This is a genomic window from Candidatus Enterococcus testudinis (assembly GCF_002140915.1).
GTDB classification, from domain to species: domain Bacteria; phylum Bacillota; class Bacilli; order Lactobacillales; family Enterococcaceae; genus Enterococcus_D; species Enterococcus_D testudinis.
This window is the reverse complement of record NZ_NGKU01000001.1, coordinates 1,218,988-1,272,626: the sequence shown is the minus strand read 5'-3', so window position 1 is coordinate 1,272,626 and position 53,639 is coordinate 1,218,988. Positions and strand designations below refer to the sequence as shown.

General features: G+C 41.4%; 50 protein-coding genes and 1 pseudogene (1 of these 51 running past the window's edge). 9 read left to right on the top strand and 42 right to left on the bottom strand.

The genetic code is table 11. The features are described from left to right. Positions 1 to 132: 132 nt before the first annotated feature. Both A5886_RS06085 and A5886_RS15785 read right to left on the bottom strand, forming a co-directional pair. Positions 133 to 903, bottom strand: a complete 771-nt coding sequence (locus tag A5886_RS06085; RefSeq protein WP_086274124.1) for a hypothetical protein — start codon at positions 901 to 903, stop codon at positions 133 to 135. A gap of 695 nt (positions 904 to 1,598) precedes the next feature. After that, on the bottom strand, positions 1,599 to 1,769 hold the full coding sequence (locus A5886_RS15785; protein WP_179189983.1) for a hypothetical protein: 171 nt from the start codon (positions 1,767 to 1,769) through the stop codon (positions 1,599 to 1,601). A gap of 119 nt (positions 1,770 to 1,888) precedes the next feature. Here A5886_RS15785 and A5886_RS06080 point away from each other — a divergent pair, with 119 nt between their 5' ends. From A5886_RS06080 to A5886_RS06070, 3 genes are read left to right on the top strand one after another with little or no spacing between them, the layout of a single operon-like run. Further along, positions 1,889 to 2,800: a class 1 isoprenoid biosynthesis enzyme gene (locus A5886_RS06080; RefSeq protein WP_086274123.1), complete on the top strand. Its 912-nt coding sequence runs from the start codon at positions 1,889 to 1,891 to the stop codon at positions 2,798 to 2,800. A 46-nt stretch (positions 2,801 to 2,846) separates the two neighbouring features. Beyond that, positions 2,847 to 4,802 (top strand): sensor histidine kinase, encoded by a 1,956-nt coding sequence (locus A5886_RS06075; RefSeq protein ID WP_143353766.1) that lies wholly within the window; start codon positions 2,847 to 2,849, stop codon positions 4,800 to 4,802. A 5-nt stretch (positions 4,803 to 4,807) separates the two neighbouring features. Next, on the top strand, positions 4,808 to 5,386 hold the full coding sequence (locus A5886_RS06070; RefSeq protein WP_086274121.1) for a response regulator transcription factor: 579 nt from the start codon (positions 4,808 to 4,810) through the stop codon (positions 5,384 to 5,386). Between the two features lie 284 nt (positions 5,387 to 5,670). Here the strand turns inward: A5886_RS06070 and A5886_RS06065 are convergent, their stop codons facing one another. From A5886_RS06065 to A5886_RS15780, 3 genes are read right to left on the bottom strand one after another with little or no spacing between them, the layout of a single operon-like run. Then, the gene (locus tag A5886_RS06065; protein WP_086274120.1) at positions 5,671 to 7,104 is read right to left on the bottom strand and encodes a 6-phospho-beta-glucosidase; all 1,434 of its coding nucleotides are present in this window, start codon (positions 7,102 to 7,104) and stop codon (positions 5,671 to 5,673) included. Between the two features lie 21 nt (positions 7,105 to 7,125). Next, positions 7,126 to 8,517, bottom strand: coding sequence for a 6-phospho-beta-glucosidase (locus A5886_RS06060; RefSeq protein WP_086274119.1), 1,392 nt, complete (start codon positions 8,515 to 8,517; stop codon positions 7,126 to 7,128). Further along, positions 8,510 to 8,650: a hypothetical protein gene (locus A5886_RS15780; RefSeq protein WP_179189981.1), complete on the bottom strand. Its 141-nt coding sequence runs from the start codon at positions 8,648 to 8,650 to the stop codon at positions 8,510 to 8,512. The genes A5886_RS06060 and A5886_RS15780 overlap by 8 nt, the downstream gene beginning before the upstream one ends. A gap of 125 nt (positions 8,651 to 8,775) precedes the next feature. Between A5886_RS15780 and A5886_RS06055 the strand changes: the two genes are divergently transcribed. Beyond that, positions 8,776 to 9,696, top strand: a complete 921-nt coding sequence (locus A5886_RS06055; RefSeq protein ID WP_086274118.1) for a MurR/RpiR family transcriptional regulator — start codon at positions 8,776 to 8,778, stop codon at positions 9,694 to 9,696. Positions 9,697 to 9,857: 161 nt separating this feature from the next. Here A5886_RS06055 and A5886_RS06050 read toward each other — a convergent pair whose 3' ends face one another. From A5886_RS06050 to A5886_RS06000, 11 genes are all read right to left on the bottom strand, one after another. Then, positions 9,858 to 11,774: a beta-glucoside-specific PTS transporter subunit IIABC gene (locus A5886_RS06050; RefSeq protein ID WP_086274117.1), complete on the bottom strand. Its 1,917-nt coding sequence runs from the start codon at positions 11,772 to 11,774 to the stop codon at positions 9,858 to 9,860. Between the two features lie 123 nt (positions 11,775 to 11,897). Further along, on the bottom strand, positions 11,898 to 12,740 hold the full coding sequence (gene licT, locus A5886_RS06045; RefSeq protein WP_086274116.1) for a BglG family transcription antiterminator LicT: 843 nt from the start codon (positions 12,738 to 12,740) through the stop codon (positions 11,898 to 11,900). A 256-nt stretch (positions 12,741 to 12,996) separates the two neighbouring features. After that, positions 12,997 to 14,772, bottom strand: a complete 1,776-nt coding sequence (locus tag A5886_RS06040) for an ABC transporter ATP-binding protein (protein ID WP_086274115.1) — start codon at positions 14,770 to 14,772, stop codon at positions 12,997 to 12,999. Next, positions 14,772 to 16,520 carry an ABC transporter ATP-binding protein gene (locus A5886_RS06035; RefSeq protein ID WP_086274114.1) on the bottom strand — a complete coding sequence of 583 codons (1,749 nt, stop codon included), beginning with the start codon at positions 16,518 to 16,520 and terminating at the stop codon, positions 14,772 to 14,774. Before A5886_RS06035 ends, A5886_RS06040 begins: the two co-directional genes overlap by 1 nt. 158 nt (positions 16,521 to 16,678) lie before the next feature. Next, positions 16,679 to 16,894, bottom strand: coding sequence for a YneF family protein (locus tag A5886_RS06030; protein WP_054114665.1), 216 nt, complete (start codon positions 16,892 to 16,894; stop codon positions 16,679 to 16,681). Between the two features lie 107 nt (positions 16,895 to 17,001). Continuing rightward, positions 17,002 to 17,802 carry an ABC transporter permease gene (locus tag A5886_RS06025; RefSeq protein WP_086274113.1) on the bottom strand — a complete coding sequence of 267 codons (801 nt, stop codon included), beginning with the start codon at positions 17,800 to 17,802 and terminating at the stop codon, positions 17,002 to 17,004. 1 nt (position 17,803) lies between these two features. Continuing rightward, on the bottom strand, positions 17,804 to 18,712 hold the full coding sequence (locus A5886_RS06020) for an ABC transporter ATP-binding protein (protein WP_086274112.1): 909 nt from the start codon (positions 18,710 to 18,712) through the stop codon (positions 17,804 to 17,806). Positions 18,713 to 18,849: 137 nt separating this feature from the next. Next, positions 18,850 to 20,946 carry an ABC transporter permease gene (locus A5886_RS06015; RefSeq protein WP_086274111.1) on the bottom strand — a complete coding sequence of 699 codons (2,097 nt, stop codon included), beginning with the start codon at positions 20,944 to 20,946 and terminating at the stop codon, positions 18,850 to 18,852. Continuing rightward, positions 20,918 to 21,691, bottom strand: a complete 774-nt coding sequence (locus A5886_RS06010; RefSeq protein ID WP_086274110.1) for an ABC transporter ATP-binding protein — start codon at positions 21,689 to 21,691, stop codon at positions 20,918 to 20,920. The genes A5886_RS06015 and A5886_RS06010 overlap by 29 nt, the downstream gene beginning before the upstream one ends. A gap of 94 nt (positions 21,692 to 21,785) precedes the next feature. Next, on the bottom strand, positions 21,786 to 22,739 hold the full coding sequence (locus A5886_RS06005; RefSeq protein WP_086274109.1) for a sensor histidine kinase: 954 nt from the start codon (positions 22,737 to 22,739) through the stop codon (positions 21,786 to 21,788). After that, positions 22,736 to 23,431 (bottom strand): response regulator transcription factor, encoded by a 696-nt coding sequence (locus A5886_RS06000; protein WP_086274108.1) that lies wholly within the window; start codon positions 23,429 to 23,431, stop codon positions 22,736 to 22,738. Before A5886_RS06000 ends, A5886_RS06005 begins: the two co-directional genes overlap by 4 nt. 152 nt (positions 23,432 to 23,583) lie before the next feature. Here A5886_RS06000 and A5886_RS05995 point away from each other — a divergent pair, with 152 nt between their 5' ends. Further along, positions 23,584 to 24,201, top strand: coding sequence for an FMN-dependent NADH-azoreductase (locus A5886_RS05995; protein WP_086274107.1), 618 nt, complete (start codon positions 23,584 to 23,586; stop codon positions 24,199 to 24,201). 66 nt (positions 24,202 to 24,267) lie between these two features. Here A5886_RS05995 and A5886_RS05990 read toward each other — a convergent pair whose 3' ends face one another. The 3 genes and pseudogenes from A5886_RS05990 to tyrS all read right to left on the bottom strand — a co-directional run bounded on the left by A5886_RS05990 (position 24,268) and on the right by tyrS (position 27,470). Continuing rightward, entirely contained in the window at positions 24,268 to 25,158 is an 891-nt protein-coding gene (locus tag A5886_RS05990) for a deoxyribonuclease IV (RefSeq protein ID WP_086274106.1), read from the bottom strand. 84 nt (positions 25,159 to 25,242) lie between these two features. Then, a pseudogene (locus tag A5886_RS05985) lies at positions 25,243 to 26,141 on the bottom strand (AEC family transporter). A gap of 66 nt (positions 26,142 to 26,207) precedes the next feature. Next, positions 26,208 to 27,470, bottom strand: coding sequence for a tyrosine--tRNA ligase (gene tyrS / locus A5886_RS05980; protein WP_086274105.1), 1,263 nt, complete (start codon positions 27,468 to 27,470; stop codon positions 26,208 to 26,210). A 198-nt stretch (positions 27,471 to 27,668) separates the two neighbouring features. Here tyrS and A5886_RS05975 point away from each other — a divergent pair, with 198 nt between their 5' ends. Continuing rightward, on the top strand, positions 27,669 to 30,089 hold the full coding sequence (locus A5886_RS05975) for a transglycosylase domain-containing protein (protein ID WP_086274104.1): 2,421 nt from the start codon (positions 27,669 to 27,671) through the stop codon (positions 30,087 to 30,089). A 108-nt stretch (positions 30,090 to 30,197) separates the two neighbouring features. Here the strand turns inward: A5886_RS05975 and ccpA are convergent, their stop codons facing one another. Then, a complete protein-coding gene (gene ccpA, locus A5886_RS05970; RefSeq protein ID WP_086274103.1) occupies positions 30,198 to 31,196 on the bottom strand; it encodes a catabolite control protein A in 999 nt (332 codons plus the stop codon). A 192-nt stretch (positions 31,197 to 31,388) separates the two neighbouring features. On the opposite strand from ccpA, the gene A5886_RS05965 reads away from it, so the two are divergent. Beyond that, positions 31,389 to 32,489: an aminopeptidase P family protein gene (locus A5886_RS05965; protein WP_086274102.1), complete on the top strand. Its 1,101-nt coding sequence runs from the start codon at positions 31,389 to 31,391 to the stop codon at positions 32,487 to 32,489. Positions 32,490 to 32,522: 33 nt separating this feature from the next. Next, positions 32,523 to 33,407, top strand: a complete 885-nt coding sequence (locus tag A5886_RS05960) for an NAD-dependent epimerase/dehydratase family protein (RefSeq protein WP_086274101.1) — start codon at positions 32,523 to 32,525, stop codon at positions 33,405 to 33,407. A 66-nt stretch (positions 33,408 to 33,473) separates the two neighbouring features. Here the strand turns inward: A5886_RS05960 and A5886_RS05955 are convergent, their stop codons facing one another. The 6 genes from A5886_RS05955 to hprK form a co-directional block, all read right to left on the bottom strand. Further along, the gene (locus A5886_RS05955) at positions 33,474 to 34,154 is read right to left on the bottom strand and encodes a YtxH domain-containing protein (protein WP_086274100.1); all 681 of its coding nucleotides are present in this window, start codon (positions 34,152 to 34,154) and stop codon (positions 33,474 to 33,476) included. A gap of 14 nt (positions 34,155 to 34,168) precedes the next feature. After that, positions 34,169 to 34,594: a DUF948 domain-containing protein gene (locus tag A5886_RS05950; RefSeq protein ID WP_086274099.1), complete on the bottom strand. Its 426-nt coding sequence runs from the start codon at positions 34,592 to 34,594 to the stop codon at positions 34,169 to 34,171. Positions 34,595 to 34,739: 145 nt separating this feature from the next. Then, entirely contained in the window at positions 34,740 to 35,672 is a 933-nt protein-coding gene (galU, locus tag A5886_RS05945; protein ID WP_086274098.1) for a UTP--glucose-1-phosphate uridylyltransferase GalU, read from the bottom strand. Positions 35,673 to 35,705: 33 nt separating this feature from the next. Beyond that, positions 35,706 to 36,722, bottom strand: coding sequence for an NAD(P)H-dependent glycerol-3-phosphate dehydrogenase (locus tag A5886_RS05940; RefSeq protein WP_086274097.1), 1,017 nt, complete (start codon positions 36,720 to 36,722; stop codon positions 35,706 to 35,708). A 73-nt stretch (positions 36,723 to 36,795) separates the two neighbouring features. After that, the gene (gene lgt, locus A5886_RS05935; RefSeq protein WP_086274096.1) at positions 36,796 to 37,626 is read right to left on the bottom strand and encodes a prolipoprotein diacylglyceryl transferase; all 831 of its coding nucleotides are present in this window, start codon (positions 37,624 to 37,626) and stop codon (positions 36,796 to 36,798) included. Positions 37,627 to 37,640: 14 nt separating this feature from the next. Further along, entirely contained in the window at positions 37,641 to 38,576 is a 936-nt protein-coding gene (gene hprK / locus A5886_RS05930) for an HPr(Ser) kinase/phosphatase (protein ID WP_086274095.1), read from the bottom strand. 165 nt (positions 38,577 to 38,741) lie between these two features. Between hprK and A5886_RS05925 the strand changes: the two genes are divergently transcribed. Then, positions 38,742 to 40,442, top strand: coding sequence for a M3 family oligoendopeptidase (locus A5886_RS05925; protein ID WP_086274094.1), 1,701 nt, complete (start codon positions 38,742 to 38,744; stop codon positions 40,440 to 40,442). 47 nt (positions 40,443 to 40,489) lie between these two features. Here A5886_RS05925 and A5886_RS05920 read toward each other — a convergent pair whose 3' ends face one another. From A5886_RS05920 to xseA, 16 genes are all read right to left on the bottom strand, one after another. After that, on the bottom strand, positions 40,490 to 40,849 hold the full coding sequence (locus tag A5886_RS05920) for a phage holin family protein (RefSeq protein WP_086274093.1): 360 nt from the start codon (positions 40,847 to 40,849) through the stop codon (positions 40,490 to 40,492). Then, positions 40,849 to 41,157, bottom strand: coding sequence for a PspC domain-containing protein (locus A5886_RS05915; protein ID WP_086274092.1), 309 nt, complete (start codon positions 41,155 to 41,157; stop codon positions 40,849 to 40,851). The genes A5886_RS05920 and A5886_RS05915 overlap by 1 nt, the downstream gene beginning before the upstream one ends. Before the next feature lie 48 nt (positions 41,158 to 41,205). Beyond that, positions 41,206 to 42,768, bottom strand: coding sequence for a daptomycin-sensing surface protein LiaX (gene liaX / locus A5886_RS05910; RefSeq protein WP_086274091.1), 1,563 nt, complete (start codon positions 42,766 to 42,768; stop codon positions 41,206 to 41,208). Positions 42,769 to 42,997: 229 nt separating this feature from the next. Continuing rightward, positions 42,998 to 43,675: a phosphate signaling complex protein PhoU gene (gene phoU, locus A5886_RS05905; RefSeq protein WP_086274090.1), complete on the bottom strand. Its 678-nt coding sequence runs from the start codon at positions 43,673 to 43,675 to the stop codon at positions 42,998 to 43,000. 11 nt (positions 43,676 to 43,686) lie between these two features. Continuing rightward, complete coding sequence (gene pstB, locus A5886_RS05900; RefSeq protein WP_086274089.1) at positions 43,687 to 44,445, bottom strand: phosphate ABC transporter ATP-binding protein PstB; 759 nt, start codon at positions 44,443 to 44,445, stop codon at positions 43,687 to 43,689. Between the two features lie 30 nt (positions 44,446 to 44,475). Continuing rightward, positions 44,476 to 45,282, bottom strand: a complete 807-nt coding sequence (gene pstB, locus A5886_RS05895) for a phosphate ABC transporter ATP-binding protein PstB (RefSeq protein WP_086274088.1) — start codon at positions 45,280 to 45,282, stop codon at positions 44,476 to 44,478. Between the two features lie 13 nt (positions 45,283 to 45,295). Then, complete coding sequence (gene pstA, locus A5886_RS05890; protein ID WP_086274087.1) at positions 45,296 to 46,180, bottom strand: phosphate ABC transporter permease PstA; 885 nt, start codon at positions 46,178 to 46,180, stop codon at positions 45,296 to 45,298. Continuing rightward, positions 46,180 to 47,100 (bottom strand): phosphate ABC transporter permease subunit PstC, encoded by a 921-nt coding sequence (gene pstC, locus A5886_RS05885; RefSeq protein WP_086274086.1) that lies wholly within the window; start codon positions 47,098 to 47,100, stop codon positions 46,180 to 46,182. The genes pstA and pstC overlap by 1 nt, the downstream gene beginning before the upstream one ends. A 98-nt stretch (positions 47,101 to 47,198) precedes the next feature. Continuing rightward, entirely contained in the window at positions 47,199 to 48,053 is an 855-nt protein-coding gene (locus tag A5886_RS05880) for a phosphate ABC transporter substrate-binding protein PstS family protein (RefSeq protein WP_086274085.1), read from the bottom strand. A gap of 529 nt (positions 48,054 to 48,582) precedes the next feature. Beyond that, positions 48,583 to 49,320: an alpha/beta hydrolase gene (locus tag A5886_RS05875; RefSeq protein WP_086274084.1), complete on the bottom strand. Its 738-nt coding sequence runs from the start codon at positions 49,318 to 49,320 to the stop codon at positions 48,583 to 48,585. An 86-nt stretch (positions 49,321 to 49,406) separates the two neighbouring features. Next, complete coding sequence (gene recN / locus A5886_RS05870) at positions 49,407 to 51,083, bottom strand: DNA repair protein RecN (protein ID WP_086274083.1); 1,677 nt, start codon at positions 51,081 to 51,083, stop codon at positions 49,407 to 49,409. Positions 51,084 to 51,100: 17 nt separating this feature from the next. Beyond that, entirely contained in the window at positions 51,101 to 51,550 is a 450-nt protein-coding gene (argR, locus tag A5886_RS05865; protein ID WP_086274082.1) for an arginine repressor, read from the bottom strand. A gap of 97 nt (positions 51,551 to 51,647) precedes the next feature. Then, positions 51,648 to 52,469: a TlyA family RNA methyltransferase gene (locus A5886_RS05860; protein ID WP_086274081.1), complete on the bottom strand. Its 822-nt coding sequence runs from the start codon at positions 52,467 to 52,469 to the stop codon at positions 51,648 to 51,650. Beyond that, positions 52,466 to 53,362, bottom strand: a complete 897-nt coding sequence (locus A5886_RS05855; protein WP_086274080.1) for a polyprenyl synthetase family protein — start codon at positions 53,360 to 53,362, stop codon at positions 52,466 to 52,468. Before A5886_RS05855 ends, A5886_RS05860 begins: the two co-directional genes overlap by 4 nt. Next, positions 53,359 to 53,580 (bottom strand): exodeoxyribonuclease VII small subunit, encoded by a 222-nt coding sequence (locus A5886_RS05850; protein WP_086274079.1) that lies wholly within the window; start codon positions 53,578 to 53,580, stop codon positions 53,359 to 53,361. The genes A5886_RS05855 and A5886_RS05850 overlap by 4 nt, the downstream gene beginning before the upstream one ends. Continuing rightward, positions 53,561 to 53,639, bottom strand: partial view of an exodeoxyribonuclease VII large subunit gene (gene xseA / locus A5886_RS05845; protein WP_086274078.1) — the end only. It continues 1,274 nt past the right edge of the window; the window shows 79 of its 1,353 coding nt (coding positions 1,275–1,353); its start codon lies beyond the right edge, outside the window; the stop codon is at positions 53,561 to 53,563. Before xseA ends, A5886_RS05850 begins: the two co-directional genes overlap by 20 nt.

The following is a 53,639-nucleotide window of genomic DNA, read 5'->3' as shown; positions in this document are numbered from 1 at the left end:
ATATAATAATAATACCATCAGTTAAAAAATCACGATTTTCTAACTGCTTTAAGTCCTCTTCAGAAATTCCATATTTTTCAATTACTTTCTTTAAAGCCTCTTCTTTATGATGGAATTTTGATTTTATCATTCTTATAAACCAAAGCAACCTACTACAGCCGCAGTCGATGTACCAGCTAATGCGACTGTACCAGCAATACACGCAACACAAACTTTAACCAATACAACCGAAGCACAAGAACCTGCACACATAATATAAAGTGCTGTTGCAGCAAATGTGCCAATTCCTAATACTGTCGCAAGACATGCAGCATTTCTCGAATTAGGGTTATTGAATGCCGTTCGAAGTGCTTCTAAACTCTCTTCAAAGACTTCATTAGATACAAACTCAAGTTCTGTAATTTCGTTTCTAACTCTTTGGCCGTCTATATAAGAAGTAAATTGAAATGTCCCATTAATAGATTCAGTTAAGGTAGTTTCTTGATAAGAAAGAACATTTAAATTCAAATCATAAATGATAGTAAGGTTACTAAGTTGGTTATACCCTTCGCCAATAATTGGAATGACTACACTAATAAATTCGTTATCATCATCTTTCAATTCATGTGCTGCTAAATTATCTATATCTAAATTTTCATGTGCAACTTGTATGGTAAAATTGCCTTGTTCTAAATCCATTGAAAATACGCTTTGAATATTTGCTGACTTCATATCACTAAGCTCAATCATAGATTCGTCTAAAACAAGCATCTGTTCAATATTTTGTGTCTCCTGAATATTCAAAGGGCTTTTTTCATGTGCATTCACAACTGTCCCAGGTGATAAGATATTAATCATAATTGCAATTATTATGATTAAAGCAACTTGTTTCTTTAACGAAGTAATACAGTTTTTAATTTCCATTATAATCGTCCTTTCGATTTATCAATTTTTTAGCTCAAGTTCGCACACCAAATCCAGCAAATAAGCATTCATATATTTAGGCAAGCAATCTACAATTTAATCAACTGACATTCTATTATTTATTCCATTCGACTAGAATTTTTATCAGTAAAATCAAGTAGAATTTGTTTTATCCTACTAGCTCAATATTATAACTAAATCAGTTGTAGTTACGGCTGTGGTCTTCTTTCGACAAGTTCAAAAGATAATTGTTAGCTTTGAAAAACACTTCGATATCACATCGGTCTCCATAGATTTTAACAATGCCTTTAGAAAACAAAGTCATGTCAGAAAAAATGATCGCTAACCATTCGGAACTTTTGTTGTAGTTCTGAACGAAGACGATTTTGAAAGCCTGCTGGTGTGAAAATACACTCGAATCGAAGAAATACCGATACCGCTCGAGTAATCACGGATAGCCCTGTTCAAATAAATCCGAGTGCCTTTACATCTTGACGTTGTATAAGTACTTGGACTTCTATTTTTGGGACATTTACCTAAATGCTATCCATATTTCCGCCTCCTCTCATTTGACAATAAATTGTTGACATGACTCCTCTATTTATAAACAGTACAAGAGTTAAACATATTGGTGCATTAATACCTATTCCTATTTAAACTTAATAACCATTGAACCATTCAAAGATATCGCATTTTTATCTCGGCCATGTATTTCTTGATATTGATTTTCCATAAATATTAAAGCTATTGCTTCCAGCTACAGATAAATATTCAACCTTTGGTGAAACTTGTTGAAGAGTGATCTTACTTTTTTGATTCTCGATAAACTCAGTTCTAAATTTCATCCATTTTTCTTCGTTTTTCATTGAAATCACCTCTTTATTTGATATAATTATTATAATTCCTACAATTTGTAGAGTATATAGGTACATTGTGCAATTTTAGACTTGCATACTGTATTTAAAATCACAAAAGGAGAGAATGAATGACAGAAAATATCACAAATCCCAATGAAAATGATGGGCTTGTCCAACATATTTATAACTTGCTAAAGCAAAATGAGATCATCCAGCGGTACAACGACAAATTCGATATAGATTTACTTGAACAGTTATCTTTTTGCAACCGATTACAAAAATTTTCGTGGGGTAAACTATTCAAAGTAATCTATGAGGCTTCCTCAGATTCCGAAGAACCAATTAAAGATTCAATTCTCTTAGCCTTAGAAATGTTTGGTCTCGCAATCAGAATATTTGATGATGTCATTGATTCCGATGGGCCTTTAAAAGGAAGCTTACGTTCTGAAACATGCCAAATTTTATCAATGGAACTCTTAATTCAAAGCTTTTATTTACTATCAGATAATGACATCATTCCTTTTGATACGTTACAACAAGCATTGTCTTCTCAATTTTATGATCATTATTATCAAGAAAGAAATATTATCACAACAGTAGATGATTACTTTGATAAAATCATTGGCAAATCTACCTTTGTTTTTATTTTCTATTTTTCTCTTTTATATCCAGACAACAATGATTGGAGAAAGATTGCTTCTAACATAGGCACTGTTTCTCAAATCAAAAATGATTTATATGATATTTTTTCCGATAATGCAATAGAATGGAAACATAATTCTTTACCTTATATTCTTTTAAACAGCATCACTAATAACAATTCTCTTGACTCTATAAAAGCCACAGAGAATCTTTTGGAAAAGTCCGAAAACAAACTACTACAGCAAATATTTTTTGAAAGTGGCGCCTTCGATTTTTGTATACAAATTATTGACGAAGAAAAGCAGCAATTCGAGAAGCATTTAAAAACTATGTTATCCAAAGAGCAAAGAGTACCATTCATAACATACTTAGAAAGGATTCGATTCTTTGATTTTTAAATATCGACTGCTCATATTCACGCTGATCATAAGCGTCTTTTTTTATTTGAGAGAAATAATTAGTCATAATTTACTAGAAAATGGTACTTTTCTTCTTTTATTACCTTTAATCATTTCTTTTTGTTTGATCGCCATATTCACTCTGATTGAAACAGTTGATAAAAAAACAAGTGTTTACTTTTTTCTGATATTGTTCTCAATTTCTACATATATGCAAATTGACTCTCTTGAATATCTTGAAGAAAATATAGTTTATATAAGAGTGATTCAAAACATTTTATTTTCTATTGGTAACATTTTATTTTTAAGCTTTTATTTCAAATTTTCCCTTTTTAGAAAATCTGATTTCATCATAAAAACAAAACGAAATGCTATTATTTTAATAATCATGATGTGTATTTTATCAATGATTGTAGCCAGAATTGAATCAAGTTTGATGTACCTTTTGTCATTAAGTAATTTACTTATTACTTTGATTACTTGTATATATGCTTTTTGGAAAGAAAGATATTTTTTTAATATTCGAATGCTGCGTGAACAAAAAATCATTTTATCTGGGTTTTGCTTCTCTTTTTTTCCTTTTATTTTGTTCTACGGCTTATTTGCACGCGTTTTGCCAAATTACCTTTTAAACACATCGCTTTATTTTATGGTGTTTTTCCCCATTTCTATTATGTATACCCTTATAAAAAGAAACCAAATATCATTCAACTTTCGTGAAATCCTTCTCCATTCTTCTTTAGCGATTCTGGCTATAAGTATCTCTTTACTATTGATCAACCTTGTATTACAAGGAAACATTCTGACAATCATTGATCTATGCATCATTCTTCTGGTTACCAGCTATAGTTATTATGAGATTGGTGCTTACATCAAACGATGCAACCAACGAAAGATTCAATCACTCCACGATGAATTCCAGTTAGAGCGAGATAATCTATACAGAGAGCTTAGTTATACCGAATTTAATGAAATTGCCAAGAATATGCTCAACGAAGTCATACTGAATAGATTTTATTGCAATGACTTTTTGCTTTTTAGATATAAAGACAGTCAGTATTCTATTTTAGGAAACGCAGGAACATTAAAGAATATCTCAATGAATACAAAACAATTTCATGAGATGACTTCTGAATTGCCAACTTACTTTTTTAACCAAAAAGAATTTTTTAAATTGTATCTGGATAATGACGCTGATTACTCAGTTGCCTTCATATACAATAGAGGCACTGGCAAACTTTCAGACAATGAAGCGAAATCTTTGCTGTCTATTATTCAGCTTAATTTGACTGTAAGTGATTTGGGGTCAACTATGTACGATCTTTCAACATTAAATGATTTACATAAAATGAAAAATCAAAGTAGGCACTATACTAAAACTACAACTGAGATCTTATACTCTGATGTGACAAATTATATACACGATGACATTCTACAAAATATTTTTGCACTGAAAAAAATTGCCGAAGTTATTCAAACGGAAGACAATCAATACAAAAACTTGTTGATTGAAGGTTTTTCTGACCTTGCATCAGTGCTACGAGAAAAGATTTTCTTTCTATATCCTAGCACTTTATTAGATATCCCGATTGAAGACAATTTATCCCAATTATGTAGGAAACTATCAAAAACGCACTTACATTTTCCAATTGAGTTTGACTGTCCTCAGAATATTTATATTGAAAACCAGCTGAAGTTTATTCTTTTCCGCAGTATCCAAGAAGTCTTAACAAATGCCTGTCGGCACGCAAATGCTTCCCGTATTCAACTAAGCATCAAGCAAACCTATTTCCATATCATAGCCACGATTTATGATAATGGAATAGGCTTTGACAAAAGTCAGCTGAAAGAAATAGAATTCTCCGAAAATCATCACGGACTACTTTCGGTTGTTCGTGATATAGAAACAGCCAAAGGTAATTTGATGATTTCATCGGATGAAAAAATAGGAACAACGATTAAAATTCAAATCCCTCATTCTGTAAGTGAGGTCAGGAGTTGATTGAAATGAAAGTTTTTCTACTAGACGATCATGAATTATTTGCGAAAAGTTTAACGATTGCACTCTCAAGTTTTGAGGTTGAATTGGATACTTATAGCAACTATTCTTCCCTATTGGACACACTTCATCATGATGAACCAGACATTTTTTTATTGGATGTTCAGTTGAAAGAAACCAATGGGTTCGAAGTTGCCGCATCACTACTAGCAAGTGATCCAAATAGAAGAATTATTTTTTTATCTGGGTTTGAAGGTTCGTATCACTTGAACAAAGCTTTCGAAATAGGTGCAAAAGCTTATTTAAATAAAGATATTTCAGTTGAAATTTTAATAGAAACAATTGAATCAGTTTACTTAGGAGAAGTATTTTGTTTTGAATCAGGCAATGTCCTTTCAAAAAGAGAGATTGCTGTATTGGAGTTAGTTGCAGAAGGATTGATTCAAGAAGAAATTGCTGAAAAATTACTCATAAGTCGGAGAACCGTCAATAATCATATTCACTCTATTAACAATAAATTAGGCGTAACCTCATCTTTGTCTTCTGTAATTAAAGCAATCAAAGACGGAATTATTGTGTTGAAATAACTATTTAGGAACTGACATTTTGCTATTTTGAGTAGAGGATTGATAATTTCAGGTATATGTAAATGATTTATATGTACTGAATAACGCCAATTTACATTCTAACTCACACGCTCGGAGTCGCAACGAGTGAACAAGAAAACCCCAACCTATTCGCAGTAGGTTGGGGTTTTGTGTTGCTTTGTATCAAATCATATCATAAGTATACCATAGCATAAAATTCTTTGAACAACAATCCAACGGCAGTCCCTAATCCATCAAGGAGAATCGGGACTGCCGTTATTTGTTTAGTTATTTGATAAGTCTTCGCCGTTTGATGCAATGACTTGTTTGTACCAATCAAATGATTTTTTCTTGGTCCGTTTCAACGTGCCGTTGCCTTCATTGTCACGATCCACATAGATGAAGCCATAGCGTTTCTTCATTTCACCTGTTCCGGCAGAAACCAAGTCAATACAGCCCCATGTCGTATAGCCTAACAAATCAACACCGTCTTCTTCCACGGCTTCTTTCATCGCTTGGATATGTTCAGCTAAATATTGGATGCGGTAATCGTCTTCCACATAGCCGTCAGCATCTGGTGTATCCACAGCTCCTAAGCCGTTTTCAACGATGAACAATGGTTTTTGGTAACGGTCATAAATATCATTCATGGTGATTCGTAAGCCCAATGGGTCAATTTGCCAGCCCCATTCGCTTGCATCCAAGTATGGATTTTTGACAGAAGCGAAGATATTGCCTGCGGTTTGTTCTAGCAATTCTGCATCTGTGGTCGATACCCGTGATGAATAGTATGAGAATGAGATGAAGTCAACCGTGTGGGCTTTCAATAGCTCAAGGTCGCCTTCTTCCATTTTGATTTCAATGCCGTTGCGGGCCATTTCTTTCAATGCATATTGTGGGTATTCGCCACGAGATTGAACATCGATGAAGAAATAGTTTTCGCGGTCTGCTTGGCGAGATGCCCAGACGTCTTCTGGTTTGCTGGTGTATGGATAGTATGCACCTGCAGCTAACATACAACCAACTTGGTTTTCAGGATCCACTTCATGGGCAATTTTCGTTGCGATCGCTGAAGCCAGTAATTCATGGTGGGCCGCTTGATATTTGACTTGTTCGACATTGTCGCCTTCTTCAAAGTACAGTCCAGCTCCCATAAATGGTGCATGCAAGATCATATTGATTTCATTGAAAGTCAACCAGTATTTTACCAGGCCTTTATAGCGATTGAAAATGGCATGACACAGGTTTTCGTAGAAACCAACTAGTTCACGTGAGCGCCAAGCTCCGTATTTTTCAACCAAATGCATTGGACAATCGAAATGTGTGATTGTAACTAATGGTTCGATACCATATTTATGACATTCTTTGAATAAGTCTTCATAGAATTTCAAGCCTTCTTCGTTTGGTTCTGTTTCATCGCCTAATGGGAAAATTCTGCTCCATGCGATAGACAAACGATACGTTTTGAAGCCCATTTCGCCGAATAATGCGATATCTTCTTTGTAACGATTGTACATATCGATCGCTTCTTTGGCTGGATAGAAATGTTCATCATCAAAATCAAACATTTTCTTTTGTCCTGTGATCACTGGGAAGCGATCTTCGCCGATCGGTACGACGTCAACGTTTGCTAGGCCACGTCCGCCTTCTTGGTAGCCGCCTTCACATTGATTGGCAGCTGTTGCGCCGCCCCATAAAAAGTCTTTTCTAAATGCCATTTGTCTATTCCTGCTTTCTGTCTATTTTACAAGTTCACGGTCTAAATCCCGTGCCACTTCATCTTGTACTTCAACGCCTTCTTTTTCTAAGCGGTCGATCGTTGCTTGGAAATTCGGCAAGTGTGCTTTATGGGCGATGAATAATTCGTCCATGACCCGTTTGGCTGTCTCACCTGACGGCACCAATGGGTTGATAGTGAAGGCTTGCAGTGCTGTATTGTAATCACCAGTGACTGCGGCTTCGATCGTCAATAATTCCATGGCTTTCATGACTTGCAGCCAGCCTTTTTCTGCGGTTGGCAATTCGCCGAATGCCACATTGCGGGCACCTTGTCCACCGACATAGGCTGTGACTTCCACAACACAATCTGCAGGCAGATCTGGTACTGCCCCTTCATTTTTGGTCGATACAACGATTTGGGTATTTTTATTGGCATAAATCGAAGCAATCGTTTCGCAGGCTGCATCAGAATAATATGCGCCGCCGCGTTTTTGCAATTGTTCTGGTTTATGATCTAATTCAGGATCTTTGTATAGTTCAAAGAGTTCTGCTTCTGTTTGTTTGACTTGCTGCGCGCGTGTGCCGATTGTTTTGTACTCTTCTAAGGCATGGTTCAGCATCTCTTCTTGGCGGTAATAGTAGCGGTGATAGCCGCAAGGAATCATTTTCATTTGTTCTAGTTGTTCGCGGTAAAATGGTACGTCGAAGATATTTTTTGGTAAGCCATTGTCTTCTTCATACATTTTGTCAATAATATCCATCGTCACATCATTGCCATGTTTGTCTGCCACTTTGTGCCAGTGGAAATGATTCAATCCTGCGAACTTATAAATCAATTCATCTGGTTCTTTGCCGATCAGTGCTGGCTCGATCATGGTTGCCATCACTGGTACGTTACATAGTCCAATGACTTTGTCCCACTTGCCATAACGCACGATTGCTTCCGTCACCATGCCACTTGGGTTGGCAAAGTTGATCAACCAAGCATTTGGACATAAGCGTTTCATGTCTTCCACGATATCTAGAATGATTGGGATCGTACGGAATGCTTTGAACATGCCTCCAGGGCCATTGGTTTCTTGACCGATCATGCCATAGTATGCAGGAATCCGTTCATCTTTGACCCGTGCATTCAGTAAGCCAACTCGAAATTGAGTCGTGACGAAATCGGCATCCTTCAATGCTTCTTCACGATCTAATGTCATATGGATCTTGACATCATATGGTGATGCATCCCACATACGTTGTGCCATCTTGCCAACGATTTCTAATTTTTCTTTTCCTGCTTCGATGTCTACCAACCAAATTTCACGAACTGGTAACTCATCATAGCGTTTGATAAAACCTTCCATTAACTCCGGAGTATAACTGCTGCCGCCGCCAATTGTTGCGATCTTGATTCCTTTAGTCATTGTATTGCTCCTTTGCTGTTTTATTTACATCCTTATTATCATTCATAAAAAGAACCTTGGCAATGTGAACAGCAACTTTTGAAAAAGCGTTTGCAAAACCTTGCATTTCCATCGCTGATTTTGTAAAATTCATTTACAAGCATTATAACAATAACCATTTATGCTGTTTCAAATGCCGTAAGGACATCTATTGAATTCCATATTACCGATATATTTATTTACAACTTTAAATTATTTTTTGTAAACGAAGGAGAAGCAATGTTATTACAAGAGAAAATGCGCCAAATCAAATTGGCACCGGCAGAACGTTCCCTGATTGATTATTTACTGGCCCACCCTACAGCCATGGCTGACCAAACCATCAAGGACCTGTCACAAAAAACCTATGTCCACCCCTCAACGTTTATTCGGATCGCCAAGAAATTAGGCTTCAATGGCTGGGTAGATTTAAAAAAAGCCTTCATCGAAGAGCAAACCTACATGAACAGCCATTTTACCGATGTCGATGCCAATTTTCCTTTCACTTCCCATGACGGGGTGATGACCATCGCCAAAAAAATCGCCAAACTAGAACAAACAACGATTGAAGATACCCTTTCTTTGATCCATCATGATGATCTTCAAAAGGCCAAACAGATTTTACTAAATGCATCCGTGATCAAAATTTTTGGCAGCAATGCCAATACTTTGATTTCACAAGACTTCGTGTTGAAAATGCGCCGCCTGGGCAAAGCCGCGATTGTTTGCGACACATTCGGTGAAAGCGCCTATGAAGCTTCTAACTGTACAAAAGATACCGCGGTGATTTTGATTTCATATACGGGGGAGAACAAGATGACCAAGATCGTCGCCGATATTCTGGCAAAGAAACAAGTGCCCATGATCGGCATGACCAGCATTGGTGAAAACAGCTTGGCAAAAACCAGCGATTGTGTGCTTAACATCACGACCCGTGAACGTTTGTACTCCAAAATCGCCAACTTCACCATCAATACATCTGTCTGTTACCTATTGGATTTGTTGTATGGTGTTGTCTTCTCAGAACATTATGAAAACAATCTGCAGCATCTGATCGACATCGGCATGGCGTATGATAAACGCCCGACCTCCTCCACGATCATCGCAGAACCTGATTACGACAAAAATCTTTATTATAAAGATTCCTTGTTCCCAAATTAAACAAACCGCTTGGTCGTGCTGACCAAGCGGTTTGTTGTTTGCTTTATGTTTAAAACGAATTCATGACAATCATCAAATAGCAGCTATCCACTGATTTTACTACTTACGATTATTATAATCTAAAGTAGTAAAATTACAAGGCGCATCCTTTCCCCATTGCTTTAGACCAACGCAGTGATCAAATCATCCGAACAGACGACTTCTTTTTTGTCCGATTCAATAATATCGAGATAATCTGCTGTATTGGTGACTAGCACAGGGGTTTCGATCGTATAACCGGCTTTGACTAAGGCATCTTTATCAAAGGATAGCAGTTTTTGCCCTCTTACCACTTTGTCCCCTTGCTGCACATGAGCCTCAAAGTAAGTACCGTTTAGTTGAACCGTATCCAATCCAACGTGGATCAGTAGTTCTAAGCCATTTTCTGAGATCAGACCAATGGCATGTTTGGTTGGAAACAATGTCATTACCGTACCGTCAAAAGGTGCCACAACTTCGCCTTTACTTGGATGGATCAAAATCCCTTTGCCTAAAATCCCTTGTGCGAAAGCTTCGTCTTGGGCACTGCTTAGAGGTGCAATCGTTCCTTCGATGGGTGAGGTGATCACTTCTTTGCGCACTGTCATCGCAGTTTGGCCTTCTACAGCTTCTTCGACAGTATCATCTTTCCAGAACGCCATCGTCAATCCGAACCCAATCGTTGCAGCAATCAAGATTGCCGCGATGGCGATCCACATCCCTCTAGCATCACCTTCAGGGGTAATATAATTAAAAATACCGAAAACCCCTAATCCTCCAGATGTATAACTCGTATTGCCGTTGATCATCAAGAAGGCACCAGCAACCGATCCGCCGATCATAGAGTAGAAGAAAGGCATTTTTTTCGGCAAGGTGATCCCATAGATTGCAGGTTCAGTGACACCGAAGATTCCTGAAATAATAGCTGGCGGACACAATGATTTCAGTTTCTGGTCTTTCAATTTGAAGTACATTGCTGCGACAACTGCTGTTTGTGCAAAGCTGGCACCAAACATTGCCACCAATACTTGGCTGTAACCAAGAGTGGTGATTTGCATGATATTCAATGGCACAACAGACCAATGCAAACCGAAAATCACCAATACTTGCCAGAAGAATCCCAATAACAAACCATACATAACGGGAGAAAAATCCATCAAGGATTGGAATCCGCTACTTAATAAATCAGTCAACATACTGATTACTGGACCAATCACCAAAAAGCCGACGGGCAGGGAAATCAATAACACCATAAACGGTACAACGAATGTTTGAATAACAGGTGGAATGATTGATTTTGCCAGACGCTGAATTTGCGCGGCAAAGGCGACAATAAAGATAATTGGCACAACACTACTCGTATAGGTTGCCCCCACCCATGGGATACCCAAGAAGGTTTCATACGCTGGTAACCCCAATAAACTATAAGGTGCCGCTGCCCCTTCGGCTGCTGTCGCAGTGAATGCAGCTTGTAAGGCACTGCCTTGGATCGTTGGGTAGCACAAAGCTGCACCGATCACGATGCCGATCATTGGATTGAGTCGGAATTTCTTCGCTGAAGTATAGCCCAAAATCACTGGCATAAACATGAAGATCGAATCACCGATAGCATTCAGCATGACGTACGTACCAGTAGTGGTCGTGTATTCAAAGACCCCTCTTGTACCGATGAAGACCAGTAATGCGTTCAGTCCTTTGATCATCCCGGCCGCACATAAGGCACCTAAAAAGGGTTGGAAACAGCCACTCAGAATATCAATCAGCCGATTGAACAAATTCCCACCTGATGCAGATTCTTCACTGTCTCCACTGATACCCGCAACATCGATGACTTCAGCAAAGACATCAGGGACATGGTTGCCAATGACGACTTGGTATTGACCACCACTTTTCATCACGGTTACGACACCGTCCATATTTTTCAACACTTCATCTTGTGCGATGCTTTCATCTTTCAACTTGAAACGCAACCGAGTGATACAGTGGGTCAAGCTATTGATATTGTCTTTCCCGCCAACATTTGTAACGATTTTTTCTGCAAGTTCATGATATTTTCCCATTTTTGATTCCTCCAATGTAGTTGATTGAAGGTTTAGCCAACTGAATGTCACTATCCAAAAGTGTTGCATGTTTTTGCGTATTTACGCTTATAGATGACGCGCACTTCTCCTTTCTGCTTTATTTCAGCGATTCTTTTGCACTAAGCGGGCAATATGAATCGTTAGATACAATTGTTCGTCACTCGACATTTGATAGGCATACTTATTGTGCAAGAAGGTGTTGATTTTTTGCACGCATTGAAAGGCATTGTGGTATTTTTGTTTGACCATTGCCAATAATTCTTCATCTGTTTCATCTGTATGTTGGCTTTGATTCAGCATCCGTGAGACAAAGAAGCGCAAGTGGGTCGTAAAGCGATAAAAGTAGACCGAATCTTCATCAAAGGTTGTTTTGAAGAAATATTTGACGATATTGATGATTTCTTGCATCGTTTGTGTCAAAGCGGCGATATTTCCTTGGTCCTCATTATCGGTTTGCGCGTTGACTAAGTGTAACGCAACAAATCCAGCTTCATCTTCAGGCAAACGCACACCGTAGCGGGCGCTGATTTTGTCGATGGCTTTTAACCCGACACGGTATTCATCCGGAAAAAAACGTTTAATATCCCATAACAAGACATTTTTGACTGTGATGCCTTTTTTGGCTCGTTCGATAGCGCTATGCATATGATCCGTCAAGGAGATGTATATCGTATCATTGATGGGCGACGATAACTCTTTTCTGGCATACTCGATGATTTGATCAGACAACTCGAGGTACTCGACAGGCAGGTCCGCCACCAATTCTTGAAATTGATTCAACACGATCGGATTGTCTAGTCGATAGACTTTGTCGATCGTTTCCGCTGGAATCGTATCGCCAATTTTCTTTTTGAACGCAATCCCTCTGCCCATCACAATCATTTCATTCTGATGTTCATCATTTGTGATCACAACATTGTTATTTAACACTTTATTGATGATCATGGTTTCCCTCCACTCCATTACGCCTCTATGCACATATCTGCTAACCACAAAAAAACCCATGAAAGCAACACAAACAATGCCGCTTCATCAGGTTTAGCTTGCTATCCTAGCAATCACTATCCATTAGAACCATCTCTTGCCTTCATCATAGCAAAACCAGAAAACGCTGTCAATCATGTTTCGTGCTATTTTTTTCGTATAACAAATAAACATCGGCGCGATCAATTTCGATCACACCGATGTTCATTATTGGTTCTTACACTTCACTCGCTTGCAACCGATACATATCCGCATACAACCCTTGCTGTGACAATAATTCATCATGGGTACCGCGTTCAACGATCGTGCCTTTTTCTAACACAAGGATCAATTCTGCATCCTTGATTGTAGATAGCCGATGGGCAATGGCGATCGTTGTTCTGCCTTGACGCATATTGGCCAAGCCTTCTTGGATCAGCCCTTCGGTTTCGGTATCGATATTGGCCGTGGCTTCATCTAAGACCAACACTTTTGGTTCAGTCACCATCGTGCGGGCAAAGGAGATCAATTGCCGTTGGCCGCTGGAATAACTGGCGCCCCGTTCGATGACTTTGGCATGATACTTGCCGGGTAATTTTTGGATAAAGGGGTCTGCTTGAACAAATTTGGCTGCAGCTTCGATTTGCTCGTCGGTAATCTCCTTGTTGAGGAGACGAATGTTATCTGCAATATCACCATAGAACATGAAGGCATCTTGCAAAACTAAGCCGACTTTCTCCCGCAGTTCAGTCATACTGAAGGAACGAATATCCTGATCATCGATCAGTATTTGTCCTTCTCCAAACTCATAGAAACGCATCAAGACATTGATGATCGAGCTTTTGCCGCTGCCTGTATGTCCCACCAATGCCACTGTTTGTCCAGGATAGGCAATAAATGAAATATGCTTCAAGACATGATGCTTGCCATCGTAAGAAAAACTGACATCGCGGAACTCGATTTTGCCATTGGTGATCGTCTGTTGGGCATCTGCATCTTGCTGGGGCGCATATTCTTCTGTGTCCATGATTTTCAGAATGCGACTGCCAGCCACCATACCGTCCGTGAAGACACTCAAGAAATCCATCATTTGCGTCATTGGATTAAAGAACCCTTGGATATACGTGGTGAATGCAAAGATCAACCCGACTTCGATCGGTGATTCAAGCGCATCAAAACCAAAGACTGTTAAGGACAATGCGATTGCTAATGCATACAACAAGCTGATGATCGGCGACAACAATAAGGCATTGGTCCGGATCATGGCAAATCTAGTATGCAAGTAATCATCGTTGGTCGCTTCAAACTCTTCATTCAGTCGCGCTTCTTGACGGAACTGTTGAATGATCTGCATACCGGAGATCGACTCATTCAATTTGGTGTTCAATTGACTCAATTTCTCCCGCATTTGACGGTAGATCCGGGAACTAAATTTCTGATAGTACCAAATCACGATCATTAAAATCGGCAAAAAAATCAAATTCAATAAGGCGATTTTGGCATTGATTTTGAACATCGCTGCAAAGGATGAAATCACTGCGAAAATACCTGTCAGCACCATCAAGAAGACATACCAAAACTCATACAACGTTTCGGTATCATTGCTGACTCTGGAAACGATCGAGCCAGCAGGGGTTTGATCGAAATAGCGCATGCCTAGTGTATGCAATTTCTCGAATAATTTGGTTCGGACATATTGATACGTCTTCAATGAACCCATTGAGTATAAAAACCATTGGAAGAACCAGATCAATGCTTTGATCACAACACCAAAGAAATACAGTCCTGCAAAAAAATAAATGATTTGTTGCGTGGCGCTCTGGTTTGTCAAATAGTCATCCATAAAAGTTTGAATGATCAAGGGCAACAGAATATTGACGACAGATAACAATAAAGCGAAAAAGATTGCTGCATAAAACGTCTTGCGGAAGGGCTTGGCAAAGACAAACATGCGTTTGATGATGTTTTTTTGTTCTTTGAAAGGAATCGATTTGCTCCATTCTGACTCTTGCATTACCCTTCACTCCCTTCGATTTTGGCTTCTAATTGCTGCTTGTCCCACATTTTTTTGTACCAGCCATTGGCAGCCAATAAAGATGCATGGGTGCCTCTTTCGGTGATACGCCCTTGATCGATAACCAAGATTTCCTGTGCGTGCTTGACACTGCTAAGGCGATGCGCAGCAATGATGGTTGTTTTCTCTTGACGATAGGCTTTCAATTGATCAAGGATTGCTTCTTCTGTCTTGGCATCTACTGCCGAAAGCGCGTCATCAAGAATCAACAGCTCCGGATCAGTGATCAAGGCTCTGGCGATAGACAACCGTTGCTTTTGGCCACCGGATAAGGACACGCCGCGTTCGCCGACCATGGTGTCATAGCCCTCAGGAAATTGCTGGATATCTTCATGCACCGCTGCCATCGTGGCTGCTTGATCGACTTGTTCTTGACTGGCACGGGGAACGGCAAAACGAATATTGTCGCGAATCGTCATTGAAAATAGAAAATGATCTTGGGGCACATAACCGATCGACCCCAATAAAGCATTCAATGAATAGTCTTTGATACTGATCTCGCCAAAGCGAATACTACCTTGATAGGAATCATATTCTCGCAACAGCAATTTCATCAATGTGGTTTTTCCTGCACCGGTCTTGCCGACGATCCCCAACGTATGTCCTTGGGGCAAAGTAAAGTCGATATCAGCCAGTGCAAAGTCATCCTTGTCGTATTGAAAGGATTGGATGGCGACATCAATCGTTCCTTTTGCTGGTGTAGTCGTAGCATGTTTGGCTTCAATAATGTGACTTTTTGCCGCCAACAATTCTGCGACGCGATCGTAACTGGCATTTCCTCTTTCCAGCACATTGAATAAACGGCCGATCGCAAACATCGGCCAGACCAGCATCCCGATATAGCTGATAAATGACACCAGTTGACCAATCGTGATGGTGCCATCCATGACATAATTTCCGCCGACAATGATCGTTAACACATAAGAAACGCCGATGATCACTGTAATGAACGGATCAAACAAGGCATCTAAGAAATTGACTTTGCGGTTTTTGATGATCGCTGAATCGATTTTTTCTTGAAAATCTGCCAAATCTTCCGCTTCTTGTCCGAATGTTTTGATGACTTTCATCCCGGTGATACTTTCTTGTGCCTTGTCGTTGATTGTCGAAAAGGCTTCTTGCGAATCACGAAATGCGTCGTGCAACTTGCTGCCCAACACCCGTGCCATGACCGCTAAAAACGGGAGTGGCACCAATGCGATCAATGTCAAACGCCAATCGATGAATAGTATCATTGCGATGATCGTGGCTCCACCGGAAATAAAGGAGTCGGCGAAGGTCAGTATCCCAGCACCTGCGACATTTTGAATCGCATTTAAATCATTGGTGGCGTGTGCCATCAAGTCGCCTGTCCGATGTTTTTGATAAAACGTATGATCCATTTTTGTAAAATGAGTGAACAGTTGGCGACGCAAACTTTTTTCTAACCGTGCTGCACTTCCCCAAATATGCGTCCGCCAAATAAAGCGAAAGACATATTGAGCGATTGCGGACAAGACCAAGATCATCACCCAAAAGAAGATACGTTGCATCGAGATATCTTTATCAGCAATTTCATCAATGATGATCCCAATGACTTTCGGTGGCGCCAATTGTACGATTGCCACCAATACCAACGCAGTGACACCTAATGCATAATGTTTCTTTTCTTCCTTGAAGAACCAGCCTAATTTTCTAAATATTGACATAACACGCTCCATTTCTTCTACGACACGATTTCATAAAATCGTGCCATTTTTGCGACAATTTCTGTTTACTCCGATAGGCCTTGGATGATCTGCCTGCCACAAAACACTGAAGGCAAGAAAAAACGAGCTGATAAAAATCAGCCCGCTGTGTCCAAACCCTATTTTTGGTTTTTCATTTGCTGCATCATTTGACGAATTTTCTTTTCAGAAGGTTTTTGGCCCATTGACATCATCATTGAACGAAGCATATCCTCATTAACGGGAGGATTTTTCTTTAAATAATCTTGCATATATCTACGCGCCAAAAAGAAGCCGCCAACAGCACCTAGTAATAACGCGACAACTGCGATCACGATTACGATTCCTACATTCATTTGAAATCTCTCCTTTCTCTTGTACTCTCAATGAATCATTTTACTAGAAAAAAATCCAAAAAGGAAGTGAGAAAGCAGGATTTATCCAAAAACTTTCTCTCAAAACATTAGCTTAAAGCAACATCTCGTTTGTTGAACAGCCAATTTGTGATCACATAGATCAGACAACTATAAACCAACAAGCTGATTGCCATTTCCCAATAGCCTAATCCCGCGTCGATGCCCATCGAATATTGAGGATTGCCCAACAATGCGGGAATCGTATCACGTATATTCATCATGTTGAAGGGATTCCATTTTAACCACGGGTATTTTTCTAATGCAAACAACATCAACGAATTGATGATACTGCTGCCAAATAAGACACCGACCCCTAAACCGACGGCCAAGCTTTGTGAGCGAATGACCGCAGAAATAAATAAGGTCAAAGCGATATAGAATAGAATCATCAGTAGATTTGTGCCCGCATATACCAACGCTACCACAATTGCTGGTAAGCCGTTGAACTCAGTCGCAGCCAAAGGTGACTCAGCGCGTAAGAAAATATTGCTGGCAACCAGACTGCTCAGCAGCAAGCACACTGTCCCTAAGCAGGCAAACAGCAATGTATTGATGGCTTTGGCGGCTAATATCTGTGTTCTCGTAAACGGTCTGATCAATAAGAATTTGATCGTACCACGGGTAAATTCTTCAGCAACCGAAGACGCTGCCACGATCACGACGATCAAATTCAAAAAGGAAGTCATTTCTCCCAAAGAAACAAATAGATCATTGGCCTTCATGCCCTGACTGCCGATGCGTACAATATAGGTAATGCCAAAGGTCAATAGAACCAATAGTCCCAACATGATCCATGTCGATTTCTTCTTAGTTAGTTTCAGCCATTCATTTTCGATCAACGTACCCATCTCAAAGCCCTCCTTCTTCAGTCCATGCCAAGAAAGTTTCTTCCAAGGAGGAATGCTGAAGTGTCATTTCTAATAGCCCAATCTGATGTCCCACGATCAGTGCGGCAATCTCTTTGCGCAGGTCTTCTGCTAACGTGATGGTTAATCCATCGGCTGCCACCGTGACGGCTAATTGCAACTGTTCTTCCAACAGTGATGCGGCTAAGACATTGTTGTCAGTCTTAAGAACCAATCGATTGTGGCTTTCTTTCAAGTCCGTCATTGCCACTTGGTGGGTGATCTTGCCTTTTTGGACAATGATCAAGTGATCAGCGATTTGTTCGATGTCACTTAATTGATGACTTGATACCAAAACCGAAACCCCTTGAGCACGCAGTTGCTGGATCATCTCACGAAATTCCCGCATGCCTTTCGGGTCAAGCCCATTCATCGGTTCATCTAAGACCAGCAAATCGGGTTGATGGATCAATGCTTGCGCGACACCTAGTCGTTGCCGCATCCCTAATGAATAAGTTTTCACTTTTTGATGAATATGATTTTCTAAGTGAACTTGACTGATCAAGGCGTCCAATTCAGCAGCCGTGCCACGCTTGACAGCCATCCGTTGATATTGCTGCAGATTTTCGTAACCCGTCATGTAGTTATAAAATTCCGGATTTTCTACGATCGCACCTACTGAAGCGATAGCTTCTTTAAATGACGTATCCAGCGAATGCCCCATAATCTGGATCGAACCAGTATTGTGCTTCATCAAGCCTACGATCATCCGAATCAATGTCGTCTTTCCTGCCCCATTGGGCCCCAATAAACCCACGACTTGCCCTTCTTCCACTGTAAAGGTAGCTTGGTCGATGATACGTTTCGTGCCAATCAGTTTCGATACATCTTGCAAGTGTAAGACCTCAGTCATATTCTCCCTACTTTCATTGTCCCATTTGACCCACTGCCCTTCATTTTGAGAAAAAATGAAGAAACTGATATATATACCATGACACTATAAAAAAAGAAAGTCAAGCAAGAATATTAATCCTTCTTGCTTGACTTTACTTACAATGCTGCGGGATCTGCATACTGATCGATATCTTTTTGATAACGCCATAGACAAATCAAATAGAAACAAACTTGGAAAATCAGATAGATACCGCCGATCATGCTATAAAATTGCCAAACTGGCAATTCCACCAGTACCCGAAGTGCTGCCATTGCGACAGCAAAGTGAATCAGTGCGATCAATGTCGGCAGAAAATACATCACTTGGATCTGACGGCGAATCACCTGATGCCGTTCTTTCGGTGTGACACCTAAGACATGCAAGGAACGATGGTAGGCACCATCTTTGTCCAAATCAGCGAACAACCGGAAATAGACGATTGAGGCCGAAAAGATAAAGAAGACAGCACCCAACAAAACAGTGATCATTAAAATGATCCCATTGCCTTGCCGATTTTCTTGAAAGACCTGAAATTTCGAATCGTACATAAAATACGGTGGGATATCTAAGGTTGCTTCGGCCCAGTCCTCGTCTGTCATATCATTGACTTTCTCACCCAATGCGTCAGAAAGTGCGTTCATCTCTTCTTCTTGGTCGGCAATCGCTTGATCTAATCGCCCGTTGATCTGAGAAACCAATTCTGGATCATCCGCCCATTCAGGATAATCGATCCAAGTAAACCCATACGTCTCAGTATCTCCGCTTGGGCTCATTGCACTTTGCCAGTCAGTAAACGTTTGATCTGTCACGACGGCCAAACCATAATAGTTCAATGAGAGCATCGACGAACTATGAACCAGCGTTTTTTCTTCTTTCACGGTGCCTTCCATCCCAATTTCGACCGGCACAGTGACTTCTCTTTCTGATTGCGGAACGGAGAGTAGTTCCCTTCTTCTTGAATAATTGGGACTTAATTCAAGAATTTGCTGATCGTTGATAGGTTCCGGCTCTTCATTGATTTGTGCCATCAGTGTTTGATAGTCGCTTTCCTTCATGACCGAAAAACCATTGTTGATATAATAGGGATCGTCAGCCAACGCAGGGGTTTCTGGCGAGATATAGATAGACAAAAAATCAACATCACCCGTTGTCGTCTGATACCCCTTTGCCTCGATCATCGCTTTGACTTCATCAGCTTTCCCTTTTATATAAGATGCACCTTGATCAGTGTGGGAAAAAAAGTATGCCACGCTGATGCCTTGGACTGACGAGAAACTGGTATTGCCAATTGCCATCATCACCGCAATCCCTACAAATGCCACTGATGTACTCAAGGTAATCAAGCTATACATCGCCGCATTGTCCCGCATTCGAAACAACCATTCACTGATGGTCAACAGATGCGTACCTTGTAAAAAATTCGCCCGTTTTTTTAGTCGTTTCAATAGAAAGACACTGAATTGATGAAAAGACAACATTGTCCCCGCAACCGTCAGCACGACACCAATCAGCAAACTTGCCAATGCGGTAGATTGGACACTGAAATAAAAGACCATGCCATAGCCAGCAAGTAACAAGAGAATGCCCAACAAGGTCAAACCCCAATGACTTTTGGGCTCTGGACGTGGCTTCTCATTTTCTTTGATCAACGACACGATCTGTTCTCCATGCAATGTACGGGTCGCGATAAAGGAAATCAATAAAAAAAGGACAACATATACCGCAAAAGTCAATAAAACCCCCAGCGGCGGAATCATGAAGGACAAACCATGCGTCAGATGCATGACATTTTGGGCAATCAGCAACAATAACTTGGTACCTAAAATGCCCAGGAGAATGCCACAGATGGTTGCCATTGTGCCTAACAACGCGTTTTCAACGAAAAGGATCCGTCGCAGATCTTTCTCTTCGATTCCTAGAATCAAATAGATCGCCAAATCCCGTTTGCGTCGTTTCAAGAACACGACAAAGGTATACCACAAAAACAATACAGACAATAAGGCAATCACTACCAGAGCCGTCGTTAAGCCCATTTTAGATAACGCCAAGATCGTTGCGCTGCTGCTGGATAAGTCCTCATTTAGTTGGGGATGAAACAGCAGTAAACTAAAAATATAGAAAATCATCGCCGCAAAACTGCTGCTGATAAAATAAGCTGCATAGGTCCTGAAGTTGCCAAGAAGGTTACGAATGATCAACTGTCTGAAATTCATGACGACGCCCTCCTAAATGTGCCAATACATCAAGGATTTTTTGGTAAAATTGCGCTTGATCACTACCGCGATACAATTCATTATACAGTTTGCCATCTTTGATGAAGACGATTCGATCCGAAAAACTGGCAGAATACGGGTCATGGGTCACCATCATAGTGGTGACTTTTCGCTGCTTGTTCATTTGACTCAAAATCTCCATCACATCTCTGGCCGCTTTCGAATCCAGGTTGCCAGTCGGTTCATCCGCCAGCAGCAATTCCGGCTGATGGATCAACGCCCGAGCGATCGCCACTCGTTGTTGCTCGCCACCTGACAGTTGATAGATACGCTTGTCCGCTTTATCAGCGATCCCCAGCTCATCTAACAATACTGCACACCGCTGTTGCATCTCTTTCACTGGTACACGATCCAACGTCAATGGCAGCATCACATTCTCTGTCACAGATAGCGGCGCCAATAGATTATAGTTTTGAAAAACGAATCCTAATTGTTGGCGGCGAAACAGCGCCAATTGCTCTTTTGATAGTCTCAAAGGTTGTTCCCCTTTAATGATGACGGTGCCTGACGTTGGCCGATCTAAGGTTGCAACCAAATTCAACATAGTGGTCTTACCACTCCCAGAAGGACCCATAATGCTAATAAATTCTCCTTCTGGCACTTTTAAATCGATCTGCTGCAAGACATCGACCGCTACTTCCCCTGTGTAGGTTTTGTTGATCTGTTTTAATTCTAACAAAGCCATCTTGATCACTCCTTTTGCTAACAGTGTATCAGTAAACATCTGAATCAATGATCGATTCTGTGATAGAAAGCTTACAGATTTGTAAGAAAGACCGTTAGTCATCCTGTTGAAAGGTCAAGATAACTTGGGTACCCACACCCTGTGTCGATGTAAGTGCAACGGAAATGGCCAATTGTTCGCTGATCATGTCGACTAAGTATAACCCCATCCCCGTTGCTTCTCCTGATGATCGACCGTTATCACCTGTAAAAAACGGGCGGAAAATCCGCGGCAAATCACTCTCAGGAATGCCGCAACCTGAATCTGCTATCGTTAAGCGTCTATTTTTTGCATCTAATTCAAAGACCAAGTGACTTTCCGGATGTGAATATTTGATACCATTACTTATGAGTTGATACAACATGATTTGCAGCCATTTCTTATCAGTCGTCACAAAAAAATCAGTCTGATCATTGAATTTGGGATAGACACGATGGCGGATAAAACTACGCTTTTGCTCACCGATACTTTCTTTGACGATCTTTGCCAAAGACACTCTTTCAATCAAAAAGTCTTCTTTGAAATCTTCCAAACGAACAAAATTCAGTGCTGTAGCCAAGCCGCTCTTCAAACGATCGGTTTCCGCTAATAAATCCTCGCTGTCCAACTGGTCGCTCTCCGCCATCAAAGCCAATACAGCCACAGGCGTTTTCATTTGATGTACCCAAATATGCATAAATTTGATATGTGTCTGGTAATGCTGATCTAACACGGCTAATTGCTGCTCCATAAGCTGTTGTTCATCCCGCAATTGCCCATATAGGGTACGGCTGACAAAACCCGTACTGTTTTTTTGCATGGCGCCTGTTTGCAGATAGTGATAAAACCCTTGATTCTTACGATAGTCGATTGCCAAGACAACAACAGTCAAGAACAGAATCAAACCTAAGCCATACAAGAGAATGCCAAGATCACGATAGCCATCCAACCAGATCAACAGAATGAATAAACCAAGAGAAGTGAGTTCGAGTAGCAGCCAAGGCAGATGAACGGTCAAAAACAGCTTCATTGGTTTTGCCCCGCCAATGACAAGGCATAGCCTTTCCCGCGAATCGTTTGGATTGGTTCTTCAATGCCCAGCGTGCTCAATTTCTTACGCAAGCGGCCAATATTGACAGACAACGTATTGTCATCCACAAACCGTTCATCATCCCATAATTTGTTCAAGATCTTTTCCCGTTTGACCATTTCAGGATATGCCTGAATCAGCAAAGACAACAATTCTCCTTCTCGCAGAGTCAACAATTCCTCTCGATCTTGATAGGTCGTTTTCAACGCTTCAGGATAATAGACCAAGTTACCAGCAGTTAATTGACGGGCTCGGTCGGCTTGGGCGTAATCACCATAGACGCGGCGAATATGACTTTTGACCTTGGCCAGCAGCAGTTCATAAGAAAAAGGCTTCACCAAAAAATCATCCGCCCCATATTCCAACGCCATAACTTGATCCATATTGCCATCCCGAGCAGAGATAAATAAAATTGGTACTAACGAGCGTTCTCGTATTTTTTGGCACCAATAAAAACCGTCATAATAAGGCAAGTTGACATCCATCAAGACTAAATCAGGTTGGATCATTTCAAATTCCGCCAAAATCGCATCAAAATGTTGCGGAACAAACGTTTCATATGCGTATCTTTGTAACTGTTCACTGATCATTTTGACCAATGATTGATCATCTTCAACAACAAAAATTTTCATGTAACTCCTCCTTACCCTTCTATTTTAGCAAAATTGACAGCGAGTCGCTGAAAAAGACAGAAAAACTTTTTACTTATTTATTGTAAGCAAAAGTGTTTTATAGTATACTAACACTTGTGACAAAACTTACATTTATTTAAAGGTGGAAAATCATGAAAAATATTTTAGTTGTTAAAGCAAATAATCGTCCTGACGGCGTATCAGCGAAAATGTTCGACACATTCGTTGAAAACTTGGACACAAACAATGTAGAGGTTGCTACATTTGATGTCTATGCACAACCAATGCCTTATATCGGTCAAACTTTATTTGAAGCATTCGGCAAATTAGCGCAAGAACAAGCATTGAATCAAGAAGAACAAGAATTGATGACTGTGCGCCAAGATGTTATGAATAAATTTGCAGCAGCAGATACGATCGTTTTTGCTTTCCCAATGTGGAACCTAACGATCCCAGCAGCCTTGCACACATTCATCGACTACATCTTCCAAGCAGGCTTCACATTCTCATATAACGAAGACGGTTCAATGAATCAATTACTAAAAGACAAAGAAATCGTCTTATTAAATGCCCGTGGTGGGGTTTACTCTGGCGAAATGAGTGTTATGGAAAATGCCGTTACCTTTATGGAAAAAGTATTCGGCGGCATGTTCGGTATGACGATCACTGAAGAAGTCATCATCGAAGGTCATAACGCAGACCCTTCAAAAACAGCTGACATCGTTGCTGAAGGTTTAGAAAGAGTTGCTGCAGCAGCGAAGAAATTTTAATTAGACCTAAAAAACCTTGGACATTTGTTTTGTCCAAGGTTTTTATTATTTAACGCAACAATGAAATCAACCCGCCAAAATTTTATCCAACAACGCTGGATCGAAGGTTTGGTTTTTCAACATCGCGATCTCAAAGCCGTATGGTGCTTTTTTGTTCTTTTTATCTTCTCCTACATAAGGCGTTTCAAGAATTTTTGGCAATTGAGACAATTTTTCATGGTGAACGATCTTGTTCAACGCTTCGAATCCGATTGTACCAAAACCAATATTGGCATGGCGATCCTTGTGACTGCCTTGCGGATTTTTTGAATCATTGACATGGACGACTTTCAACCGATCCAAGCCGATGATTCGATCAAATTCATTCAAGACCCCGTCAAAATCCTCTTTGACATTGTAACCTGCATCATTGGTGTGACATGTATCAAAAGTCACAGATAATTTTTCATTCAAAGTGACCCCATCGATGATTGCTGCCAATTCTTCGAACGTACGACCGATCTCTGTGCCTTTGCCCGCCATGGTTTCTAAAGCAATCTGGGCTGTTTGCTCTTTCTCCAGCACTTCATTCAATCCTTTGATGATTTGTTTGATACCCGCTTCTGGACCAGCACCCACGTGGGCACCTGGATGCAAAGTGATTTGAGTCGCACCCAATGCTTGCGCCCGCTGAATCTCTTCTCTTAAGAAAGATACAGCAAAGCCAAAATTCTCTGGCTTGATGGTATTGCCCAAATTAATGATATAAGGCGCATGAACGACGATATTTGACAAGCCGTTGGCTGCCATAAAGGATTGCCCTTCCTCGATCATCATCTCTTCAACAGGTTTGCGGCGCGTGTTTTGCGGTGCGCCAGTATAGATCATAAACGTCGACGCATCGTAGCTGGCAGCCTCTTCTGCCGCGCCTAACAACATTTTCTTTCCACTCATAGATACGTGTGAACCAATCAACATTATTATTTTCCTCCTAAAATCAAATCATCATTATTATTATAGTTTACGGTCCCTTTTGCGATATATTTGCTTATTCTCACAAGGTTATGCCAAGCCAAATAAGATCAATACCGCGGTCATCAAAGGCATACTGATCAGAAAGCTGGCCGAAGAGACAAACCCGACCGCTTCTTCCTCCATGCCAGCCAAGACTGCATTGATCACGCCAAATAACGGGATCGGTGCGAAGACCAGCAAACAAAGGACCGGCTTGATCACAATCGGTAACGGCAATAGATAAAACACGAGAAACAAGACAACCGCAAGACCAAAATATTGATCACTGTTTTGGTGGTATGTTTCGGTAAACGAAAATCTAGAAACAAACCGATCATAAACATCGACAAAAACGTATTGGCCAAGCCAATCGGCTGAACCAAACCTAAGAATGCTGTCGGCAGTTGCCAATCGATACTGCGCACGATCAACATCACTAAATAGACAGTGAAAGTTGGCGAACGCAACAAGTTTAAGAGGATTTTGCCTGGTTCAAAGGTTGTTCGTTTTTTCAAGATATATTCAATCAAAACAGTCGTACCACCAGCCAGCATGATGCTGTTTCCCATATCGAATAACGAGATCAGCGGTATTCCTAATGGATAGAAACTTTGTGCGAAAGGAATCGCAAAATTGCCGATATTGAATCCAGAGCCACAATACATCGCAAATTGCTGCAAAGGGTTACTGTCTTTGCGGGTCATCCAATAGGCGATCACAATTTGACCGATGGTGATGACCACAGCGATGAGAATCAAGCTTAATGCACTCGCTTGAACTTCCATTTGTGCCAAATTCAGAATGATTGCTGCTGGCAAGGTGACATTGAGGATGATTTTTGACAAAATCGATCCATCGGCTTTCGACAAAAGCCCCATACGTTTCATCCCATAGCCCAGCAAAATCATACTAAATAGACCGACGACATTGAGGATGATTTGCCCCATATGATTTCCTAACCTCCTCGTTCCGTTGTGAAAAAAAGCGAACCAGAGATTTGGTTCGCTTTTCGCTTAAAATGTTAATAAGAAATATTTTTTCTTACCACGACGAATCACGACATATTTGCCGCCGATCCGATCGGATTCAGATAAAACGTAGGCAAGATCTTGTTGGCGTTCGCCATTGATATAAATGGCCCCGTTTTGAATATCTTCTCTGGCTTGGCGTTTTGACGTTTCGATGTGCGCAGTCGTCAATATTTCTACCAATGTCAAATCATCGGTTGCCTCTACTTGATAGGTAGGTACACCTTTAAATCCTTGGGCAATCTCATCGGCGTTCAATTCTTTGATATCACCGCTGAATAAGCTGGACGAAATATGGACGGCTTGTTCGTAAGCTGCTTCACCGTGAACCAGCGTGGTCACTTCTTTCGCCAATGCTTTTTGTGCAACCCGAGATTCAGGCGCTGCTTGGAATTCTTTTTCAATTGCTGCAATCTCATCTAAAGACAAGAAACTAAAGAACTTCAAGAATTTCACCGCATCGCGGTCATCGGTATTGATCCAGAATTGGTAAAACTCATAAGGGGTTGTCTTTTCAGCATCTAACCAAACTGCATTGCCTTCAGTTTTCCCAAACTTGGTACCGTCTGCTTTCGTGATCAAAGGCATAGTCAAGCCAAACCCTTGTACTTCACGTTCACGACGCAACAATTCGATTCCAGATGTGATATTGCCCCACTGGTCACTTCCCCCTAGTTGCAATAAGCACCCATGTTCATCATAGAGATTTAAAAAGTCGTAGGCTTGCAATAATTGGTAAGCAAATTCAGTATACGAAATACCAGATTCGATCCGACGTTTGACACTTTCTTTGCTCATCATGTAATTGATGGTAAAGTTTTTGCCGATGTCGCGTAAGAAATCGATCAGTTTCAATTCGCCAAGCCATTCATAATTGTTGGCAATCAGCGCTGGATTGGTTTGATCCTCAAAATCGATAAAACGTGACAACTGGTCTTTGATACTCTGTGACCATTGCATCACAGTATCCAATGTGTTCAATTGGCGTTCTTGATCTTTAAATGAAGGATCACCAATCATCCCTGTACCACCGCCGACCAAAGCGATCGGTACATGGCCATTTTGTTGGAAACGACGCAACATTAGAATTGGCAACAAATGGCCAATATGCAAACTGTCTGCTGTCGGATCAAACCCAATATATAGTTTCACAGACTCTTCATTCAATTGTTTGGTCAAAGCTGCTTCGTCTGTCGTTTGATGAACCAAGCCACGTTGCTTGAGTTCTTCAAAAAAGTCTGTACTCATGTATTCTCCCCCTAAATAATTGCTTCATTGTTCATATTAACTGAAAAATCAGTGAATGAAAAGAGTTAACCGAAAATCAGTCTATAAAATATGCGCCGGATAAAGGTTGGTTGCCGGCAGCAATTAGGGTGCTATCCAAGTGCGCCGTTTTTTGCTATAATACAACGGAATATAAATTTATGTATTGAGGTGACTCTTTTGTCCCAGAAAAACAAACAGACCAGGACAACGAAGCAAAGAAACGGCGGCTGGTTCTACGTCAATATCAGCTTGCGCGTGCTCCATTCTCTCTTTTTAGTGGCAATTTCTCTTTTGATCCTAGGCGGTTCACTAGCATTGGGTATCGGTGCTGGCTACTTCGCTTATCTTGTCGAAGACACTGCTGCACCTTCTAAAGATGAGTTGGCACAAGAATTGACCGATATTACGGAAACATCGCAATTGGCTTATGCAGACGGCAGTAAGATCGCTACGATCCGATCTGACTTGATGCGGACTTCTGTCAATTCAGATGAAATTTCAGACTATCTGAAAAAAGCGATCATCGCTACCGAAGATGAATACTTCAACGTGCATAATGGTGTCGTGCCAAAAGCAGTCGTGCGGGCCTTGTTATCTGAAGCAACGGGCTTTGGCGGCAGTGGCGGATCCACTTTGACCCAGCAATTGGTCAAACAACAGATTCTTACCAGCGAAACCACCTTCAAACGGAAAGCCAACGAAATTTTATTGGCAATGGAAGTGGAAAAGTTTTTCAGTAAAGACGAAATCGTGACGATGTATTTGAACATCTCACCTTTTGGCCGCAACAATAAAGGTCAAAATATTGCCGGTGTCCAAGAAGCCGCTCAAGGTATCTTCGGTGTCAACGCAGCCGATCTCACATTGCCGCAAGCAGCATTCATCGCAGGTTTGCCACAAAGCCCTATCGTATACAGTCCGTATACCAATACGGGTGAGATCAAAGAAAATCTTACTGCTGGATTAGAAAGAAAAGATTTTGTACTCTTCAGTATGTACCGTAATCATGATATTTCAAAAGAAGAGTATGAAGAAGCGATCAAATATGATTTAAAACAAGACTTCAAGCAACAGCAAGCCATCGAGCAAACCGATCAAAGCTTCCTATATTACACTGTCTTAAATGAAGCCAAAGATATTATCGCGCAACAATTGGCTAAAGAGGATGAAGTCAGTGATGAGGATTACGCAACAGACGAAACGTATCAAAAATATGTAGATTTGGCGCAGCAAAAATTGGTCAACGGTGGCTACACCGTGACCTCTACCATCGATAAGAATATCTACAATGCGATGCAAGATGCTGTCGATAAGTACGGGTATATGCTTGATAACTGGGGCGATGCCACCATTGAAGTCGGCAATGTCATGATGGACAATGCCACCGGCAAAATTTTAGGCTTTGTTGGCGGACGTGATTACACTGAAAACCAATTCAATCATGCCTTTGATGCCAAACGTCAAGCTGGTTCTAGTATCAAACCGATGCTCGTATATGGACCAGCCATTGAACAAGGATTGATTGGCTCAGAGTCAATGGTCTCTGACTACGCAGCGAAATGGCGGACAGGAGAAAATGCGGGCGAAACCATCGCCAATGCTACGAACACAGGTACCAACACCTTTATGTCGATCCGCGACTCCTTAGAAGTATCAAGTAATATTGCTGCCACCAATATTTTCCAAGATCTATGGGAAGCAGAAGGTGATCATTTTTACGCTTATACCAACTATTTAAGCAAAATGAACTATCCAGAGGACAACAGCTGGGCCTATGAATCAGCCCCTCTTGGAGTCACAGATGTTACAGTCGCTACCCAAACCAATGGTTTTCAAACTTTCGCCAACAATGGTGTTTATGAACAAGGCTACATTATCGAGTCTATCAAAGACAATGACGGAGAAGTCCTATACCAGCATGAGTCTAATCCTGTTCAGGTCTATTCAGAAGCCACTGCATCAATCATGACCGATATGATGCGCAGTGTCATCGATGAACAAAAAACCAGTCCGTTCAAATCAATCATCAGCGGTCTAGATTATAACTTAGGCAATGCTGATTGGGTCGGTAAAACAGGATCAACCAATGATTATTCAGATTCATGGTTAGTGGTGTCTACGCCGTCCATCACCATCAGTAGCTGGGCTGGACGTGATGACAACAAAGGGACAGACAATACCGCAGGTACCAGAACAGCAAACTACATGGCGTATCTAATCAACCGGATTTACCAAAGCAATCAAGAAGTCTTTGGTGTCGATCAAACGTTCAAATTATCCAGTGATGTCAAAAAAGTCGAAGTATCCAAAGCAACCGGAACATTACCTGGCGGATCCGTTACAGTCGACAAGACCAGTATCAGCAATCCTTCCGCCAAAGTCACCTCTTATTGGGCGACAGACGGACCAAGTACTGTTAGCTTTGATTTCGGCATCGGTGGTTCTGACGCAAACTATAGCAACTACTGGAAGAAAATTGCACCAAAAACAACACGTACCACTACTTCTACTAGTACCAATAGCAACGCATCTGATACTGAGAAAAAAGACGATGACGATAGCAAGAACGAAACAACAGACAACAATGATGACGACTGATCAGCACCTGCTGATCAGTTTTTTTGTACAAAAAAAAGAGTCATTTCATCCCTTGGACGTGATCATCTTTGACCATGCGCAAGGAGTAGAAATGAATCTTTGAATGGTTTATTTTGTTGAACTTTTTTCTGAAATACCGTAAGGCAAGACAATGGTTTTTTGTTCCACTTCTTCTTTGTTCATCATTTTTGTCAATAAACGCATAGCTACAGCACCCATATCATATAGTGGTTGAGTTACGCTTGATAAGCGTGGACGTGCTGCTTCTGCAAGTAATGAGTTATTGCTTGTGATGATTTCGAAGTCTTCAGGTACTTTGACACCTTTATCCAATAAACCGTCTAAGATACCGATTGCCAATTCATCGTCGGTCACATAAGCGGCAGTCGCACCACTGTTGATAATACGGTCAACGATCGCCAAACCTTCTTTAAAGCTGTAAGGTGATTCAAAGATCAAGCCTTCTGAATACTCAAGGTTATTTTCTTTCAAAGCATCTTTGTAGCCCTTCAAACGGTTTTGGCCGTTGATTGGGTCGATCAATGCGCCACTAACAAACGCAATTTTTTGGTTGTTTTTCGCTAATAAAGAGACAGCATCTTTGGTTGCAGCAGTATAGTCAATATTGACACTGCCTACTTGTTCATCTGGATCGATAGAGCCTGCCAAAACAACGGGTGTTTTTGAACGAGAAAATTCACCACGGATCTCATCTGTGATTCGATGACCCATGAAGATCACACCATCTACTTGTTTAGCCAACAAGTTGTTCAGCACGTTGACTTCTTTCATTGTGTCACCGTCAGAGTTTGCCAAAATGATATTGTATTTATACATGGTCGCTACATCATCGATCCCACGAGCAAGTGAAGAAAAGAACATGTTGCTGACATCAGGAATGATGACACCGACTGTTGTTGTCTTTTTACTTGCCAAGCCACGAGCAACAGCGTTTGGACGATAATCCAAGCGATCGATCACTTCTAGCACTTTCTTACGTGTTGCTGGTTTTACATTGGGATTGCCGTTAACGACCCGTGATACAGTAGCCATTGACACATTTGCTTCCCGTGCAACATCGTAAATTGTAATTGTTTGTTTTTCCATGATATATCTCCCTTATTCTGTTTTCAGAAAATCTTATTTACATTTCTTTGATAGAATAGCAAACTTTTACCAGATTTGCAACCGTTTTAATTTCGTTTTCATGAAAACTTAGCTATTTTGCCAGAGTTCTTAGCACATTCTTTTACAAAGCGTGGTAAAATAAGATATATTACGCGAAAGAAGGAATTATCGATGAACAAAAAGAAAATTACAGAGTTGAATCAATGGCTCAAAGAAAATGGTGCAGAAGCAGGCTATATCTCTAATCCTGCCACGATTGCGTATTTTTCAGGTTTCAAGAGCGATCCTCATGAACGGGTATTGGCCCTCTTTCTTTCTCCTGATAAAGACCCTTTCCTATTCGCCCCTGCGCTTGAAGTGGAAGAAGCCAAAAACAGCGGTTGGCCTTATGATGTGATTGGCTATTTAGACAGCGAAAATCCTTGGGACAAAATCAGCCAAGAGTTGACTTCGCGCTATGATTTGAACAGATTAGCCCTTGAAAAAAATGACTTGTCCGTTGAACGTTATGAAGCCTTGAAAACGCGCTTGCCTCAAACTGATTTCAGTCTAGATATGACACCTATGATCCAAACGATGCAACTGACTAAAACCGCCAGCGAAATCGACACATTGCTTGAAGCTGGTTCTTGGGCAGATGTCGCTTTTGAGATTGGCTTTGCGGCCATCAAAGAAGGCGTCAGCGAAGCGGCCATCGTTGCTGAGATCGAATACGAACTGAAAAAACGCGGGGTCTCTCATATGTCCTTTGACACAACTGTCCTCGCTGGCGATAATGCAGCAAGTCCCCACGGTGTACCTGGTGATCGCCGCATCACAGCCAATGAATTGGTGCTATTTGACCTTGGCGTGATTTGGAAAGGCTATTGCAGTGATGCTACCCGTACAGTCGCATATCATGAACCAACAGCATTACAACGCAAAATCTATGACATCGTATTAGAAGCGGAACAAACGGCGCAAGCGGCAGTGAAACCGGGCATCACTGCTGGTGAGCTGGATCAAATCGCCCGCGATGTCATCACAAGCTACGGCTATGGCGAATACTTCAATCATCGCTTAGGACACGGTATCGGTACGACCGTACACGAATTCCCCTCTTTGATCACTGGCAATGATTTGGTGATCCAAGAAGGTATGTGCTTCTCTATTGAACCAGGCATCTATATTCCTGATCAAGTCGGTGTACGAATCGAAGATTGTGTCTATGTGACCAAAGACGGCTGTGTGCCATTTACCAAAACAACAAAAGAATTACAAATTTTATCTTGATACAAAGGATAAAGAATCAATAAGGAGGTTCCTATGACAAAGAAGGCATTGGTTTTAGGCGGTACCCGTTTTTTTGGGAAACATTTGGTGTATGCTTTACTGGAACAAGGAATAGACGTAACCATCGCTACCAGAGGCAAAACAGCTGATCCATTTGGCAATCAAGTCAAACGACTGGTCTTTGATCGCAGAAGTGAAGCAAGCATCAAGGACGTCTTGACGAAGGAAACCTATGATATTGTCTTTGATAACATTGCATATAGTGCCCAAGATATCGTGCACTTACTACGGCATGTCACCCCAACACGCTATGTTGTGACTACGTCCATGTCTGTCTATCCTACGTTACACCCTAACTTGGTTGAAAGTGATTTTCAACCACAAGATTATGATGTCCGCTTAGCTGAATCGGACCAATTGCCTTATGGTGAAGGAAAACAAACGGTGGAAACGATTTTGACGAAAGAATACCCAGAAGTATCCTCCGTCTTTGTCCGCTTCCCTTATGTAATCGGTCCAGAAGACTATACGCAACGTTTTGCCTTCTATCTAAAAAATCTAGTCCAGCAAGAACCGATGGCCATCGACAATCTCAGCCAGCAAATGGCCTTTGTCGATGCAGAAGAAGCTGGTCGATTCTTGGCCTTCTTGGGAACGAGTGATTACGTAGGACCCATCAACGGTGCATCGAAGGGAACATGCGCCCTTGAGGAAGTCTTGGCCTACGGTACTGCCAAAACAGGGAAAACACCTGTATTCGCAGCAGACGGCGCGAAAGGCCCTTATAATGGTACGCCTACTTATTCTATCGACACCACACAGGCTGATACGATTGGATTCGTATTCTCAAATCTTGAAGATTGGCTCTATCAATTGTGTGATTGGGAAATCAATCGTGCGATTGAAGAACACCTATAAACCAATAAGAAGCAGACCAACGTATCAGTCACGTTGGTCTGCTTCTTTGCATCAGCGATAACAAAGTTATGCTTCAGGGTTATTCTTTTCTAAAGTATCTTTTAATTCTTCTTTGGCATCTTTGAAATCTGCCTTGGCATCATTTGCTTCTGATTTCGCCGTTTTTTTGACATCATCCGCTGTTTTATCTGCTTCTTTTTTCAAATCTGTTGCGGCAGCTTTGCCTTCTTTTTTGGCATCATCTACGATAGGCTTTGCTTCATCAGCACCTTCTTTGACTGTGTCTTTCATATCCGCAGCAGTTGATTTGGCATCAATGATAATGTCTTGAAGCGCATCCTCAGCATCTTCTTTGTCAGAGGCTGCGGCTGACTTCACATCAGCAGCTGATTTCTTAAAGCGTTCTGATAAATCACCAGCTTGTTTTTTTAATTCTTCTACAGTATCAGAGGAAGTATCGACTGTTGGATCTTTCAAGTCAGCTACTTTCCCTGTCAAAGATTCAGTAAATTCTGATGCTTGATCACTTAGTTTTGTTACTTTATCTTTTGCGATATCAACCAAGTCTGTACTCTTTTCTTTCGCTAAATCACCATAATCTGACGCTTTATCTAAAAGATCATCTGCTTGCTGTGCCAATTTGTTGCGCAAGGTCTTTCCTGATTCTGGTGCCAATAACAATGCTGCGGCAGCTGCTGCTGTTCCTCCGATGATCGCTCCTAATAAAAATCCACCTTTTTTGCTCATGTAAAGTCCTCCTTTTATTTTTGGGTATTTTTGTCTTTAAAGAATTTCATCGCTGTTTGACCCACTTTACCTGCCACAGTTGCTTTCGCTGTGGTCCGGCCTAAGCTGCCCACTCGCGTGATCAAATTTTTACCAGATACATTCAATTCAGATACACTGGTACTCAAATCTGCCACTGCGGTGAACAATGGATCGATGGTTGCGACTTTTCCATTGACATCTTGTAAAAGCTCATTCGTTTTTACGAGTAATCCTTCGACTTCTTTAGAAAGAATGTCGACATCTTTGGTGATGACTCGAATCGTGGTATTGGCTTCTTCCACCGTTTTATCCACCTTCGTCATCGTTTTGCTCACTTGCATCAATAATCGTACAACAAAGACAACGAGTACGACAAATGCGATTGCTGCGATCAGTGCAGCAATTTCTCCTCCTGTCATAGAATGGCTCCTTCCCGATTTACTTATACTAAGAATAGCATTTTGATCCCTTTTCGACAAATAAAAGACAGTAACCTAATCAAATAATACGCTTTCATTTGCTTTTTATAAAACAGGGCTGTTTCAGCCCTGTTTTTCGCGTGTATTACGCTTTGTTTGTCGTTTTATCTTGTTTAGCAGGCGCTTCTGTTTGCTCTGGCGCATCTGCAGCCAACTCTTTGCCTAGATCGATCAAATATTTTTTCAAATTATCTTTGACTTCAGGATGTGTTAAGCCGTATTCGATGCTGGTTTTCATAAAGCCGAATTTGTCGCCAACATCAAACCGTTTTCCAGTAAACTGACGGGCAAACACGCGTTGCGTTTTATTCAGTGTGTCGATTGCATCCGTTAATTGGATTTCATCGCCGGCACCTGGCGCTTGTTTGGCTAAGACATCAAAAATTTCTGGTGTCAAAAGGTAACGGCCAATAATGGCTAGATCACTAGGTGCTTTATCAGGTGAAGGTTTTTCAACAAAATTCTTCACATTGTATAGTCCTTTATCGACTTGCATCCCTGGATCGATAATGCCATATTTGGAAGTATCCTCATGTGGTACATCCATAACAGCAATCGTGGAAGCATGGGTTTTTTCATAATCATCGATCAATTGTTTGGTCAATGGAACTTCGTCTTCCATCAAGTCATCACCTAACATCACAACAAACGGCTCATTGCCGACAAAGGCACGGGCTTGCAGTACCGCATGACCCAATCCTTTAGGATGTGATTGACGAATGAAGTGCAGATTTACATCCGTTGTTTCTTCCACAAGCTTCAATAAGTCGGTCTTGCCTTTTTCTTTTAGATTCATTTCTAATTCTAAATTGGCATCGAAGTGATCTTCGATTGGGCGCTTGGCTTTCCCAGTAACGATCAAAATATCTTCGATCCCTGATTTCAATGCTTCTTCAACGATAAATTGAATCGTTGGCTTATCTACGATTGGCAACATCTCCTTGGCCATCGCTTTTGTTGCAGGCAGGAAACGGGTTCCTAAACCAGCTGCTGGAATCACTGCTTTTTTTACTTTCATGTCATTCGCTCCTTTATCCCATCAATACTATCTTTAGATTGTAAATTCATTTTCAACTTTGCCATCTCGCAACATGATATCTTTCGCTGCTTGGTGAATATCTTTTCCTTCATAGAGCACAGAATAGATTGTTTCTGTGATTGGCATATCCACTGACAAATCTTCAGCAAGTTCACGGGCTGCTTTAGTGGTGGAGACGCCTTCGACGATCATACCCATATTGTCCAACACTTCATCAAGACTATGGCCTTTGCCTAGTAAGTTACCGGCACGCCAATTTCTTGAATGGACACTTGTACAGGTAACGATTAAGTCGCCAACACCGCTCAAACCGATAAAGGTCAATGGATTGGCCCCCATTGCCACGCCGAGACGACTGATTTCAGCCAATCCACGGGTCATGATCGCAGCTTTGGCATCATCGCCAAAGCCAAGCCCTGCGATCGCACCGGCACCGATGGCGATGATGTTTTTCAATGCAGCGCCTGTCTCGACCCCAATGACATCATTGTTGGTATAAATCCGGAAATAATCATTCATAAATAAATCTTGAACATATTTGGCAGATGCCGCATCTTCGCACGCTGCAGTAATCGTGGTAATATCCCTAACAGCTACTTCTTCCGCATGGGAAGGTCCTGATAGTACGACAATATCTTTGCGCTTATCGCTACTGATTTCTTCTGCCAAGACTTCTGAAATGCGCTTATGACTGCCTTGTTCCAAGCCTTTAGAGGCATGGATGATCATTGGTTGATTTTTGGTCGTTGTTCTGAATTCTTGTGCCACAGCTCGAATCGCTTTCGTTGGCACGACGAACAAGACTGCATCAGCATCTTCGATTGCTTCTGCCATATCTTTACAACCCAAAATATTTTGCGGAAGTTTCAAATCGGGTAAATAATGACGATTCGTATGGTAGTTGTTGATTTCATCGATTTGTGCGGGATTGTTGCCCCAAATCGTCACTTGATGTCCATTTTCAGATAGGACTTTTGCCAGAGCAGTTCCCCATGAACCAGGTCCTAAAACGGCTATTTTTTGTTTCACTATGGAAACCTCCTCATAAATTTCATTGCATCTAAGCATTCTTTATTTTAGCATATTTCAGCAAAAATAACTGTTAGATTAAAAATTGGTTGTTGCCAAATCCGCGATTATACTCTTTTGGTGCTTCTTTTTTACGGCGCCAAATCAACAATACGATCGCACCAACAAATAACAATGCCGACAATGCTTGCGACACTCTCAAATCTCCTACGAGATATAGACTATCTGTCCGCATCCCTTCAATAAAGAAACGGCCAAAGCCATACCACATCAAGTAACCTAAGAAAACTTCGCCTTCTTTTAAGAGACCTGTTTTCTTACGCAAAACGATCAATACGATAAAGCCAATCACATTCCAAACAGATTCATATAAGAACGTAGGTTGCCGGTAAGCTTCATCGATGTACATATTGTCAATGATAAACTTCGGTAAATGCATGCTTTCTAAGAACGCGCGGCTGACTTCTTCCCCATGGGCTTCATGGTTCATGAAGTTGCCCCAGCGCCCAATGCCTTGTGCCAACAACACACTCGGTGCAGCAATATCTAAAAAGGTCCAAGTTGAGATAAAATTGCGTTGACAGAAAAAGTATAACCAAATGCCTCCTGCAATCAGGGCACCATAAATGGCGATCCCTCCTGAACGGATATTGAATATCTGCCCTGGATCATTCAAATAATAGGGCAGGTCAAACAGAATATAATACAAACGAGCGCCTATGATCGACACTGGCAAACCAATCAACATAAAGTCCGTCACGTCATCCGGCTTTAAACCTACGCGGACAGCTTCTCTAGTACTCAACCACATGGCAATGATCACACCAGAAACGATAATGATCGCATACCAATATATGGGTAAACCAAATAATTCAAATGCAACACGATTTATTACAGCTAACATCCATCTAACCCCTTTTAGTTTCCAGAATTTTCTTCGATCAATTGTGTCAATCGATTTTCAAATGTTTTGGTTGCATCATAGCCCATTGTTTTGGCCCGGAAATTCATTGCCGCAACCTCTATAATGATAGCCACATTTCGTCCAGTTTTTACCGGGATTTTGATTTGCGGCACATCCACACCACCAATTTCAACCGTTGTATCATCTGTTCCTAATCGGTCATATTTTTTGTCTTTCGCCCATGCTTCTAAATATACAGCCACTTGGACTTGCATATAGCCTCGGACAGCACTCGCACCGAACAAGTTCATGACATCGATGATCCCGATACCACGGATCTCAATCAAATGCTGCAGAATCTTCGGCGGCTCACCGACGAGGGTCAATTCATCTTGTTTATAGACATCTACCCGGTCATCCGCAATCAAACGATGCCCGCGTTTGATCAATTCTAACGCCGTTTCACTCTTACCAATACCGCTATCCCCTTGAATCAAGACACCCAAGCCATAGACATCCACCAATACCCCATGGACGCTGGTACGAGAAGCCAAGCGTCCATCTAGAAAACTAGACAGTTCGCCTTGCAATCTTGATGTGGAAATCGGTGAACGCAACAATGCGATATTGTTTTCGCGACAGGCTTGAATCATTTCTTCTTGAACAGCCAATCCTCTTGATACAATGAAACCTGGCGTATCATCAGCACACATTTTTCGCATAACCATCAGTCGTTCCTCTGGCATCATCCGTTCAGCAAACGTGATTTCCTTGCTGCCAAACAGCTGTAAGCGATCATGTGAGTAATAATTAAAATAACCCGTTAATTCTAATCCAGGCCGTGAAATATCACCAGTAAAAATCTCCCGTTCTAAACTGGTCTCATTGCCTTCGATAATTTCTAATTTTAACGCCTCAGCCAGTTCACTGACTTTGACTGTTTCTGCCATTTGATTCCCTCTTTTCTCATTGATTATCATTGGAAACGCATATCTTTCATGCGCTATTCTTGTTCTATTTTATCATTCTCTGAGGAAAGATACTACCTTCGCCTTCGCGTGACCGTTATTCTTTTTTTGTTTTATGGTATGATTGACGTAAGGAGGGAATAAAAAATGAAATTTGCAGATTATACTTACCAAAGACCAGACTTTCAAACATACCAAGAAACCTATAAACAAGCCCTTTCTTCATTAAAGGAAGCGACTACATTGTCTTCAGCCAAAGAAGCTGTAGATACATTGAATCAATTAAGAGGCACGATCGATACAGCCGCAAATTTGGCTTCGATTCGTTATTCAATCAATACCCATGATACGTTTTATGAAGCGGAGGATGTGTTTTGGAATGACTATCAACCCCATTTCGAGGCATTAGACTTTCAGTTTTATCAAACACTTTTATCATCGCCGGTTTTAAATGAATTAAAAGAACTTTGTCCTGAAACATTATTTCTATTTGCAGAGAGCCGCATCAAACTATTCGATGAATCGTTGATTCCCCTTTTCCAAAAAGAAAACCAATTGGCTTCAGATTATGGCAAGCTTGTTGCATCTGCCCAAATCGATTTTCAAGGTCAGACCTATACATTGGCACAACTACGTCCCTTTACGGAACATAAAGACCGTCAGATCCGCCAATCAGCTTTTGAAAAACAAACCGCCTTTTTCGCTGACAATGAAGCCCAATTCGATCAAATTTACGATGATATGGTCAAAGTCAGAACCGAAATCGCCCAAACGCTAGGGTTCAAGAATTATGTCGAATTTGCGGACACGCAAATGAACCGCTGGGATTATGACCGCAAAATGATTGAGACTTACCGACAAGAAATTCTAGAAAAAGTTGTACCGATCACGCAAAAATTATACCAACGACAAGCAGAACGCAACCAATTGCCACATGCGACTTATGTTGACCTACCATTGGTTTACCCAACTGGGAATGCCACACCAAAAGGCACGCCTGAAGAATTGGTGGAAAAAGCCCGCATCATGTATCATGAACTGTCATCAGAAACAGGTGCATTTTTTGATTTCATGGTCGAGCATGATCTACTAGACTTACTTAGCAAAAAAGGCAAACAATCTGGCGGTTATTGTACTTTCATTCAAGACTATCAATCTCCTTTCATTTTCGCCAATTTCAATGGGACTTCAGGGGATGTCGATGTCTTGACTCATGAAGCTGGTCATGCCTTTCAAGCGTTCTCATCTCGATGGATCAAAGAACCGGAAATTTTATTCCCTAACTTTGAGTCATGCGAGATCCATTCTATGTCAATGGAGTTTATTGCTTGGCCGTGGATGGATAGTTTTTTTGAAGAGGAAACAGAAAAATACAAATTTGCCCATCTAGCCAGCAGTTTGCAATTCTTGCCATACGGTGTATTGGTCGATCACTTCCAACAAGAAGTCTATACGCATCCTGACTGGACACCAGAGCAACGAAAACAATGTTGGCGCACATTAGAAAAACAATACTGTCCAGAACGCGATTATGTAGAAATGCCTGATTTAGATCGCGGGTTGTATTGGTTCCGTCAAGGGCATATTTTCGAGTCGCCATTTTATTATATCGACTACACGTTGGCCCAAGTCTGCGCATTTCAATTCTGGTATCGATTTATCGTTGCCAAAGATGACACAGCATGGCAAGATTACTTGGCTATCTGCCAAGTAGGTGGTACAAAAACATTCTTAGAAATCCTATCACTGGCAAACTTGCGTTCACCTTTTGAAAAAGGTGCTTTGGATGATACTTTATCCGCCGTTGATGCATTTCTAGCTAGTATCCCAGAATCACAATTAGAATAAAAAAAGCTGTTGGCGCTTCGCATTGATGCGAAAGCCAACAGCTTTTTTTATTTTGAATATTTTTCAATATGATGCTCTGTGACGATCATATTGATGACTGACATGATCAATGCGACCAAAATTGCTGCGCCAAATGAGGAGAACCCAAAACTTGCTGCGCCGACAAAATAAGAAGTCAAATTCAACATCAGTGCATTGATGACAAAGCTGAACAAGCCAAATGTCAGTAATGTCAATGGGAAAGAAATCACTGTTAGAATCGGTTTGATCAGTCCATTAAGGATCGACAATACGAAACTCGCGATCACTGCGGTCAAAATACTTTCAACATGCACCATATTCGGCAACAATACTGCCAAGGCAACAAACGTCAAAGTATTCATGATCAATCGTTGGAAGTAAGACACTAGAAGTCACTCCAGTCCTCATCCTCTACCTTTTCCGCTTGTTTGCGGGGACGACTTGATTCTTTGTAATTGTTTTTTTGATAATATTGATTGTCATGTCCAGATCCATTGGCACTTTTACGACCTGAAGGAATCAAGATTGCCAATATGATATATAAAGTGATGCCAGGGAAAGCTGCTGTCACTAAAGATAGAAAGACATAGATCACGCGAACGATGGTTGGATCGATGCCCAAATATTCAGCTACGCCACCTAAAGTACCTGTTATCACAACATTGTCGGTTGATTTCATTAATTTTTTGTTCATATATCTACACCTTCCTTCTTTGCTTCAATGATAGATCAGTTGTTTGGTTTATTTGTCTGTGTCTTTGATGAACACATTACCAGTCGTTGTGGATAAATCGATTTGGGCCACTTTATCAGCCACACGACGAAATTGTAGCAATTGATTCAAGCGTTCTTTCTTTTCACGAACGATTTCTGCATCCATCAAACGATTGTTGATACTGCCTAAGCTTGTTTTGGCAAGCCCTTCAAAGCCAATGCCTTCTGGGAGTGCTACTTTTACATTCCCATTCACTGAGCTGGCATTTAATTTTTGTAGATTAGTATCTTTGAATGTTAAACGTATATTTCCGTTGACCAATGAAATACCGGTATTTTGTGGTGTCGCAGTTACTGTAACATCCCCATTGACCGTTTCAATGATCGCATCCAAAATGTCGCCTTCTCGTACGGTGATCGTGCCATTGACACCTTCGATCTCCAACATCGATGCATTAACTTGACGGAAATCGATATTGCCATTGGTTGATTTCGTGTAGATATCTTTTGCATCTAAGTCATTGACGATCACATTGCCATTCAATAATTTGACTGCTACGTGGTCATAGGTCCGTTTTGGCAAGTAGAAATCTAAATCAGCTCTGATCCGTTTGTTAGGAATTTGGAACGAGATCCGTTCATCATCCACCTCGATCTGACTTCTTGTTTCAAAGGCTTCAAATGGTTCAACAGCTTCCATTTTACCATATAATTTGATTTTGGCATCCACTTTGACACCTGGACCATCCCAAGTTGCAAAAGTCACATTCCCGTTGGCTAATTTGATATCGATCAAGGTAGCCTCAGTTTCTTCATACGTAAATGTATGTTCGAATTTTGTGGCTGCGACACCAGGGACTTTCAAGTTGATGTCTTTCCATTCCATGTTGTCATTGACCGAATCAGTCACTGTCCGCATGGTTTTTTTCAAGAATCTACCGAAATGACTGCCTGCGTCGACCATTTTTTCACTGACTTGATTAATGGTATCTGTGGCTTGTTCTTTCCAGTCTTCAGGAATATCTAATTTTTGACTGATTTTTTCTTTCGCTTGTGACCATTGGTCTTTACGAATATTTTTCAATTTTGCATCCAGTGCTGCTTTTTCCTCGGTCAAAGCATCTAATGACTCTTCAAGGTCTGTAATTGTAGATTCAGCTTCTTGTCTTGATGCCAATTCTTCATCAGATAATTGATCCAACTCTTCTTTGGTATTCAGTTGCATCACTGTTTCTTGTGCTTCCTTCAACTCTTCTTTCAAACCAGCGATCTCAACATTGATTTCATCTAATTCAGCAGACGCTTGATTGGCATCTGTAGCAAGGCTGTCTAAAATCTTTTCTAAGTTTTCTTTGTCTTGCGCTTCGTTTTGACGTAATTTTTCTTCTCCATCAAAATCGTCGGTCTCTATAGTTGTCGGTTCAACTTCATCAAAAATATCAGTTGTCTTATCAGCGGTCACTTCAGCTGCAGCTTGGTTGATTTGTTGTTCATCTTTGTCTTTTGCCATACTTTCCAGTAAATCTAAGGCTTCTTCTGTAGAAAGCACACCTTTTTTTACTAGATCCAAAATACGTTCTCTTTCGTTCATGGAAATTGCCTCCTTCAGCAAATGTGTGATTGCTTATTTAGCTTACGAACCTATTATGCCTTTTTTGCGGATATGTGTCATAGGTCTTAAGTACCAACTTTCGGTCAATCTGCAGTATGGGTAGTTTTGAAGGGCTGAATCATCTGATTATTTTTGTTTAGGCTGCATATTCACTTTACCAAAAAAAAGAAACACTGTCATCGACAATGTTCCCTTCATTCATCTCAAATCAGATCATTTCAGTCCGATTGGTATTCAATTCGCTGATTTTCCCTGTCGCTAAGTAGACGATCCACTCACAGATATTGGTGACATAGTCACCAATTCTTTCTAGATACTGGGCGACTGACAGATAATCAGTCCCGCTGACAACCGTTTCAGGATTGGCTTTCATACTTTCGATCGTTTGGTAATAAATATCACGATAATATTCATTGACCCGTTCGTCCATTTGCGCAATCATGCGGGCATCGTCTTGGTCTGTTTTGACATAAGCCACAAGTACATTATCGACCATTTTTTTGACATAATCAGACATGTCAGAAATTTCTTTTTCGATTTCTGCGATTCTGGTTTCGCCTTTGACGCGGATCGTTGATTTGGCGATTGAGACTGCATGGTCGCCCATGCGCTCTAAGTCAGAGCTGGCTTTCATGACCGTGATGATCATCCTCAGATCCGTTGTGACCGGTTGTTGCAAGGCAATCATTTCAAAACTTTTCTTTTCTAAACGGACTTCCATATTGTTGATTGCTTCATCGTTTTCAATGACTTGTTGGGCAATTTCTTTGTCATGTTTGACATATGCCCGAACTGAGTTATGGATCGCGTTGCTGACCAACATCCCCATCTCGTAAAACTGATTATGCAAATTCAGTAATTCTTCTTCAAATTGTGTACGCAACATCCCTTTTCCTCCTATCCGAATCTTCCTGAGATATAATCTTCTGTTTCTTTTTTGCTTGGACTTAAGAATACTTTTTTGGTGTCATTAAATTCAATCAAATTGCCGTCTAAAAAGAAAGCCGTCTTGTCAGAGATTCGAGAAGCTTGCGACATGTTATGGGTCACAATGATCATCGTGTAGCGGTCTTTAAGGGCCAATAATGTATTTTCGATTTTCCCAGAAGAAATGGGATCAAGGGCACTCGTTGGCTCATCCAGCAAAATGATTTCTGGATCTACGGCCAGCACCCGAGCAATACAGACCCGTTGTTGCTGTCCACCTGAAAGAGATAGCGCACTATGGTGCAATTTATCTTTGACGTCTTCCCACACTGACGCGGCTTTTAGACTCTCTTCGACTGTTTTATCCAAAATATCCTTATCTTTGACACCTTTTAATTTTAACCCATAAATGACGTTTTCATAAATCGAAAATGGAAAAGGATTTGGTTGTTGGAAAACCATGCCGATTTCTTTGCGTAAATCAACAATATCTTGTTTTGGACTATAAATATCTTTGCCATTATACACGACACTTCCGGTAATTGTCACACCAGGGATCAGATCATTCATCCGGTTCAACGAACGCAGATAGGTCGATTTGCCACAGCCGGAAGGACCGATCATCGCGGTGATTTCTCCTTTATTGATGGAAAGATCAATGCCCTTTAATGCTTCTTTTTTGCCGTAATATAAATGCAGATCTTTTGATGTAATTATTTCTTCTGCCATTGATTTGCCTCCGTTTACTGATCAGCTTGATTAGCCAAAGTGACCTGATACGTAATCTTCTGTCGCTTGGATCTTTGGACGTGTGAAGACTTTCCTTGTTTCATCATACTCAATTGCATTGCCAAGATAAAAGAATGCCGTATAGTCACTGATCCGTGCTGCTTGTTGCATGTTATGCGTCACGATAATGATTGAATAATCATTTTTCAAGTTGACCAGTGTTTCTTCTACCGTCCCTGTTGAGATAGGATCCAATGCACTGGCAGGTTCATCAAGCAACAAGATATCTGGTTTCATCGCGATTGCACGGGCGATACAAAGACGTTGTTGCTGTCCGCCGGAAAGAGCCAAGGCACTTTTGTCTAAACTGTCTTTGACCTGATCCCAGAGGGCAGCTTGTTTCAGACTTGTTTCTACTGCTTCGTCTAATTTCTTCTTATTTCTTTCACCGTGACGCTTCAAGGCGAAAGTAATATTGTCATAGATTGATTTGCTGAAAGGATTTGGTCGTTGAAACACCATGCCGATTCGTTTGCGCATTTCATAAACATCGACTTCCTTTGTATTGACATCGACCTCTTTATACATGATTTTGCCAGTGACTTTCGTATTGGCGATACCATCGTTCATGCGGTTCAGCGAACGTAAGTAGGTTGATTTCCCACAGCCTGAAGGGCCAATCAAGGCAGTGATTTTATTTTTTTCAAATTGAAGATCGATGCCTTTGATCGCTTCGTTGGTTCCGTACCACACATGCAGATCTTCGGTATACAATGCGACATCTTCAGGTTTGTCAAATGTGATGATATTGCGTTCATCCCAATTATAATCGTTCATATTGTTATGCTCCTTATGCAGACGTCATTTTACGGTACAATCGTTTGCCGACCGCACGTGCGCCAAAGTTGAATAATAAAACGGCAATGATCAATACAGCAGAAGCACCAGCAGAGACTTGCACGCCGTCAGGCATGGTTCCTTCTGTATTGATTTTCCAAATGTGGACAGCCAATGTTTCTGCTTGACGGAAGATACCGATTGGACTAGATACACTCAATGGGTTCCAGTTCGTAAAGTCAAGTGCTGGCGCACTTTGGCCTGCCGTATAAATCAAGGCTGCCGCTTCACCAAAGATCCGACCAGAACTCAAGATGACCCCTGTTAGAATTCCCGGAGTCGCTTCAGGGACAACGATTCGCGTCACGGTTTCCCAACGAGATAATCCTAAAGACAGGCCCGCTTCCCGTTGCGTATAATGAATCGCTTGGAGGGATTCTTCTACATTTCTTGTCAGCAAAGGCAGATTAAAAAACGTCAAAGCCAATGCCCCAGAGATAATTGAAAAGCCATAGCCGAACTGGATCACAAAAATCAAGAAACCAAAAAGTCCGACGACTACTGAAGGCAATGAGCTTAAAATCTCGATCGATGTCCGGATGATATCCGTCACCCAGTTTTTCTTAGCATATTCAGATAAGTAGATCCCGGCCCCTAAAGAAATCGGGAAGCTGATCACCATCGTCACTAACAACAAATACAGAGAGTTGAATAACTGGATTCCAATCCCGCCGCCTTCTTGATAGCCTTTAGAAGGTGAAGTCAGAAACTCCCAGCTGATGTGGGGAATTCCTCTGACTAAGATATATAGTAATAGTGAAGCCAAGATCAATACAATGATGCCTGCAACGGTATATAAGACACCCGTTGCTATTTTGTCTGAACGTTTTGCATTCATTATTTCAAGGCTCCTTTCTTACCGATCAATCGGATTACCACGTTGAACAGCAATGACATCAACAATAGGATCAATGCCAACGACCATAATACATTGTTTTGGACAGTGCCCATGATCGTATTACCGATTCCCATTGTTAGAATAGAGGTCAAAGTCGATGCAGGTGTAACCAAACTTGATGGCAACAGTGCTGCATTCCCAATCACCATTTGAATCGCTAATGCTTCACCAAACGCCCGAGCCATACCGAAAACAACTGCTGTCAAAATCCCAGGAACAGCTGCCCTCAACACAATTTTATAAATGGTTTGCCAACGAGTGGCACCTAACGCCAATGAAGCTTCTCGATAATGCCGAGGGACAGAACGCAAAGCGTCTACCGTCATCGTCGTTACCGTTGGTAAAATCATAATAAATAGCACGAAGGTCCCTGCTAAAATACCGAACCCGGTACCACCAAAGACAGACCGGACAGCTGGTACCACTACAGATAAACCAATAAATCCATAAACAACGGAAGGAATACCGACTAATAGCTCGATAACCGGTTGCAAAACCTTTTCTCCATTTTTAGGAGAGATTTCTACCATGAAGACTGCTGCACCGATCGCAAATGGTGTGGCTACGATTGCCGATAAGAACGTCACGACAAAAGACCCCAGGATCATTGGCAATGCACCAACTAATGGTTGTCCATCCGGACCAACAGCACTAGGATTCCATACTGTACCAAATAAAAAGTCAAATACATTGACTTTATCGACGAAGAAAGTCGCTAAGCCGCGGCTGGCTACGAAATAAAAAATCGAGATCACGACTAATACGATCAGGGCAATACACATAAAACTGATGATTTTGCCCCGCTGTTCCATTTTGGCACGTTTCGATTTTTTGGTTAACACTTCTTTTACATTTTCCACGAGGGATTCCTCCTCAAAAATCAAACTAAATTCACAACCATTAGTTTATCTGTTGAACATCAATTTCTCATAAAGCTTCTGTAAATTTTGTGTAAAGGTTAGTTTACAATATTGCCTTCCCAGTCCCTTTCTACTTGCATCGCCGAAATAGAGATATAGCCTAAATCACCTACGATGTTGTCTTGGACTTCATCAGAAAGAATGTAAGAAAGAAATTCCGCTGTTAGTTCTGTCGGTTCTCCTTTAGTATACATGTGCTCATAGGCCCAAACTTTCCAATCATTGGTTGTCACATTTTCATCTGTTGGTGCAACGCCATCGATCGACAGTACGTTGACATCATCTGTCACATATGAAAAGGCAACATAACTAATGGCACCAGGTGTATCCGATACGATTGAACGCACCATTCCGCTGGAATCTTGTTCTTGTGAGGTAATTGCTGTTTCGCCATCCATGATCCATTTTTCAAAGGTACTTCTCGTGCCACTGCCTGAAGCGCGGTTCAAGAGAACGATTGGCACATCATTGCCGCCTAGTTCTTGCCAATTGGTGATTTCACCTAAAAATATTTTCTTTAGATCTGCCGTGGAAATATCAGAAATACCAACACCTTTATTAACGATCGGAGTAATACCGACAACCGCTACACGGTGATCAACCAAGGCATCTGCATCGATCCCAGATTTTTCTTCCGCAAATAGATCAGAATTGCCAATCTCTATAGCGCCAGCTTGGACCTGACTTAGCCCGGTGCCACTCCCGCCCCCTTGGACATTGATAAATTTTCCAGGGTTTGAATTTTGGAATTCTTCTGCTACCGTTTCCACTAAAGGCTGCAATGCAGAAGACCCCACTGCTGTGATCGATTCACCACGATCGGCCCAACTTGCACAGCCAGATAATAGAATAACCAGTCCGATGATAGGACCTATTAGTTTGCTTTTTTTCATCATAACGCTCCTTGTTCTCTCGAGAATAAATACATATCAAAACCAATTATTTCCATTTTACCATTTCTTTAATTTAATGAAAATTATTATTTGCTATTTTTCGAAACCTATTTTTTATTGGTTTTTTTATTTGCTGTAATCAGCAAATGGAAAATAACGTCTTAAAAATAAAATAACGTCTGATTTGTCAATGGAAAATGCGTGCATGATAATTATACTATGTGCTATACCTGTCTCTTATACACATCTAGATGTGTATAAGAGACAGGTAATCAGCAAATGGAAAATAACGTCTTAAAAATAAAATAACGTCTGATTTGTCAATGGAAAATGCGTGCATGATAATTATACTATGTGCTATACTGTCCTAGAAAACGATTGGTAAAAGAACACAACATTTATTTTTGCTTCCCCAATATCAGGCATTTTTATGTTATGTTCTCTGTTTTCATTTATTCACCGACATTTCCCCAAAATGTGTGAGTGAAAACAGCAGAAGAAGCACATGTGCTTCCTCTGCTGTCTTTTTTTATTGATCTATAGATGACAGCCACTCAGTCATCTTATCCACAATGATTTGCTGTTGCTGATCATTCGTTAAGGTCGTCGGTACTTCCCCCCGCTGTTCGCCATAGGTGCCAAATCCTGCATGCGTACCCGAGTCGATTTCTTCATATGTCGTGGTCTCCGGCAAATAGGACTTGGCTGCTTCCCAGTTGTCGTGATTGACGATTTGGTCTTGACTGCCGATCAAGGATAAAACAGGCAGTTCACTATCTGCAAGGGACCCTTTTTCATCCGGATAACTGGCGAAGTAAAACACACCCGCCAACGTTTGTTCTGATGCGCTGCTTTTGGCAGCCGCAAATCTGCTAGCCATGACACCGCCTAATGAATGTCCACCAATCACATACGACGCTTGTGGTACCTCATCTAATACAGTTGCGGCGAGATTGCCGCCCAATACCGCAAGATTGAATGGCATCTTGACGATAGCCACCGCGTACCCTTCATCCGCCAAATCAGAGGCCCAAACACTGTAACTCTCGGCGTCTACTAATGCGCCAGGATAAAAAATGACCAATGGTTTATCCTCGTCCCCAGCGAAATAGAGATAATCTCCTTTGTCTTCTGCCTTTTCTGCCGCAGTCACTGCATCGCCAATTGCTGGATAATGCACATGCTGCCAGCCAAACCAACCGCCGATGACCAAAATGACAAGCGCAATGATTGCACCAATCAAGACTTTCTTTCTTGTTTTCACCATTTTCCTCCTATTAAAAAAAGAACGTGGATACATCTTGTTTCTCTCGTTCAAAGGAATCGACAGATGTAGCCACGTTGTGTTTTTGATTATGATTGATGTGCCAATGACAACAATTCTCTGGCATGCTCAACCGTTAAATCAGTGATTTCTGCACCAGATAACATGCGGGCGATTTCTGTGACCCGTTCTGCTTGCGGCAATTTCCGCACATGGGTTTCTGTTCTACCGTCATGAATAGCTTTTTCGATAAAGTATTGATTGTCAGCCACGGCTGCCACTTGTGGCAAATGGGTGATACAAAGGACTTGTGAGTTGATCGCGATCTTGGCGATTTTTTCAGCGATTGCTTGCGCCACGCGTCCACTGACACCCGTATCTACTTCATCAAACACAATACTCGTAATGCCTTGTTTGCGCGAAAAGATCGACTTCAAGGCAAGCAAGATGCGAGACAGTTCTCCGCCAGAAGCAACACGAACCAATGGTTTCATGCCTTCCCCTGGATTGGTAGTCAAATAAAATTCAACATCATCGAAACCAGTCGCTGTTAGATGTTTGTCGCCATTTGCAAACCGTACCTCAAACTGAGCGTGTTCCATATAGAGCTCTTTCAATTCTTGGACGATTTCTTTTTCTAAACGATGTGCTGACGCTCGGCGTTTGACATGCAGTTTCTCGGCCAATCGCCACATCTCTTCCGCTTTTTCTGCCAATTCGATCTCGAGTTGTTCCAATTGCCCTTCGGTGTAAGCAGATTCGCTGATTTCCTTGCTGATACTGTCATAATAAGCCAGAATGACGGGAATCGACTCCCCATATTTGCGCTTTAATTGACGAATCGTTTCTAGACGGGATACGACTTCTTCCAAACGACCTTCATCCAACTCAAGATTATCCGCTTGCCGAGAGATATCAGCTGCGGCATCTTGTAATAAATAATAGGCACTTTGAATGGTCTCACTGATCTTTTCGTATGCTGGGTCTAAGTGTGCGATGCCTTGAACTTCAGACAGTGCTAGACTGACCCCATCAACACTATTGGCTTCTTCGGCAGACAAAGCTGCATAACTCTGGCTTAATGCATCCACGATTTTTTGGTAGTTGATCAGTTTTTCCCGCTCGTCTACGAGCTGGGCTTCTTCATCTTCCATCAGTTCTGCTTGCGCGATTTCTTCTTGTTGGAACTGCAACATATCCATCCGTTGGACATAGAGCTGCTCGTTTTCTTGAATCGTTCGTACTTGATTTTCTAATGCACGATAGGCTTGATAGGCTTCGCGATAGTCCGCCAACTCACTTTTGAACTGCTCATCGCCGAAACCATCTAACAATGACAGATGTTTTTCTGGCTGCAGCAATTCTTGATGTTCATTTTGACCTTGGATATCCACTAGGAAAAGACCGATTTGTCTCAGGACTGATAACGTCACAGTCCGACCATTGACACGACAAATATTTTTGCCGGATTGAGTGAAATCTCGTTGGACGATCAGTACTTCCTCTTCATCGACCCCCAGCTCCTCAGAAAGCAGTTGAAATTCAGCCTGTTGCGGCCATTCAAAAATACCTTCCAAGCGGCACTTATCTGCGCCTTGACGCAAATAATCACTAGAACCTCGTCCACCAGCCAATAAGCCCATCGCGTCGATAATGATCGATTTACCCGCACCAGTTTCCCCAGTGAGAGCGGTCATCCCTTCGTGAAAAGATAGGTGCAGATTTGAAATGATCGCAAAATTTTGGATTGAAAGTTCTAATAACATCTCTGCCCTCCTGTAGTTTAGATATATATTTGAAAATCTTTGAACAAGCGTTCAGTATCTTGTTCTGTTCTCGTGATCATCAATACATTGTCATCATCATTCAACGTGCCGAACAATTCTTTGACATAATGTTTTTCGATCAAATTCGCCAACGCCGATGCATTGCCAGGTAATGTTTTGAGAATCACAAATTTATCCATTCGATCAACTGAAACAAACGCAGTTTTTAGAATTTTGTCCAATTTACCACGCACATCTTCCGTCGTTTCCCGAGGAATACTGTAACGATAGCCGCCTTTTTGTGAAGGGACCTTCACTAGTTTCAATTCTTTGATATCCCGTGATATCGTTGCTTGTGTCACGGAAACACCCCGTTCTTCCAATAATCCGACAAAGTCTTCTTGTTTTTGAACGTCTTGTTCGTTTAGTAATCTTGTAATCAGGCGATGCCGTTCTCTTTTTCTCATCTTTACTTCCTCCTGAATGAATTCCTATTAATTTTATCCTATTTTGCTTCAGAAAGAAAGAGAGCCGACACCTTAAATGTCGACTCTGTTGTTTTGGCTATTTTGAATGATGGAATGTGTCGTGGGCTTGAGCCACAACTTGAGCTATATCGATACCATCCGTTTTTCCAAGGGTATCTGATTTTCGCAGATGAACGATAAATTCGATATTGCCTTCGCCACCTGTGATTGGGGAAAAACTTAGATCCAGCACATCAAACTTATTGTCTGCTGCAAAGGTCACGATTTCCTCTACTACTCGCTGGTGTGTGGCTGGATCACGGACAATGCCGTTTTTGCCGACTGCTTCTTTACCGGCTTCGAATTGCGGTTTGATCAATGCCATGACGTCTCCACCCGCAACCAAGATTTCATGGAGCGGCGGTAAAATCAGTTTCAAGGAAATAAAAGAAACATCGATGGTGGCCACTTCTGGCAATCCATCAAGAAAGTCTGACGATTTGGCATAACGGAAGTTGACCCTTTCCATCACGATCACACGATCATCTTGCCGCAGTTTCCATGCCAGTTGATTATAACCGACATCCAGTGCATAACTTTTGGCTGCTCCATTTTGCAAAGCTGCATCCGTAAAGCCACCGGTTGAAGCACCAATGTCCAATAAAATCTTGTCTTGGACATTTAGGTCAAAGACTTTGAGGGCTTTTTCCAACTTCAGCCCGCCCCTTGATACATATGGTAGTTTTTTCCCTTTGATCTGTAACAGGGTATCCGCAGCGATCTTCTCTCCGGGTTTGTCTAACCGTTCATTGTTGCTCTCTTTATAGACCAAACCGGCCATCACGCCACGTTTGGCTTGTTCTCTTGTTTCAAACAATCCTTGCTGGACTGCCAATACATCTATTCGTTCTTTTTTCATTGATTTTCTTTAACCTCAAATTCTTCAATAAAAGCGGCCAGCACTGTTGCATCAAACTGACCATAGGTGCTTAAATGGGCCAAAATTTGCCGGGCTTTGGTCAATTCGTCTGTTAGTGCTGCTTTGGCTCCTTCTAATCCCAATAAAGCTGGATATGTGCTTTTGGCTAGCGCGTCATCTCGATGGACGACTTTCCCAAGTTCTTCTGTTGTACTGATTACATCTAACACGTCGTCTCGAATTTGAAAAGCCAAGCCGATGTGCTGGGCAAATTGATCCAATTCAACCAATACGGCTTCTGATTGATTGGCCAATACGCCGCCAGCCACCACAGCAAAACGAATCAACTCTCCCGTCTTTCGGGCATGGATTCCCATCAGTTCCTCCAAGGTCAACGCTTGGTTCTCTCCTTGGACATCCGCTGCTTGACCAGCTACCATTCCTTTGGTACCGGCTGCTTGACTCAATTGCTGCAACAAGAGGATCTTTTGGTCGGCTGCGAGTTCAGCCATTGCCAATAGCTGAAAAGCGGCAGTCAGTAAGCCATCTCCCGCCAAAATGGCCATCGCTTCGCCATAGACCGTATGATTGGTTGGTTTCCCTCTACGCAAGTCGTCATCATCCATAGCGGGCAAATCATCATGGATCAGCGAATACGTATGAACCATCTCTAAAGCTGCTGCACATTGATAGACCGGTAAATCTACTGGCTTGTCAAAAGCTGCAACTGTTGCTACTAATAATAAAGGTCTGACACGTTTGCCACCAGCATGGATCGAATACAAAATACTCTCTGCCAGTCGTGTATCACTGGTCTGCTGGGTAATGAACCGCACCATAACATCTTCAATATGAGGTGATTGTTCTTTGGTAAATTGGGCTAACTTGCTCATTGCTCCGCCTCGTCAAAAACAACTTCTTCATTCGCCTCAGTCATCATTTTGGTCAATGCCTTTTCTGCATTGCTCAAGGTATCTTTACACTGTTTGCTCAAAACCATACCTTGTTGAAAAGCAGTAAGGGCTTCTTCCAAAGGAACATCCCCCTGCTCTAACCGAGTCACGATTTGTTCTAATTCTTGTAATGATTCTTCAAATGTTGGATTTGCCATGTTCTTCTCCTTCAATCGTTAATACTTCAACTTCTGCCAAACCATCTTGATAATGGATC

Excerpts from the sequence above, each read along its gene's own strand:
- A5886_RS06085 (WP_086274124.1), bottom strand. The coding sequence starts at position 903 with ATGGAAATTAAAAACTGTATTACTTCGTTAAAGAAACAAGTTGCTTTA.
- A5886_RS15785 (WP_179189983.1), bottom strand. The coding sequence starts at position 1,769 with ATGAAAAACGAAGAAAAATGGATGAAATTTAGAACTGAGTTTATCGAG.
- A5886_RS06080 (WP_086274123.1), top strand. The coding sequence starts at position 1,889 with ATGACAGAAAATATCACAAATCCCAATGAAAATGATGGGCTTGTCCAA.
- A5886_RS06070 (WP_086274121.1), top strand. The coding sequence starts at position 4,808 with ATGAAAGTTTTTCTACTAGACGATCATGAATTATTTGCGAAAAGTTTA.
- A5886_RS06065 (WP_086274120.1), bottom strand. The coding sequence starts at position 7,104 with ATGGCATTTAGAAAAGACTTTTTATGGGGCGGCGCAACAGCTGCCAAT.
- A5886_RS06060 (WP_086274119.1), bottom strand. The coding sequence starts at position 8,517 with ATGACTAAAGGAATCAAGATCGCAACAATTGGCGGCGGCAGCAGTTAT.
- A5886_RS15780 (WP_179189981.1), bottom strand. The coding sequence starts at position 8,650 with ATGAATTTTACAAAATCAGCGATGGAAATGCAAGGTTTTGCAAACGCT.
- A5886_RS06055 (WP_086274118.1), top strand. The coding sequence starts at position 8,776 with ATGTTATTACAAGAGAAAATGCGCCAAATCAAATTGGCACCGGCAGAA.
- A5886_RS06050 (WP_086274117.1), bottom strand. The coding sequence starts at position 11,774 with ATGGGAAAATATCATGAACTTGCAGAAAAAATCGTTACAAATGTTGGC.
- licT (WP_086274116.1), bottom strand. The coding sequence starts at position 12,740 with ATGATCATCAATAAAGTGTTAAATAACAATGTTGTGATCACAAATGAT.
- A5886_RS06040 (WP_086274115.1), bottom strand. The coding sequence starts at position 14,772 with ATGCAAGAGTCAGAATGGAGCAAATCGATTCCTTTCAAAGAACAAAAA.
- A5886_RS06035 (WP_086274114.1), bottom strand. The coding sequence starts at position 16,520 with ATGTCAATATTTAGAAAATTAGGCTGGTTCTTCAAGGAAGAAAAGAAA.
- A5886_RS06030 (WP_054114665.1), bottom strand. The coding sequence starts at position 16,894 with ATGAATGTAGGAATCGTAATCGTGATCGCAGTTGTCGCGTTATTACTA.
- A5886_RS06025 (WP_086274113.1), bottom strand. The coding sequence starts at position 17,802 with ATGGGTACGTTGATCGAAAATGAATGGCTGAAACTAACTAAGAAGAAA.
- A5886_RS06020 (WP_086274112.1), bottom strand. The coding sequence starts at position 18,712 with ATGACTGAGGTCTTACACTTGCAAGATGTATCGAAACTGATTGGCACG.
- A5886_RS06015 (WP_086274111.1), bottom strand. The coding sequence starts at position 20,946 with ATGAATTTCAGACAGTTGATCATTCGTAACCTTCTTGGCAACTTCAGG.
- A5886_RS06010 (WP_086274110.1), bottom strand. The coding sequence starts at position 21,691 with ATGGCTTTGTTAGAATTAAAACAGATCAACAAAACCTACACAGGGGAA.
- A5886_RS06005 (WP_086274109.1), bottom strand. The coding sequence starts at position 22,739 with ATGAAGCTGTTTTTGACCGTTCATCTGCCTTGGCTGCTACTCGAACTC.
- A5886_RS06000 (WP_086274108.1), bottom strand. The coding sequence starts at position 23,431 with ATGAAAATTTTTGTTGTTGAAGATGATCAATCATTGGTCAAAATGATC.
- A5886_RS05995 (WP_086274107.1), top strand. The coding sequence starts at position 23,584 with ATGAAAAATATTTTAGTTGTTAAAGCAAATAATCGTCCTGACGGCGTA.
- A5886_RS05990 (WP_086274106.1), bottom strand. The coding sequence starts at position 25,158 with ATGTTGATTGGTTCACACGTATCTATGAGTGGAAAGAAAATGTTGTTA.
- tyrS (WP_086274105.1), bottom strand. The coding sequence starts at position 27,470 with ATGAGTACAGACTTTTTTGAAGAACTCAAGCAACGTGGCTTGGTTCAT.
- ccpA (WP_086274103.1), bottom strand. The coding sequence starts at position 31,196 with ATGGAAAAACAAACAATTACAATTTACGATGTTGCACGGGAAGCAAAT.
- A5886_RS05965 (WP_086274102.1), top strand. The coding sequence starts at position 31,389 with ATGAACAAAAAGAAAATTACAGAGTTGAATCAATGGCTCAAAGAAAAT.
- A5886_RS05960 (WP_086274101.1), top strand. The coding sequence starts at position 32,523 with ATGACAAAGAAGGCATTGGTTTTAGGCGGTACCCGTTTTTTTGGGAAA.
- A5886_RS05955 (WP_086274100.1), bottom strand. The coding sequence starts at position 34,154 with ATGAGCAAAAAAGGTGGATTTTTATTAGGAGCGATCATCGGAGGAACA.
- A5886_RS05950 (WP_086274099.1), bottom strand. The coding sequence starts at position 34,594 with ATGACAGGAGGAGAAATTGCTGCACTGATCGCAGCAATCGCATTTGTC.
- galU (WP_086274098.1), bottom strand. The coding sequence starts at position 35,672 with ATGAAAGTAAAAAAAGCAGTGATTCCAGCAGCTGGTTTAGGAACCCGT.
- lgt (WP_086274096.1), bottom strand. The coding sequence starts at position 37,626 with ATGTTAGCTGTAATAAATCGTGTTGCATTTGAATTATTTGGTTTACCC.
- hprK (WP_086274095.1), bottom strand. The coding sequence starts at position 38,576 with ATGGCAGAAACAGTCAAAGTCAGTGAACTGGCTGAGGCGTTAAAATTA.
- A5886_RS05925 (WP_086274094.1), top strand. The coding sequence starts at position 38,742 with ATGAAATTTGCAGATTATACTTACCAAAGACCAGACTTTCAAACATAC.
- A5886_RS05915 (WP_086274092.1), bottom strand. The coding sequence starts at position 41,157 with ATGAACAAAAAATTAATGAAATCAACCGACAATGTTGTGATAACAGGT.
- liaX (WP_086274091.1), bottom strand. The coding sequence starts at position 42,768 with ATGAACGAAAGAGAACGTATTTTGGATCTAGTAAAAAAAGGTGTGCTT.
- phoU (WP_086274090.1), bottom strand. The coding sequence starts at position 43,675 with ATGTTGCGTACACAATTTGAAGAAGAATTACTGAATTTGCATAATCAG.
- pstB (WP_086274089.1), bottom strand. The coding sequence starts at position 44,445 with ATGGCAGAAGAAATAATTACATCAAAAGATCTGCATTTATATTACGGC.
- pstB (WP_086274088.1), bottom strand. The coding sequence starts at position 45,282 with ATGAACGATTATAATTGGGATGAACGCAATATCATCACATTTGACAAA.
- pstA (WP_086274087.1), bottom strand. The coding sequence starts at position 46,180 with ATGAATGCAAAACGTTCAGACAAAATAGCAACGGGTGTCTTATATACC.
- A5886_RS05880 (WP_086274085.1), bottom strand. The coding sequence starts at position 48,053 with ATGAAAAAAAGCAAACTAATAGGTCCTATCATCGGACTGGTTATTCTA.
- A5886_RS05875 (WP_086274084.1), bottom strand. The coding sequence starts at position 49,320 with ATGGTGAAAACAAGAAAGAAAGTCTTGATTGGTGCAATCATTGCGCTT.
- recN (WP_086274083.1), bottom strand. The coding sequence starts at position 51,083 with ATGTTATTAGAACTTTCAATCCAAAATTTTGCGATCATTTCAAATCTG.
- argR (WP_086274082.1), bottom strand. The coding sequence starts at position 51,550 with ATGAGAAAAAGAGAACGGCATCGCCTGATTACAAGATTACTAAACGAA.
- A5886_RS05860 (WP_086274081.1), bottom strand. The coding sequence starts at position 52,469 with ATGAAAAAAGAACGAATAGATGTATTGGCAGTCCAGCAAGGATTGTTT.
- A5886_RS05855 (WP_086274080.1), bottom strand. The coding sequence starts at position 53,362 with ATGAGCAAGTTAGCCCAATTTACCAAAGAACAATCACCTCATATTGAA.
- A5886_RS05850 (WP_086274079.1), bottom strand. The coding sequence starts at position 53,580 with ATGGCAAATCCAACATTTGAAGAATCATTACAAGAATTAGAACAAATC.